The organism is Winogradskyella sp. UBA3174 (genome assembly GCF_002364335.1).
GTDB lineage: Bacteria > Bacteroidota > Bacteroidia > Flavobacteriales > Flavobacteriaceae > Winogradskyella.
The window spans coordinates 111,017-168,687 of sequence record NZ_DEXW01000037.1; the positions used below are offsets into that span (position 1 = coordinate 111,017).

50 protein-coding genes and 1 tRNA gene (1 of these 51 cut by a window edge) are annotated in these 57,671 nt (G+C 32.1%); 17 read left to right on the top strand and 34 right to left on the bottom strand.

Annotated features, from left to right (window positions below; translation table 11 throughout):
* From B2U95_RS05475 to rpe, 5 genes are all read left to right on the top strand, one after another.
* Nucleotides 1-372, top strand: a 372-nt coding sequence (locus B2U95_RS05475; RefSeq protein WP_296313601.1) for a S1 RNA-binding domain-containing protein, incomplete at its 5' end; no start/stop codon positions are given.
* A 305-nt stretch (nt 373-677) separates the two neighbouring features.
* On the top strand, nt 678-2,045 hold the full coding sequence (locus B2U95_RS05480; RefSeq protein WP_296313603.1) for an alpha/beta hydrolase family protein: 1,368 nt from the start codon (nt 678-680) through the stop codon (nt 2,043-2,045).
* A 162-nt stretch (nt 2,046-2,207) separates the two neighbouring features.
* A complete protein-coding gene (locus B2U95_RS05485; RefSeq protein ID WP_296313604.1) occupies nt 2,208-2,969 on the top strand; it encodes a DUF6090 family protein in 762 nt (253 codons plus the stop codon).
* 274 nt (nt 2,970-3,243) lie between these two features.
* The gene (locus tag B2U95_RS05490; RefSeq protein WP_296313606.1) at nt 3,244-4,107 is read left to right on the top strand and encodes a sigma-70 family RNA polymerase sigma factor; all 864 of its coding nucleotides are present in this window, start codon (nt 3,244-3,246) and stop codon (nt 4,105-4,107) included.
* Nucleotides 4,108-4,299: 192 nt separating this feature from the next.
* On the top strand, nt 4,300-4,962 hold the full coding sequence (rpe, locus tag B2U95_RS05495; protein ID WP_296313607.1) for a ribulose-phosphate 3-epimerase: 663 nt from the start codon (nt 4,300-4,302) through the stop codon (nt 4,960-4,962).
* Nucleotides 4,963-4,991: 29 nt separating this feature from the next.
* On the opposite strand, the gene B2U95_RS05500 is transcribed toward rpe, so the two are convergent.
* The 14 genes from B2U95_RS05500 to B2U95_RS05565 form a co-directional block, all read right to left on the bottom strand.
* A complete protein-coding gene (locus B2U95_RS05500; protein WP_296313609.1) occupies nt 4,992-5,411 on the bottom strand; it encodes a CBS domain-containing protein in 420 nt (139 codons plus the stop codon).
* Nucleotides 5,412-5,507: 96 nt separating this feature from the next.
* Nucleotides 5,508-7,853, bottom strand: coding sequence for a GumC family protein (locus B2U95_RS05505; RefSeq protein WP_296313612.1), 2,346 nt, complete (start codon nt 7,851-7,853; stop codon nt 5,508-5,510).
* A gap of 1 nt (nt 7,854) precedes the next feature.
* A complete protein-coding gene (locus B2U95_RS05510; protein WP_296313614.1) occupies nt 7,855-8,616 on the bottom strand; it encodes a polysaccharide biosynthesis/export family protein in 762 nt (253 codons plus the stop codon).
* Between the two features lie 77 nt (nt 8,617-8,693).
* Entirely contained in the window at nt 8,694-9,782 is a 1,089-nt protein-coding gene (locus B2U95_RS05515) for an MraY family glycosyltransferase (protein WP_296313615.1), read from the bottom strand.
* Between the two features lie 114 nt (nt 9,783-9,896).
* A complete protein-coding gene (locus B2U95_RS05520; protein WP_296313616.1) occupies nt 9,897-10,595 on the bottom strand; it encodes a WecB/TagA/CpsF family glycosyltransferase in 699 nt (232 codons plus the stop codon).
* Complete coding sequence (locus tag B2U95_RS05525; protein WP_296313619.1) at nt 10,585-11,787, bottom strand: delta-aminolevulinic acid dehydratase; 1,203 nt, start codon at nt 11,785-11,787, stop codon at nt 10,585-10,587. Before B2U95_RS05525 ends, B2U95_RS05520 begins: the two co-directional genes overlap by 11 nt.
* Nucleotides 11,780-12,820: a glycosyltransferase family 4 protein gene (locus tag B2U95_RS05530; RefSeq protein ID WP_296313620.1), complete on the bottom strand. Its 1,041-nt coding sequence runs from the start codon at nt 12,818-12,820 to the stop codon at nt 11,780-11,782. Before B2U95_RS05530 ends, B2U95_RS05525 begins: the two co-directional genes overlap by 8 nt.
* Before the next feature lie 225 nt (nt 12,821-13,045).
* Nucleotides 13,046-13,924, bottom strand: a complete 879-nt coding sequence (locus B2U95_RS05535; RefSeq protein ID WP_296313622.1) for a polysaccharide deacetylase family protein — start codon at nt 13,922-13,924, stop codon at nt 13,046-13,048.
* Between the two features lie 17 nt (nt 13,925-13,941).
* On the bottom strand, nt 13,942-14,562 hold the full coding sequence (locus B2U95_RS05540; RefSeq protein WP_296313624.1) for a GNAT family N-acetyltransferase: 621 nt from the start codon (nt 14,560-14,562) through the stop codon (nt 13,942-13,944).
* 2 nt (nt 14,563-14,564) lie between these two features.
* Entirely contained in the window at nt 14,565-15,656 is a 1,092-nt protein-coding gene (locus B2U95_RS05545) for a hypothetical protein (protein WP_296313625.1), read from the bottom strand.
* Nucleotides 15,646-16,899: an O-antigen ligase family protein gene (locus B2U95_RS05550; protein WP_296313627.1), complete on the bottom strand. Its 1,254-nt coding sequence runs from the start codon at nt 16,897-16,899 to the stop codon at nt 15,646-15,648. Before B2U95_RS05550 ends, B2U95_RS05545 begins: the two co-directional genes overlap by 11 nt.
* Nucleotides 16,900-16,902: 3 nt before the next feature.
* Nucleotides 16,903-18,012, bottom strand: coding sequence for a glycosyltransferase (locus B2U95_RS05555; RefSeq protein ID WP_296313629.1), 1,110 nt, complete (start codon nt 18,010-18,012; stop codon nt 16,903-16,905).
* Nucleotides 18,013-18,036: 24 nt separating this feature from the next.
* The gene (locus B2U95_RS05560) at nt 18,037-19,518 is read right to left on the bottom strand and encodes an oligosaccharide flippase family protein (RefSeq protein WP_296313631.1); all 1,482 of its coding nucleotides are present in this window, start codon (nt 19,516-19,518) and stop codon (nt 18,037-18,039) included.
* A 2-nt stretch (nt 19,519-19,520) separates the two neighbouring features.
* The gene (locus tag B2U95_RS05565; RefSeq protein ID WP_296313633.1) at nt 19,521-20,156 is read right to left on the bottom strand and encodes a class I SAM-dependent methyltransferase; all 636 of its coding nucleotides are present in this window, start codon (nt 20,154-20,156) and stop codon (nt 19,521-19,523) included.
* A 319-nt stretch (nt 20,157-20,475) separates the two neighbouring features.
* Here B2U95_RS05565 and B2U95_RS05570 point away from each other — a divergent pair, with 319 nt between their 5' ends.
* From B2U95_RS05570 to B2U95_RS05590, 5 genes are all read left to right on the top strand, one after another.
* Nucleotides 20,476-23,709 (top strand): lamin tail domain-containing protein, encoded by a 3,234-nt coding sequence (locus B2U95_RS05570; protein ID WP_296313634.1) that lies wholly within the window; start codon nt 20,476-20,478, stop codon nt 23,707-23,709.
* Between the two features lie 100 nt (nt 23,710-23,809).
* Nucleotides 23,810-23,968 carry a hypothetical protein gene (locus tag B2U95_RS05575; RefSeq protein WP_296313636.1) on the top strand — a complete coding sequence of 53 codons (159 nt, stop codon included), beginning with the start codon at nt 23,810-23,812 and terminating at the stop codon, nt 23,966-23,968.
* A gap of 15 nt (nt 23,969-23,983) precedes the next feature.
* The gene (locus tag B2U95_RS05580) at nt 23,984-25,111 is read left to right on the top strand and encodes a hypothetical protein (protein WP_296313637.1); all 1,128 of its coding nucleotides are present in this window, start codon (nt 23,984-23,986) and stop codon (nt 25,109-25,111) included.
* 40 nt (nt 25,112-25,151) lie between these two features.
* Nucleotides 25,152-26,222, top strand: a complete 1,071-nt coding sequence (locus B2U95_RS05585; protein ID WP_296313639.1) for a nucleotidyltransferase family protein — start codon at nt 25,152-25,154, stop codon at nt 26,220-26,222.
* Nucleotides 26,223-26,317: 95 nt separating this feature from the next.
* Nucleotides 26,318-26,884, top strand: a complete 567-nt coding sequence (locus B2U95_RS05590) for a hypothetical protein (RefSeq protein WP_296313640.1) — start codon at nt 26,318-26,320, stop codon at nt 26,882-26,884.
* A gap of 87 nt (nt 26,885-26,971) precedes the next feature.
* Here B2U95_RS05590 and B2U95_RS05595 read toward each other — a convergent pair whose 3' ends face one another.
* The 18 genes from B2U95_RS05595 to mraZ all read right to left on the bottom strand — a co-directional run bounded on the left by B2U95_RS05595 (nt 26,972) and on the right by mraZ (nt 47,668).
* Nucleotides 26,972-27,916 (bottom strand): UDP-glucuronic acid decarboxylase family protein, encoded by a 945-nt coding sequence (locus B2U95_RS05595; RefSeq protein ID WP_296313642.1) that lies wholly within the window; start codon nt 27,914-27,916, stop codon nt 26,972-26,974.
* Nucleotides 27,917-27,977: 61 nt separating this feature from the next.
* Nucleotides 27,978-28,805, bottom strand: a complete 828-nt coding sequence (locus tag B2U95_RS05600) for a zinc-dependent peptidase (protein ID WP_296313645.1) — start codon at nt 28,803-28,805, stop codon at nt 27,978-27,980.
* A 172-nt stretch (nt 28,806-28,977) separates the two neighbouring features.
* Nucleotides 28,978-31,014: a CotH kinase family protein gene (locus tag B2U95_RS05605; protein ID WP_296313647.1), complete on the bottom strand. Its 2,037-nt coding sequence runs from the start codon at nt 31,012-31,014 to the stop codon at nt 28,978-28,980.
* 424 nt (nt 31,015-31,438) lie between these two features.
* A tRNA-Arg gene (locus B2U95_RS05610) sits at nt 31,439-31,515 on the bottom strand.
* Between the two features lie 38 nt (nt 31,516-31,553).
* Nucleotides 31,554-32,003, bottom strand: a complete 450-nt coding sequence (locus tag B2U95_RS05615; protein ID WP_296313649.1) for a GatB/YqeY domain-containing protein — start codon at nt 32,001-32,003, stop codon at nt 31,554-31,556.
* 156 nt (nt 32,004-32,159) lie between these two features.
* The gene (gene ftsZ / locus B2U95_RS05620; RefSeq protein ID WP_296313651.1) at nt 32,160-34,103 is read right to left on the bottom strand and encodes a cell division protein FtsZ; all 1,944 of its coding nucleotides are present in this window, start codon (nt 34,101-34,103) and stop codon (nt 32,160-32,162) included.
* Nucleotides 34,104-34,209: 106 nt separating this feature from the next.
* Complete coding sequence (ftsA, locus tag B2U95_RS05625; RefSeq protein ID WP_296313653.1) at nt 34,210-35,520, bottom strand: cell division protein FtsA; 1,311 nt, start codon at nt 35,518-35,520, stop codon at nt 34,210-34,212.
* 3 nt (nt 35,521-35,523) lie between these two features.
* Nucleotides 35,524-36,246 carry a cell division protein FtsQ/DivIB gene (locus B2U95_RS05630; RefSeq protein WP_296313654.1) on the bottom strand — a complete coding sequence of 241 codons (723 nt, stop codon included), beginning with the start codon at nt 36,244-36,246 and terminating at the stop codon, nt 35,524-35,526.
* Complete coding sequence (gene murC, locus B2U95_RS05635; RefSeq protein WP_296313655.1) at nt 36,233-37,585, bottom strand: UDP-N-acetylmuramate--L-alanine ligase; 1,353 nt, start codon at nt 37,583-37,585, stop codon at nt 36,233-36,235. Before murC ends, B2U95_RS05630 begins: the two co-directional genes overlap by 14 nt.
* Complete coding sequence (gene murG, locus B2U95_RS05640; protein WP_296313656.1) at nt 37,582-38,679, bottom strand: undecaprenyldiphospho-muramoylpentapeptide beta-N-acetylglucosaminyltransferase; 1,098 nt, start codon at nt 38,677-38,679, stop codon at nt 37,582-37,584. Before murG ends, murC begins: the two co-directional genes overlap by 4 nt.
* Nucleotides 38,679-39,869, bottom strand: a complete 1,191-nt coding sequence (locus B2U95_RS05645) for an FtsW/RodA/SpoVE family cell cycle protein (protein WP_296313658.1) — start codon at nt 39,867-39,869, stop codon at nt 38,679-38,681. Before B2U95_RS05645 ends, murG begins: the two co-directional genes overlap by 1 nt.
* Before the next feature lie 42 nt (nt 39,870-39,911).
* The gene (gene murD / locus B2U95_RS05650; RefSeq protein WP_296313659.1) at nt 39,912-41,243 is read right to left on the bottom strand and encodes a UDP-N-acetylmuramoyl-L-alanine--D-glutamate ligase; all 1,332 of its coding nucleotides are present in this window, start codon (nt 41,241-41,243) and stop codon (nt 39,912-39,914) included.
* On the bottom strand, nt 41,243-42,484 hold the full coding sequence (gene mraY / locus B2U95_RS05655) for a phospho-N-acetylmuramoyl-pentapeptide-transferase (protein ID WP_296313660.1): 1,242 nt from the start codon (nt 42,482-42,484) through the stop codon (nt 41,243-41,245). Before mraY ends, murD begins: the two co-directional genes overlap by 1 nt.
* Nucleotides 42,485-43,948: a UDP-N-acetylmuramoyl-L-alanyl-D-glutamate--2,6-diaminopimelate ligase gene (locus tag B2U95_RS05660; RefSeq protein ID WP_296313661.1), complete on the bottom strand. Its 1,464-nt coding sequence runs from the start codon at nt 43,946-43,948 to the stop codon at nt 42,485-42,487.
* The gene (locus B2U95_RS05665; RefSeq protein ID WP_296313724.1) at nt 43,945-45,906 is read right to left on the bottom strand and encodes a penicillin-binding protein; all 1,962 of its coding nucleotides are present in this window, start codon (nt 45,904-45,906) and stop codon (nt 43,945-43,947) included. Before B2U95_RS05665 ends, B2U95_RS05660 begins: the two co-directional genes overlap by 4 nt.
* 57 nt (nt 45,907-45,963) lie before the next feature.
* Nucleotides 45,964-46,284, bottom strand: coding sequence for an FtsL-like putative cell division protein (locus tag B2U95_RS05670; protein ID WP_296313662.1), 321 nt, complete (start codon nt 46,282-46,284; stop codon nt 45,964-45,966).
* A 30-nt stretch (nt 46,285-46,314) separates the two neighbouring features.
* Nucleotides 46,315-47,211, bottom strand: a complete 897-nt coding sequence (gene rsmH / locus B2U95_RS05675) for a 16S rRNA (cytosine(1402)-N(4))-methyltransferase RsmH (protein WP_296313663.1) — start codon at nt 47,209-47,211, stop codon at nt 46,315-46,317.
* The gene (gene mraZ / locus B2U95_RS05680; protein WP_296313665.1) at nt 47,198-47,668 is read right to left on the bottom strand and encodes a division/cell wall cluster transcriptional repressor MraZ; all 471 of its coding nucleotides are present in this window, start codon (nt 47,666-47,668) and stop codon (nt 47,198-47,200) included. Before mraZ ends, rsmH begins: the two co-directional genes overlap by 14 nt.
* 271 nt (nt 47,669-47,939) lie before the next feature.
* Here mraZ and B2U95_RS05685 point away from each other — a divergent pair, with 271 nt between their 5' ends.
* Together B2U95_RS05685 and yihA are read left to right on the top strand one after the other, a co-directional pair.
* Nucleotides 47,940-48,704, top strand: a complete 765-nt coding sequence (locus B2U95_RS05685) for an alpha/beta fold hydrolase (protein WP_296313667.1) — start codon at nt 47,940-47,942, stop codon at nt 48,702-48,704.
* Between the two features lie 90 nt (nt 48,705-48,794).
* Nucleotides 48,795-49,409 (top strand): ribosome biogenesis GTP-binding protein YihA/YsxC, encoded by a 615-nt coding sequence (yihA, locus tag B2U95_RS05690; protein WP_296313669.1) that lies wholly within the window; start codon nt 48,795-48,797, stop codon nt 49,407-49,409.
* Between the two features lie 201 nt (nt 49,410-49,610).
* On the opposite strand, the gene B2U95_RS05695 is transcribed toward yihA, so the two are convergent.
* Both B2U95_RS05695 and B2U95_RS05700 read right to left on the bottom strand, forming a co-directional pair.
* Nucleotides 49,611-50,705 carry an ABC transporter permease gene (locus tag B2U95_RS05695; protein ID WP_296313671.1) on the bottom strand — a complete coding sequence of 365 codons (1,095 nt, stop codon included), beginning with the start codon at nt 50,703-50,705 and terminating at the stop codon, nt 49,611-49,613.
* 83 nt (nt 50,706-50,788) lie between these two features.
* Nucleotides 50,789-52,963: a carboxy terminal-processing peptidase gene (locus tag B2U95_RS05700; protein WP_296313673.1), complete on the bottom strand. Its 2,175-nt coding sequence runs from the start codon at nt 52,961-52,963 to the stop codon at nt 50,789-50,791.
* A 158-nt stretch (nt 52,964-53,121) separates the two neighbouring features.
* Between B2U95_RS05700 and surE the strand changes: the two genes are divergently transcribed.
* The 5 genes in view from surE to B2U95_RS05725 are tightly spaced (at most 46 nt apart) and all read left to right on the top strand, a layout consistent with a single transcriptional unit that may run on beyond the window.
* Entirely contained in the window at nt 53,122-53,892 is a 771-nt protein-coding gene (surE, locus tag B2U95_RS05705) for a 5'/3'-nucleotidase SurE (protein ID WP_296313675.1), read from the top strand.
* A 46-nt stretch (nt 53,893-53,938) separates the two neighbouring features.
* Nucleotides 53,939-54,223: a hypothetical protein gene (locus B2U95_RS05710; protein WP_296313678.1), complete on the top strand. Its 285-nt coding sequence runs from the start codon at nt 53,939-53,941 to the stop codon at nt 54,221-54,223.
* Nucleotides 54,223-55,332 (top strand): lipid-A-disaccharide synthase, encoded by a 1,110-nt coding sequence (gene lpxB, locus B2U95_RS05715; protein ID WP_296313680.1) that lies wholly within the window; start codon nt 54,223-54,225, stop codon nt 55,330-55,332. Before B2U95_RS05710 ends, lpxB begins: the two co-directional genes overlap by 1 nt.
* 1 nt (nt 55,333) lies before the next feature.
* Nucleotides 55,334-55,843, top strand: a complete 510-nt coding sequence (locus B2U95_RS05720) for a C40 family peptidase (protein ID WP_296313682.1) — start codon at nt 55,334-55,336, stop codon at nt 55,841-55,843.
* Nucleotides 55,844-55,872: 29 nt separating this feature from the next.
* A protein-coding gene (locus B2U95_RS05725; protein WP_296313686.1) for a ComEC/Rec2 family competence protein crosses the window boundary here: on the top strand, nt 55,873-57,671 show its 5' portion. The gene runs 232 nt beyond the window's last position; the window shows 1,799 of its 2,031 coding nt (coding positions 1-1,799); it begins with the start codon at nt 55,873-55,875; its stop codon lies beyond the right edge, outside the window.

Genomic DNA, 57,671 nt, shown 5'->3' on the forward strand with positions numbered 1-57,671 from the left:
GTTGGTAGCGTTTACGAAGTAAAAGTTATTAAGATGTTAGATTTTGGTGCGGTTGTAGAATATATGGATGCTCCAGGAAACGAAGTCTTATTACACGTAAGTGAATTAGCTTGGGAACGTACTGAAAATGTATCTGATGTGGTTAACATGGGAGATGTATTTGATGTGAAGTATTTTGGACAAGATCCAAGAACGCGTAAAGAGAAAGTATCTCGTAAAGCAATCTTGCCAAAACCAGAAGGTTATGTTGCAAGACCACCAAGAGATGATAAACGTCCTAGCGGACGTGATAACAGAGGTAGTAGAGATAATCGTGGACGTGATAATCGTCGTGATGATCGCAAACCAAGAGAAGATAAAAAAGAAGAATAATTCTTTTTGAATCTATAAATTTACTAAAGCCTGTTTCAAAATTTGAAACAGGCTTTTTTTTATATATTTATAGAAAATCATAATTTTAAACCTAATGATTTAAATTTTAAGGTCAAAAAAACGGTAAAGGACTTACATACAACTATTGCCAAAAGTATTTTCCCTTTATTAAAAAATTATCTATATGGGATAATAGTAACATAAGACTTACTTTATCCTAACCTATTTAAAAGATATGAGTAATAAACGTTACTATATAACACGTTAATCAACGTATGAATACACAATCAAAAAAGAACAAATCAATGAATAAATTATTTATAATTTTAGCTTTATCTATTTTTTCCATAAACTCATTTGCTCAGGATATATCTGGTAATTGGATTGGAATATTAGAAATACAAGGGACTGAATTAGACTTTGGCTTTAACTTAGTTAAGAATGGAGATAACTATAAAACAACTATGAACGTGCCAAAGCAAGGTCTGATTAATACAAAAGTGGAGATGACTACTTTTCTCGATTCTGCTCTAACTATTTCTCATCCAGCTTTAAAAATGGAATATCAAGGCCGTTTAAATCAACTAAATGAAATTACTGGTAAAATAAGCCTTGCCGGAAACACTTTCCCTATGAATATAAAAAAAGGTAAAATAGAAATCAATAGACCTCAAGAACCTAAAACACCTTTTGATTACTATTCCGAAGATTTGACTTTCCTAAATGAAAAGGCTAAGATAACGTTATCGGGAACATTAACTTTACCTAAGGAAAAAGGGAATTTTCCTGTTGCAATAATTATTAGTGGAAGTGGCCCACAAAATAGAGATGGCGAAATGTTCGGTCATAAACCATATTTAGTAATAGCAGACTTTCTAACAAAAAATGGTGTTGGAGTATTGAGGTTTGATGAAAGAGGTGTTGGAAAATCAGAAGGCGATTTTAAAACTGCCACGATTAAAGATTTCTCATCTGACATAAATTCTGCGATAAATTATTTAAAAAATAGAGATGACATTAATTCTTCAAAAATAGGTTTAATTGGTCACAGTATTGGTGGCATTATAGCACCTAAAGTTGCGTCAGAAAATACTGATGTAAATTATATTGTTCTTTTAGCAGGACCTGGAATTAATGGAGATAAACTAATGCTTTCACAAAAAGCAGCACTCGAAAGAATTATGGGATTAAACGAAATGCAAATAGCACAAGGGCAAGATTTAGTTAAAGGTGCTTATGATATTATTGTTAATTCAGATTTAGACACTACCACTTTAAAAGATTCTTTAAATTCTTTCTATACTAATAAGTATGGCAATCTATTGCCTAAAAATCAAAAAAACGCGCTGGTTAATCAAATAACTGGATATGAAATAGTAAGTCTAATTAAATCTAAACCAATTATTTATCTATCTAAAGTTAAATGTGCAGTATTAGCTCTAAATGGGAGTAAAGATTTTCAAGTTCCCGCAAAAGAAAATTTAGGAGCAATTAAAAAAATATTAGAAGAAAATGGAAATAATAATGCAAAAACTATTGAATTAGAAAATTTAAATCATCTATTTCAAGAATGCAAAACTGGCGCATTAAGTGAATATTCTCAAATAGAACAAACTATTTCGCCAGCAGTTCTTCAATTAATTACTGATTGGATCAAAGAGCAAACGAAATAAATACGTTGGCTAACAGTATATAATTTGTTGCTAGAATCTGTTTAATGATTACCATGAAAATTCTGACGAATTTCTTTCACGCAGTCCCTTTTTACTATCTTAGTGCTTAGTAAAAAACCATATACCAAACGTTGTGTTTCATTATGACCAACCACTAACCAAATGATAAAATTCTTTAGAAGAATACGCTACAACCTTATGGAAGCAGGTAAAACAGGCAAATACCTTAAATACGCCATTGGTGAAATTGTGCTCGTCGTAATCGGAATTTTAATTGCGCTATCAATTAATAATTGGAACGAAAACAGAAAATATTCTATTGAAGAAAAAGCAATTTTGTCAAGTTTATTAGAAAATTTAAATCTGTCAAAAACACAATCTGAATTATTAATCTCTGATGAAATTGCACTAAAACAAAGTCTGATACGAATTCTTGGTATTGCTTCTAATAATGCTAAACTCACCTCTCAAATAATTCCTGATTCAATTTTTAAAAGTGCAGTTTGGGACTTATATAGCGACCTGCCAACTTTTAACGCATATAATAATTTAAAAAGCACTAATAAATTGAGCTTAATTAAGAATCAAAAAATAAATGAAAAGTTTACGGAATTGGAATTTCGCCTAAATAAACTCAGAAATGCTCTTGACGACAGATTGAGCGTACATCAAATCCGTGTAGATAATATATTGGAAAAAGATATTAATTTTATTCCTTTATTAAAATCTAACGTTCCAAATATTAATATTGAAAATGAGTCAAAAAATAATTATTACCAGTTACTAGGAGTTAAAAGAATAAGAAATCTACTAGGCATGAAATTATCATTTACCCAAGATGCAATTGATTTTAGAGAAAATCTCGATGAAGAAATTAAGGGTTTAATGATTTTAATAGAAAACGAATTAAGCGAAAGAGAATAACGAAAGCACAACATGCGTATATGACAAATAAAAAAACACGCTAATTGTTTTTTAAATATCTAAATTTTCATGTTTAATTAAAAACACTAAATCTTCTTAAAATTTACTTTTTTAATAGAATAATTCCACTTTATCAATTAATTTAGGCCACACAAGTCTTTGATTTTAAATAATTACACAAAAAAATTATATTGCTTGTAACATTTTAATGTTTTTGTACGTATAATAAAAGCAGCATGTTGTTGCTGAGACATTGCACAAATCCTAAAATTAAATGAGACAACTTAAAATTACCAAGCAGGTTACCAATAGGGAAACTGCATCATTGGATAAATATTTGCAAGAAATTGGCAAAGTAGATCTTATTACTGCAGATGAAGAAGTAGAATTAGCGCAACGTATTAAAGCTGGTGATCAACTTGCTTTAGAGAAATTAACTAAAGCTAACCTGCGTTTTGTTGTATCTGTAGCAAAACAATACCAAAACCAAGGGTTAACATTACCAGATTTAATTAATGAAGGTAACCTAGGTTTAATTAAAGCTGGTCAACGTTTTGATGAAACTCGTGGTTTCAAATTTATATCTTATGCTGTTTGGTGGATTAGACAATCTATCTTACAAGCATTAGCAGAGCAGTCTCGTATTGTACGTTTACCGTTAAACAAGATTGGGTCTATTAACAAAATAAATAAAACCTTTGCCTTTTTAGAGCAAAGCCATGAGCGACCACCTTCACCAGAAGAAATCGCTAAAGAATTAGATATGACCATTAACGATGTTAAGGAGTCATTAAAAAATTCTGGTCGCCACGTAAGTATGGATGCACCTTTAGTTGAAGGTGAAGACTCTAACTTATACGATGTTTTACGTAGTGGTGAGTCACCAAATCCTGATAGAGACTTATTACATGAATCTTTACGCACAGAAATAGAGCGTGCGTTAGAAACTTTAACACCTCGTGAAGCAGATGTTATTCGTTTGTATTTTGGTTTAGCAAGCGAACACCCAATGACCTTAGAAGAAATTGGAGAAACATTCGATTTAACACGCGAACGTGTAAGACAAATTAAAGAAAAAGCAATTCGTAGGTTAAAGCATACCTCACGAAGTAAGATATTAAAGACATATTTAGGTTAGGTTTTTGTATATTTAACGACCAAACCAATAAAGGCAACAACAGTTACAAAACATAACTGTTCGTTTTTTGATTGATGAAAGAACCCACGGCTGATTACCGTGGGTTCACTTTTTATAATATCTTAAGGCTTCAAAAACTAAAGAAACTTCATTTTTTATTTACCTTTGTTATTACAATTAAAAACTTAAAAAATGGCTTCAAAATTAATTGCACCCTCAATGTTAGCTGCCGATTTCGGCAATCTTCAACGTGATACAGAAATGGTAAATAACAGTGATGCTGATTGGTTTCACATCGATGTTATGGATGGCCACTTTGTGCCAAACATATCTTACGGCATGCCTATTATTGCTGCAATTAAAAAGCATGCTACAAAACCATTAGACGTCCATTTAATGATTGAAAAGCCTGAGCGCTATATTGAAGAGTTTGCCAAAGTTGGTGCAGATATTATAACTGTACATTATGAATCTACAGTACATTTACACAGAACATTAAGACAAATTAAAGATGCTGGATGTAAAGCAGGTATCGTTTTAAATATTACGACTCCACTTACTGTTTTAGAAGATATACTTCCTGAATGCTATATGATTTTATTAATGTCTATAAATCCTGGTTTTGGAGGTCAAAAGTTTGAAGATATCACCTATAAGCGGGTAAAAAATCTTCGTAAAATGATTGATGACCAAGGTTTAGACACACGAATAGAAATTGACGGAGGTGTAACTGATAAAAATATTAAAAAACTTGTTGAAGCAGGTGCTGATACTTTCGTAGCAGGTAGTCACGTATTTAAAAGTGATAATCAAATAGAAACAATTAAGGATTTAAAAAACTTAGCTAATTCATAATAAAAAACCGCAATTTGGCGGTTTTTTATTTAGTATTGGTCAATCAAATAATTGATAAGATCTGTAGTAGTAACTATTCCTACCAAAATTCCATCATCTACAACTGGCAAAGCATGAAACTCTTTTATAGCTAGAATTTTAGCGACCTGTTTAATTGAGGTTTGTGAATCTACTGTAGTTACGTTTTTAACCATAACCTGATCAATTGTAAACATATTGTAGACTAAGGTGTCTACATCTTTCTCAGACTCGTCAACTGCGTCAGCAAAACTAATACGTAGTAAGTCAGTATAACTTAACATACCAATAATAACGTCTCCAGATACTACGGGAATATGTCTAATTTTATGACGTTTAAATAATAATTCTGCACGCTCTAAATCATCTGTTCTATTAAGGGCTATAAGTTCTTTAGACATTATAGTGCTTACTGGTGCTCTCTGTTTCATAATATGAAGATTTTAAATTCAATATTAAAATTACGAGATATCATCTACATATCATATGATAAAAGTCATGTTGATATAAAGAAGTTCACTTATAAATCAAGCCTTAGCACCATAGCCGTAGCCATAGCCATAATTATAGCTATAACCATAAGATTTACTAGCACCTACTCCATTGACTACATAGGCCATGTTTTTAAGCTTACCCGTTTCATGTAAGTCTTTAGAATAATTTAGTAAGTTCTTTTCAGTAAAATTAGCACGTACTATGTAAATTGTAGCATCTGCTAATTGAGAGATTAGCATTGTATCTGTAACTAATATAGTAGGAGCTGTATCTACTATAATATAGTCGTAATCTTGTTTTGCTTCTTCTATTAAATCTTTAAAACGACCGTTAGTTAAGAGATTTGCTGGATTTGGTGGAATACTACCTGAAAGTATAATATGGTGATTGGGGTGTTTTTCGAAACCTGAAATTAAAGCATCTCTCCAATTATAATTAACATCATGTAAATAATTAGATAAACCTGGTTTTTGCTTATCTTGTTTTATATGATTATGTATTTGAGGGTTTCTTAAATCTGTACCAATTAACAATACCTTTTTATTAATACTAGATAACGCTAAAGATAAATTAACGCTTACATAAGTTTTACCCTCTCCCTTAATTGTAGACGTACAATAAATAACTTTTCCTTTTTCTTTTTCTTGGTTCTTAATAGGTAATATGTAATCTACATTAGCACTTAATATTCTAAAAGATTCTGCTAATACAGAACGATCATTTGGATCATCAAATAATTTTGTATCTGCTTTCTTAATTTCTGGGATTTCTGCTATTACTGGTATATCTATTTTTAAAGCAGTAATATCTTCCTTACTGTGCAGTTTTGTATCTAACATAAACATTAAGTACAAAACACCAAAAGGAATTAATAGACCTCCTAAAAGTGCGCCTGCATAAACAATATTAGACTTCGGTGATATAGGCTGAGAACCAGACAACGCATTCTCAACAACTTTAATACTAGGCTCTGTAATAGCTAAATTTATGGCAGCTTCTTCTCGTTTTTGTAATAATAACAAATAAATACTCTCTTTTATTTTTTGCTGACGATTTATTGCTAATAATAATTTTTCTTTTTTCGGGATTTGAGAAACCTGTCCTCTAAATCTGTTATTACGCGATTGTAGTTGTGACTGTGATCCTTTTAACTGATTAACATAAGCATTTAAAGATCTATTAATATTATTCTTTAAAACGGATATTGTTGTTTCTGCTAATTTTACAGAAGGGTTATTTTTACCAGCACTACTCTTAAGCTTATCTAAACTTAAAACTGTAGAATTATATTCATTAATAAGGTTATTTATGCTATTATTATCTAAACCAATATCTGCAGGTATTAAGCCATAGCTAGCGTCTTTTGTTATGGCATTGTTTAAATCTTTAGCTAATGCTAATTGACTATTAATTCTAAAAACCTCTTCCCCAGACTGTGTGCGTTGCTCAAGTCCTATTTCTGCATCAACAGCTAAATCCACAACGTTATTTCGTTGTTTAAAATCTTGACGACCTACCTCAATAGAATCTAATTCTTGCGCTAAATAACGAAAACGATCTTCAACAAAATCTAAAGTTCGTTTTGACACTAATTGCCTATCCTTAATACCATCTTTATTAAACGTATCTACAAGTGTATTAATTATTTTTTCAGAAATTTGTACACTCTCCCCTTTTATACTCAATTGTAATAAATCACTCTGATCACCAATAGCTTCAACCTCAACTTTTGCTTTCAAAGCAAATGCGGCATTTTTAATAGATTGAAAATGAACTAAAAACGTTTTGTCCTCAATCTCTTCAAATGGCATTGACGCATCATATCGTATTTGAAATGGTAAACCATGCTCTTGAGTGTATGAATTATGGTTTTGAAAATCATAAGTTTTTTCTGAATTGATATTAGAAACCGTAAACTTAGACTTACTAACTACAATCTTATACCCCAAATTATTTATAATACTATCTGATTTTATAAGTTGCTCAAATTCGAATGGTAGAAATTCTAATGGTGAAGTTTGTATCGTACCTTCTTCATAAAATTTTGTATTGAGATTCAATTTGCGTACAACACGCTCAACAATAAGGTAAGATGTTAAAATCTCAATTTCATTTTCAAGATTAATGTTCTTCCGTTTTATAATAAAAGCTGATGTTGGCAACTCTAAACCGTCAGATTCATCTAAAACTTTAATCTTAGCTGTCGTCTGATAAATTTTTGGAGCGTATCTAAGATAAATATAAGCACTAATTACTGTTACAATAACTGTAAAAACAAACCAAGGCCAATAGCGGAGGTATTTTGTAACTTCACGTTTTATGTCAATACTATTATCGTCATCCATAAACGCTTTAATATCCTTAAAAGAGCTATCCATATTATCGAGACAATAAAATTGTTATACTTAATACTAAAGAAGCTATTGTTAATACTGTACCAACATCTCCAATAAAACCGGCTCTTTTAACCTGAGGGTTATTTGGGTTTACAACAATAACATCATTAGGTTTTATAAAATAGAATTCACTATTCATAAATTCAACCGAAGTCAAATCGATATGTGTTATTTTTCTAACGCCATCTACTTCGCGCGTTATTAAAACATCATCACGCTTTCCATTTATAGTTAAATCATTAGCGTAACCTAAAGCTTGTAATACTGTAATATTTTGTTCTGTAAAGTTGTAAGTCCCTGGTTGATTAACTTCCCCTAAGATGGTAACCTTAGCATTTATAAGGCGTACATTAACTGATGCATCGTTTAATTGATCACCTGATTTTAATAGGTTTTTTATATCTATAGCTAACTGCTCTGTCGATTTATTAGCCGTAGATATTTCGCCTAAAACAGGAAATATAATTGTACTTTTTATGCTTACCAAGTACCCATCTAATTGTAGTAATTGAATATTTTGATTCTGAACTGCTTGCGAAAAGTTTTTGTTATAAAGAAGAGCGGCTTCTGGAACAGCGCTTTCTACAGTAATTTTTAAAATATCGTTAGGTTGAATTGTAGAATTAGAATAGCTCAACTTTTTACCATTTAAGCTTTCTGCATCTTGCATGTATAATATATCTTTTTTAGAAGTGCAAGAACTAATCAGTACAAACAATAATAAACCCTTGATTTTCAATTTCATTTAACTGCATTTATATAGAACAAATATAATGGCATTTACAGTAATCGCAAAGTAATACAGATAATTAAGCACTTGTACTATGTCAATATTTTCTTAAAAAGAAACGGTAAATAATATAATAAGGAACCATAAATCATCAAACAAATGATTTGGTTATTTAGATGAAGTTGTAAAAGATTAAATGCAATTGCTATGATAACAAGGTTAATTGCTACAATAATTAACGCTGTAGCCTTATGACTAAAACCAACGTTGATAAAGCGATGATGTATATGGTTTCTATCTGCTTTAAATGGACTTGTTTTGTGGATCACAATTCTAATAAAGAATATACGCAACGTATCAATTAAAGGATAAAACAACAAGGCGAACGCTAAGGCTGGCGAAGCTCTGTAGTAATTAGAGTCTAAATCTGTTTGGGCCATATTAATAAAACTAATTGTGAAAAAAGCCAATAAAAATCCAACAATCATTGAGCCTGTATCACCCATAAATATCTTATTCTTGTTTGAAAAATTTAATCTTAAGAATGCGATTAAAGCTCCACTTAAGGCTATGGCTATTGTCGCTAAACTTAGATCATTTGCACTGACAAAAAGATATACAAACGTACCACTAACAGCTAATGCAAAACTACCTGCTAGTCCATCTACTCCATCTATAAGATTGTAAGCATTTATAATAAGAATATACACAAATAAGGTAAAAATAATAGAAAGCCAATACGGGAGTACGTCTATATCTAAAATGGTAGAAAAGCCAATAATTCTGGTATCAGTAAATATAATCAGTAAAGCCGATGCTAATAACTGACCTCCAAATTTTTTCCCAGCTGATAGTACTGTTAAATCATCTTTTAAACCTAAGAAAAATAAGATGGTTAAACCACCCATAATTAAAAGTAAAACTTTAGTATTTAAAAAAGCACCCACTAATGTCATTACAACAATTAAGCTAAAAAATATACCTACACCTCCTAAAGTTGGTGTTTTATTAGAATGCAAACTACGGCTATCTGGCTCATCCATAAGATGCTTTTGTTTAGCAACATATAGTATCGTCGGAAAGGTTTGAAATGCAATAATAAAACCCAAAACAAATGCAGCGATTAACCACGCAACAACATTGTTTTCTGGTGAAAAATTATCGAATAATGTTTTAATCATTTAGGGTTAATTTAAAACATTTTAAGGGAATGTTTAATGTACAAATTAAATTCTCAAACGTGCTATATACCCAAAATTGTGGATTAATAACAAAATAAATTAATTAGCAGTCTTTTAATATTTGTTTAAATGTAAGTTAATAAAAAAACGTAACAAATGAATTTGGCGTTTAATTCTAGAAGGTTGTTTCACTAATCTATAAGCCCATTCTAAATTATTTTTTACCCACCATTGGGGAGCACGCTTCACATTACTTGTGTAAACATCAAAACTTCCTCCAAGACCTTGATAAACTGCTATGTGGTGTTTTTGAATACGTTCCATTAACAATTCTTGCTTAGGTGATCCCATTGCTATAAAAACAACATCTGGTTTGTGTTTAACAATATCTTCTATCAACATTTCTATCTCGTCATCAGTCTTTAAGTAACCATCTCTGTAGTTACAAATAGTTATGCCTTCAAAGTCTGATTTCAATTTTTGAACAGTGGTATTGATAACGTCTTGTTTACCACCAACCAGATAAAATGATTTTGACTTGTAATAGGTTTCGATGACATCTAACCACAATTCACAACCTGGAATTTTAACGGTAGATTTATAGCCCTTTTTCTGCAAAGCCCAAACGGCTCCGATACCATCAGGATAACCTAGATTTCTGTTAATTATAGTGCGACTTTCATCCGTAGCATGTAATATTTTTTCTGCATTAACAGCCACCATAATTTTGTGATGCTTTACCGCATAACTTATTAACTGTTCTCTAGAATTAGGAGCGTACGTTTTGACACCATTTAAAATTTCAAATTTCATCTTCAGCGTTTTCTGATTCAAAAAAATAATGAGCCATGGCATTAAACATAAAGGCATTACTCCAACGCATATAAGATATTTTCGAACTTACACCACGCTTTAGTTGATAATAGAAATAACCATTTTTGTGTTGCATATTATCTACCGTCCAGTTTAATACTTTACTAAATAACACTTTATGATTATTGAATACATTCAGTTTTGAGGCTGTGACCATTACTTGCCCAGGACAATGAATATCTATAGGGTATGTTTTATTATGATAATATTTCGGCATGCCATTAGCTTCAAAAAAGTTATCTATGTAATAAGACCAACCTTTATCTATATATTTTTGAAAAGAATCGTCTTCTGTGTTTTTCTGGTACGTTTCAATAGCATCTAAATTAAACCCTGTGTGAAAACTATCTTTCCATGATTGTATTTTTAACAAACCGTAGATCCAAGACCCATCTTCTTCTTGCAACTGACATGCAGCTGTAACTGCCTTTTTAGAAGCTTCAAAATGAGATTTATTTTTTGTGTATTTGTAAGAATAACTCAAAATTTTAGCTCCCAATAATGAGGCATTAATAACCGTATTATTACCATCATTAACGCTGTAAGAAAACAAAAAACCGTCTTTACATGGCGTGCGCGATAAATCATTCATTACAAAATCAGCAGCAGACAATGCTATTTTCAAAACAAACGCATCTTTTGTTATTTCATAGCTTTCAATTAAAGCTTCTACACAAAAACAAGTGGCGACAACAGTTGGAGTATTTTTTTTGAATAAAAATAAGCGTCGCGCTTGCCAATCAAAATTATAGCCCCAACATGCACCAGAATACCCTTCCGATTGCATATCTAAAAGCAATTGTGTTAGTGTATTGATATGTTCTAAAATATTTTCTTTAGAACCAAAATTTTCATTTCCTTTTTCAGCAACTTTATAGAGTTTACAATAGCCCAATAAAAGGAGACCAACACCTTTAGAATTATGTCCTTTTGGTACTAATAATAGCTTTCTGAAGTTTACAGGACTTTTTTTAAAGCCTTGAATCCAAGCCCATCGTGCAACATCCCAATGCTTAAATGGTAAAGCTTGAAATACTTTAGAATTCATAGCGTCATAAGGATCCCAACCTTTAAAGTTTTCGGCTTCGCAGTAGGCTTTGAGTTTTATGAAGGAATTAGATGTTTTAGACATCGGATAATATTTTCTCAATTTCAATTGCTACTTTTGATGCCATAAAATTTGCTTTAGAATATTTATGATTATAATATCCGATTTCCTTACATTTTTGAGGATTTGTGAGTAAATGTATGAGTTTTTTAGCATAATCATCTGGATTCAGACTTTCTATTAAATACCCCATTTTACTTTTTTCGAAAAAATCAATTAATCCTCCTACAGGTCTTGATACAATAGGCAAACCAAATGCCATAGCTTCAAGAACAGAAGTGGGCATACCTTCACTATGAGAAGGAAGAATATATATTGAAGCTTTAGAAAACGTTTCGATTAAATCATTACCAGAAATATCACCTAAAAAAACAACATCTTGAATGTTTTTATCTAACACAAACTTTTTTGCTAAGTTCAATTTAGAACCCTCACCAGCGATTGTAAGTGTTGCCTTAGAGAATTGAGATTTAACAGTTGAATAGGCTTCTAACGTTATAAATATGCCTTTGTAGGTTTCTATCCGTGTAAGAAAAAGAATATTATAATTCCATACCTTTAAATTAAAATCGAATTGATTTAATAAGTTATCATTTACTTTAGTTGTTGCTAGACAAATAGGCTTAGTAATTCCCCATTTTATTAAATCCATTTTAAATGCATGAGCTAAAACTATTAAGTTATCTGCTTGATTAAAAGATCTACTAAAAAATTTTGAATTTATATTTAATTCACCAACCATATCGTTTGACCAGCCATGAAAAAAAACAATCGTTTTAATTTTAAATCGCTTAGCAATCCTTAAAAATAAAATATCTCTTTTTATTGCTGTTTTACCCAACGAAGGGTTTAGTATTATAGCGTCATATTTACCAAAAGCACATAAAAATATAAATTCAAAATAATCAAAAACCAACCATATAGGACCAGGTACACCTTTACGACCACCAACGAAATTGTATATTACGTTTTGTGACCAATAGGGTTTTAGTCCCTTGTAATGGTTTGCGACTCCGCCTAAAATAGAAATATCAGGAGTATTAATCAGAATCTTCATTTCACAGCCTTGTTTTAAACTTTTACTAGCGTTATAATCACACCGTACATTGTTAAATTTAATTATAAATCTTCACACATATCGTTTTAGTTGTATGAAATAAACTGATTTTAAAACTATCGAATTTAATAGTTTTAAAAACTTTTGTTGATAATAGAAATTCATCTTAAAGATGAAAGACGCTAAACTAATAAAAAACAATCTTTTTGGGTTTAAACAACTTTATTATTCAATATATTTTTGCCAAACCCCTACCATTTTACATATATTTTCAGAAAAAGAACCATTATCATTTACACAGAATCTAGGTACTTGAAAATGATTAATAGTTTTGGTACTATTGATGTGTTTTGGAACTGTAGTAAAAGCTAACTTAATATTATTATTATTTAAAAAGGGAGCTTCTCTTTCGTCAAAATCTCCATTTGGATATGCGAAAAAAGCAACCTCATCAACAATCCAATTTTTCAATTCACTCGAGCCCTCCGTAATCTCATAGTTTAACTCGTCAATTTCACATCTATTAGTTATAGGATGATTTACTGTGTGATTACCAATTGTAACAGATTCAAATTTTGAAATTCTTATAACATCTTCCTTAGTCATCGCTTCTCTTGGTAATTCTATGTTTTTTTTAAGCTTTTGTACTAATTGCTTTCTTTTAATATTTGGTAAATTCTTAGAAGCTTGAACGGAAATATTCTTATGATTATTTTTATTATTTTCTTTTATGTAAGACCACCAAAACGCACCATTTTTTACAGGTTCTGTAGCAATGAAGATTGTTAAAGGAATTTGTAATTTTGTTACTATTGGCATAATGTTTTCAATATTATCTTTCCAACCATCATCAACTGTTATGCATACTGCACCGTTTTTAATTACTTTTTTATTTTTTAAAACATTATATAAATCATCAGTCGAAATAAAATAGTAGTCGTTTTTAATGAGCCAATTTATGCACTTTTCAAATAATTCTTTACTTGGATTATGAAAATAAATAGGTGTTATAAGATTTTTAGAATGGACACGTTTATTCTGTCGTCTAACAAAACCTAATACTATTAAAACACTTGCAATTAGGTGTCTTATAAGTTTTCTCATTATAATTATTTTAAAAGCTAAATATTATTAATTCTAATTTTTTGCATTCCCCATATTTTATAACAACTTATTTTTTTACTTTTCTTAAATCCCGAACGTTCCTGAGACTTTCTTGCTGGAACATTTTCTTTTAAAACCAAAACTACTGCTTTATCTTTTCCGAGCTCTTTTATACGTTCTAAACAGTAAATATTCATGTAATTATGAAGACCTTGTCTTCTGTAACTTGGATGAGTTTCGATATCTAGCAATAAACCTTCGTCTGGATTTAACTTTAAGCCCAAGGCCTGTAATGACATTTCATCTTGTCTGGTTGATATCCAACTTGAATAAATCAAAATTTCACCATCAAACACTCCATATGCTAGATATTCATTATCATTAAGTCTTTCTTTAAATAAGTTAAGCTTTAAATTATCAAATTTTAAACCCCTAGAACTTTCATAACTATTATAATTCAGTTTTTCTGTTTTATAATTAGGGCTAATATTACTCTGCTTAAGTAAACTTGTTTTAATCTCTTGCGTGTAGAACATATAAGTTTCTACATTTACTCCACAAGCTCTTAAAACTAATTTTACCGCCCTAATAAAACTATTCTTAAATCCGTATTGTTTAAACTGAGTTATTATGGCCATAGTTATTTAATGAGCTGTTTTGCTTCTTTCTCTTTTCTTAGAGTAATTACTTTAATTGGATTAAAAAGAAGTAAAGACATTAGCGTGTTTCCCTTTCTTAAGTATATGAAGATTTTTATGGTTTTTTTTGTGAACTTTTTCTTGTAAACATCTAACCCAGGCCCTAAACAATGCGTAAGAATTTGCTTTGAATAACTGTCTTTAATATTTGCATCTACAGAAATACTCCCTAATTCAAATTTTCTAAAATTTCTATCGTATGAAGCATCAATGCAAAATTTATTTTGGTTGAAGAAAATATTAGTTCTATAAGCTACATTTTTATTGTTAAGTCTCACAAGTACAACATTGGATGCCATCCTATTAGTTATTTGTTCCATAAACAACGATTTATTTCTATCCTCATACAAAGACCACTTTCCGTCTGCTAATTTAAAGGCAGATATATTAATAATCTCTTTAAAATTCTTTTGATCTATAACCTCAACTGAAGTTTGAATCTCTATTCCTGTTTTTTTGGCTCTATTGTAAGCTGTTCTTAAATTTTGTTTTAAACCTTTTGAGTATTCGTTTTTAATAAACTCCTCATGGCTATTGTACGCACTAATTTTAATTTCTGGACAGGCAGAGTAAAGATATAAATCATCGTTATTAAAATGTGCAGAAAATTCAGGAATATATTTTAATAAAATGATATCAAATTTTATGTTTTTATATAACCAACAAAAAACAGCTTCATTATTAGCAGCATGTTTTTTATGAGAAATAATATCTATATAGTTACCAGCCCATTGTTGTCCTAAAAATTCGATAAAGCTAATTTTTATACCGAATTTTTTTCTGTACACTTTTAAAAAAGGAGCAACTGATATAAGTAAATCGTTATCATATAGACAAATAACAATTAGCTTTTTATCATACCCTATTTTATTATTATTTACGTCTTTAAAGATCTTCCACCATGTATTTAACCAATCAAATGAAGAGGTGATGTTAGAATGATTTAAACTGCTTTCTAGCGCTTTCCACTCTTCTTCTAATAAGTTAAACTCTGAGCTAGTTTGAATTACTTTTATTTTAATGTTATTCATCATCCGATAAGTGGTAATATTTACTAAAATAAATTTGATTTAGTTTTTTTTGATTTGTTAACTTATTGGAATGTGCAACGCTTAAAACTAAAAGTAAATACGCATAAATTAAATCATAATTTTGAAAGAATGTCATTATAACATAAGCGAACAAAAGTCCTTGTGTTAATATTTTATCTGAAGGTGCTAGAGTACCACAAGAGTTAATAACTTTTCTAATAAACACTAAGAAAACAAATAAACCAATAGCACCTGTATTTAAAAGAATTAGCAAGAATCCATTATGAGGAATTAGACCAGATCCTAGCTTTTTATCCATTCTTTTAACTTGTTCTGTTTGACCTACTCCAATAACTTTTTCAAAAATATTAGCTTCTAAAAAAATATCTACAGCATAACTATAAATTTGACCACGACCACTCCCAAGTTCTTCAAAAGAGTCAGTTTCAACTTTATTAATTCGATTTCCTGTAATTCTGTCTATTAAAACTTCATTAGATAATATCCATCCACTTATTAAAACCGAAAAGATACCGCCTATAAAAATTAAACGTATTCTTGTCGAGACACCTTTTTTTACAAAATATAGTAACATAGGAATTATACCTAATGTTACCATTAGCATCCCAGTTCTTACATATGTAAAAATTAACAAGTAAAAACTTAGTATTAAAAGTATTGATAAATAAATTCTATTAACATACTTGGTAAACCAGAAGTACAATATTACTAAGAACGAACCTGCTAAGGCTGTAGATGCTGCATGGGGACTTTGAAATGGACCAATAATACCGGATTGTTTTGCATCTCCATAACTAGCTAAATTATAAAGCTTTCCATAACTCTCAATTATTCCTAGTTCATAAGGGATGAAAGACAAAATAAAAAAAGAGGAAAAAAACAATAATACTTTTTGTAGTTGTAACGAAGAGAACTGTAAAACATAAATACCTAATAACGGTAATAGTAAAGTGGTTAAAAATAAAAAAACAGCATTAAAAGGATTAATAAACAACTCAACATTAACTAGTTGTAGCACTGCCAGCAAAATTAAAGGCTTATAAACAAATAATTGTTTGCGTTTCTTACTAAGAATTTTAAATATTAAAAACAGTAATAGAATACCTTTCCAAAGGTGTGAAATCTTTACAGACCCAATACTTAAAGATTCAAAATGAAAAAGAAAAAATAGGAATAATCCTAAAACAACAAATTTTATCTTTGTAAATAAGTTAGACTTTTTCACAATCTACATGTCTTGATTATACAATGCTAAAAAATTATTAGCAACATTTGTAATATTATAATTTTCGATATTTTCGACTATCAAACTGTTTTTATAATTAGCTGTCATAAATTCATCTACAATTTCCGTGTCTAAATCAAATGGTTTTACAGACAAAATAGGTCGTTCTAATAATGCGTAATCAATTAACTTACTAGGACTATGAATAGACGTTTTATTCTCTAAATTAACTAAAAAATCCATTTTCCCTAAATCTCTCAATAATATATCTCTTGGTACGTAATCTCTAAGCTCTAATTTATCTCCTAATTGTTTTTTATAAACTTCTAAAAAGTCTTTATTACGCGTATAAAGAATAAATTTAAAGTCTTTATTAAGGCTTTGGAGATAATCAATTAAAGATCTTGGGTCTCTTGACCCAGCACTCAAAGTACCTGCATAAGCAAATGTTATTACTTTATTTTCTCCTGGTTTAAAATTTGGCTTTATGGTACTAAAATCAAATCCTTGAGGTATAACTTTTAATTTATGCTGGCAAATACTTGGATAAGCACTCTTAGCTTCTTTAATTGGAATGGTTATGAAATGAGGTTTCTTACAGAACCATTTCTCAATCCATTTATAATAAAAAGGGCTTTCAAACCTTGTCTCTTGTCCGCCAGTAAAAGGATCACCGCAATCTGCTATCCAAACTTTAGCAAGTTCTTTATTCTTGTCAGTAGCTAAAGCTACACCAAAATGAACAGTATAAGGGTAAGCTATTGAAATTAGAATATCATATCCCGTTTCTTTTTTCAAAGCTTTTTTAAAATATTTTGAAAGGTAAATAAACGGAAACAGAAAAAAGTGTTTTAGTCCAAATCGAATAAGTCTTATTAAGCCACCACCTACTAACTCATTTGGTTCATTCGCTACAGTATCCTCTATCTTAAAGCCATACTTTACCTCTAATGCTTTATAATCATAATTTTTATTTGTCGTTAAAACCTTAACGTTATGTCCTTGTCTAGCAAACTCCTTAGCCAATTCAAAAGCTCTAAATGCTCTTGGAGTAATCTCTGGATAAAAGAATTTTGTAACGATTAAAATTTTTTTTGACTCTAAAGAATTCATTCTTAAATAAAATACATTTTTATACTAATTATCTTGGCTTTTAAAAAATGGTTTTACCATACCATAATAATCTATTCTAAAAAACTTACCTGTTGCTAATAAAATTATGCAGAATGCACTAAAAGTAACTAATAATTTAATGATAATACTATCTGAATTTACAAGATAAGCATACGAGAAGTAAACGAAACCAATAACTACAAAAGACTGAAAAAGTGACCTTCCGATTTGTCTTAAAGGAAAAAACTTAAGGAAAGGAATATTCAAAATTCTTGAAGCCAAGTAGATAAATATTATAACTTTTAAAATATGAATTGCTACACTATTATATGCAATAGCTGTAGGTGAGTTAAATACAATAACAACTAAATAGCCGGTTAACCATATTGCTAATGCCAAAAACATATGCACATTTGCATACAGTTTTGTTCTACCTGTTGCCAAAAATAAAGGAGCGAAAATAATGATATTAAATACGTTGAGAATTAGATTAATTCTAAAATAAATCGACGAATTTAAATAGCTTTCTGAAAATAAAAGGACAACAACATCATCAGCATAAACAAAAAAATAAATTATAAGTGGGTAAATTATAATCGTAGACTTTTTTAGTGCATTTAACCATACGTTTAATATTTCTTTAGTATTGTTATTACCCTGAAAATACTTTGAGAATATTGGCATTAACACCACTGCAGCACTCGATGTTATAATGGTAACAAAAGGTAAACTAGTAAATCCGTTGGCATACTCTGCAAAAGCCTCTTCACCAAAAAATCTACTGATATAAAACATGTCAGAAGACTTAATTACAACTCCCCATATACCTGCACCTACCAACGGCAAACTATAACTTAATATTTCTCCTATTTTTAAATCTGTCTTACTTTTACTAATTCCTTTAAAAGGTAATGACTTAAAAAGGATTGCAATTACAAACGTAAATACAGAAGCCACTACCCAGCCGTATAATGCATTAATGTAATTACCGTCATAAACAATAACAGGAACAATAATACACAACAACATTACAAACCTTGTTAGCGTGTTGTAAATTGCAATGTATATCGTTTTTTTATAGGTAGAAAATATCCCTTCTATACCCAATGTTGGTAATAAAAAAAAGGGCACTATTGAAAACACCTTTAATCCATACTCCAATTCCTCATTATCTAAAATCCTAGCTATTAAGCCCGAAAAAAGGTATAAACAAATTGAAAACAACAATCCACAACCCACCAAAACTAAGCTTACTTTTTTAACAATAGTTTTACCCTGAGACAAACTATACCTTGGTAAAAAATAAGCAAATACTCGTGGTAAGCCTGCTGAGAAAACAACTAGTAATGTAGAATAAACAAATATAATTTGCCTGTAAGTGCCATAGTCTTCTTTAGCTAAATATCTAGAAAGTATGGCAGAGCTAACTATGGCTAAACCAAAAGCACTTAAGCTCCCTAAGGCTACCCAAAACGTTTGAATGGTATTGTTAGTAGATTTATACAACCCTAAAGTATTGCGCCATTTATCCTAAACATTATAATGTCTTTAGAAAAAGTAGCTTTGTTACTAAACTTTCCTTTAACGCAAGATTTTACTAAGTTGATTAAAGAAAGTTTATATTCGAATTGAACTAAAAATACTTTTTTCTCTAGTACTTCAAAATTATCGTAATAATTGCGCTCGTAATAATTAACGTGCTCTCTGTAAAGCGGGCTTTCTTTGTAGGGAACAAAAACAAACAACTCTTTACAGTTAGTTAACAAATGCGCTACTACTGTCTTATCAGCTGTTAAATGCTCCATAACATGTGACGCAAAGATTAGATCATATTGTTTTATGGTATCATGGGTTCCACTCTCAAATTTTGCAATGTCTCCATATTTATTCTTACAAATTTCAATTGCAACTTCAGACAAATCCATTCCGTATAAACTTGCATCAGGAAAAGCTTGATGATATATCGGTATTGCATCACCCAAAGCACATCCAAAATCTAAAACAGAACCCTTAAAGTTACTATCTAAATTAGTTTGTGCAACATTAGCCTTTGCATACTCCTTGGTTTGTCTATTTCCGCTTTTTCCCCAGTTTTTTGTTATAAACCTAGATTCCCAATAGTCTTTGGTATTAATATTTTCCAAATTTTTATGTCTTCTTTTATTTATAAGATAACCATGTGTAACTTACATCTCTAATTGATAAATTAAGCTTTAAAGCATATGATACCTATATTAGTAAGCGATCAAGTTCGTAGTTAACAAATCTAAAACAAATAATAAGGACTGCAAGTAATTATCAAAGCTATAAAAACTCATTTACAGTTTTGTTAAAAAATAACATCTAAGACCACAATTAATAATTTGTTAATATTTAAAAAAATAATATCTTACTTTATTTATTATATTTGATGCCCTTGTCTCCCTAACAACAACCTATTTACAACTAACAGCACTTATACAAATGAGACAATTATACCTATTTTTATTAGCATTTATTATTAGTGGATTAGGATTTGGGCAAGAGAATTACTTGGTTGAAAATTTTGATTATCCAAATAGTGCCGTACTAACAGATTTTGGCTGGTTCGGTCATAGTGGTGGTACTACAAATGCCATACAAACATTAAGTCCGGGTTTAACCTATCCAGGATATGTAGGAGATAATATTGGCTTAGCTGCTGGTATTGATAATACTGGGCAAGATGTTAATCGCCCTTTTTCATCGGATTTAAATTCTGGAAGTGTTTATATGTCTTTTATGTTGAAATCTGGATCCATACCTTATACTCATTCTTCTGCTAATCCATCATATTTTATGAATTTTAGCAGTTACAGTTCTGTTCCTCCCGATTATTCAGGATTAGATAGTGGTGATTGGCGCGCAAGAATGTTTATGAAACAGGGGACAGATCCTAATACCCAAATTCAAATTGGAATTAGCTTCAGTGCCAGCAGTGGAAATTATTCAGCCGACTTGGACATTACTAAAACCTATCTCGTGGTTGCTAAATACAGTTTTAATCCCGGAACAAATGATGATACGGTTAGTCTTTATATTTTTAGTGACGGTAATGTACCAACTACAGAACCCGGAACTCCTTCTGTTGGTCCTCTAACTGGAACTGACGCCTCATTATTTCAAGCCATAGCCTTAAGACAATTTACTAGTACTCAAAATACAATTGTAGATGGCATCTATGTGAGGGATGAATGGAATTTAGTAGACTCAGGTTCTGGGTGCGGAGTAAGCTTAGGCGCTCCTTCTTTTACATGTACGAGTAATACTACAGGTGCTGATAATGACACGGTGACAGTGAATATACCTTATTTTGGTGATGATAGTGCCGTATCTGTGTCGACAACATCTGCTGGCATCGTTGGAGGAGATGATCCCTCTATAACGCCTAACGGTACTATAACTTTAACTGGACTTACTGAAGGATCCTCTTGGGATATTAGTATATCAGGTGGAGGTTGCAGTGACGTAACTAATTCTGGAACAATACTTTCCGTACAGTGTGACCCGCTTCCGCTTTTAATTATTAATGAAATTTTAGCCGATCCGGATAATAGCGTTTTTAACGGAGACTCTAATAATGATGGTACAAGAGATAGTTCAGAAGACGAGTTTATTGAGATATATAATAATGATATTTCTATCGTTAACCTAACGGGTTATACCATATCTGACGGTAGTGGTCTAAAACATACTTTTCCTTTAAACACCTTTTTAGATCCTGGCTCATTTATCACAGTATTTGGAGGCGGCATACCTACAGGCTTTCAACCTTTATCCACACAAGTAGCAAGCGTAGGAAATTTGAGTTTAAATAATGGAGGAGATAGTGTTACACTTTCAAATTCAAATAGCATAGTTGTTGCAACTGAAACCTATGGAAGCGAAGGAGGAGAGAATCAATCCCTAGCTCGGAATCCAGATTTTACTGGAGATTTTGAAAAACATTCTCTTATAAGAGCAGATCTTATTTTCACACCAAATACTAAAAATGTACCAACAGACTATAGTTTTTCAGGTGCATGGTTACCTGAATCTCCAGAAGGTGTTTCAACCAAATACGACAACCTAATTATTTTATCTGGAAATGCAGTTTTTGCCAACGATGTCACTTCTAATAACTTATTGGTAGAACCAGCAGCAAGCCTAACAATTAATGCAACAGCTACGCTAACAGCCACGAGTCTAGACTTAGAGTCTAACTCAACACAATATTCTAGTCTTATTTTAGATGGATCTTTAGCTGGTAATATTTCTGGTAATGTAACCTACCGTCGTTATGTTAATAATTTTACGGCTGGTCCTGGAGGAAACGATTTAGCAACATCTCCATTAACAGGTTTAACATTTTTTGATTTTGCGACTGACTCAGATAATTCTAATCTATCGAGCAATCCTTCTCCAGCAAACGGAGATGAAGCAGAATATTTATTTGGTCCTTTTGACAATAGTAACAGTGTAACCTACGTAAATTATTCAATTGGTCTTGATGGCTCAGGAGATCCTGATCAAACAAATATTAATTATGATAATGATGTCATATTAACTACAGGAAAAGGTTTTAGAGTAGCAACCAGTGGTGCAATCGGAAACACCTTAGCATTTAGAGGTGGTGTTAATACTGGTACTGTAACTACTACAGATTTTGAAGCTTTAGGAAATAACCCTATGGACAAATGGAATTTAGTAGGCAATCCGTATCCAAGTTATATGGATGCTCAGGCATTTCTTACTACAAATGGAGGAGTTATTGATGAAACCGTTTTAGACCCTAATTTTAAAGCTATTTATGGCTACAACAATAATACAGATGGAAATACGAGTAGCAAATGGACAATAATTAATAGTTTACAAAACAACACTCTTAATATTGCGCCAGGACAAGGATTTTTTGTGGCTTCAAATAACACAGGCCAATTAGACTTTACACCTGCTATGCGATTGTCTAGTGGTGGAGATGATTTTATACAAGGACGAGATGAAATTATAACTTACCGTACAACCTTACAACTATCTAAATCTAATGATAGTTTTAATACAGACATCTATTTTACTAGTGAAGCTTCGCTAGGACTAAACTCTGGTTATGATGCTGGTTTGTTTGGTGGTAGCGCAACCCCTTTTGCTTTATACTCTCATTTAGTGGAAGATAATCAAGGTGTTCCTTTTGCCATACAAGCCTTAGGTATTACTGATTATAGTGATGTTACAATTGCACTTGGTGTTAATGCTAACCAAGGAGAACAACTAACGTTTAGTATGTCCTTCTCGGACTTACCAAGTAATGTAGAAGTCTATTTAGAAGACACTATTGCAAATACAAATACCTTACTTAACACAAGCGACTATATCTTAACGCCTAGTGCAAATTTAAGTGGTACAGGGCGCTTCTTTTTAAGCTTTACAAATAATATCTTGTCTGTATCAGATAATCCTTTAAGGGATTTAAGTATATACACAGATCAAAACGATAGAACCGTTATTATTGCTGGTGAATTAAAGACAAAAACTACTGCCAACATATATGATATACAAGGCCGTTTAGTAACGTCTGCGATATTAAATACCACGAGTAGATTACAAAAAATAAACGTTAATGATTTAAGTACTGGTATATATGTAGTAAAGCTAAATGATACTAAAAATCAAAACATAACTCAAAAGGTTATTTTAAGGTAAAATTAAACGCCTAACTTATTTTGAAGTAAAGGTTTTCCTATTTTTCTTTATTAAATCGAATAATTTATTATTTTTGAATTAAAAATATGGGACTTACACCATGAAGAACGAAAACAATTTAGATAAAATCACGCGTAAAGACGCTATAAAGAAGATGGGCAAATATGCCGCATTGACTGCAGTTGGTACATTTTTGATTTTAAATCCCCAAAAATCTCAAGCACAATCTATACCTGATCCAGGAGGTGACTTTGATTAATTTTCAGTTTTAGTTTTGAATAATCAGTTAGCACCAACATATCAGTATGTGTTTGGTTACCACTTTTTGTTGTGGTATTCTGTATCAAATAGCTATAGCGTTATTGACAGTAACTTTAAGGTACTACTAGACAACTATTTTCAATCTAACTCACAAGACGCTTTTTTTGACACTCTTAATATTGAAGAAATTGAAACAAGTAAATTAGATGTCATAAAAACTATAAAAACTTATCTTGAAGGTTGCAATATCCCAAACATCCCAAACAAAGATAAAGTCCAAGTTTTAGAGTATTCTAATCGAAAGATTTTAAAGAGATACGCCTATAATGGTAAAACATTTCAAATCTATTTTGATTCTGAATTCGTTAAGAAACTTATTCATCCTCCTTTAGCTCATCTAGAAACAAGAGACAAAACTACCACAGACCTAACTTTTGATATTTATTTAGAAGGCAATAACTTACACTTATTTAAAAACGAAACTTTTTTAAATAGCTATCCAAAACAAGACTATCATAAACTTCAAGGGAAATTTATGTTTCATCTTTTGTGTAGCATTCACGACAAAGAAGAAAACAATTGGATTGGTACCCTCCATGGTTCAACAATTACTAATGGAATATCTTCCATTCTTTTTGTGGGCAAATCTGGTAAGGGAAAAAGTACCTTATGTACAATCTTAGCGACGAAGGGTTTTAACTTAGTTGCAGATGACATTTCACCACTGGCCTCTACAAACCTAAACATTTATAGTAATCCTGCAGCTATTTCAACGAAAAGTGGGTCATTTAGTACACTAAGAACATTAGTTCCTAATTTTGATGATTTACAAGCAGTAGAATTTAATAAGTCAAAAGGTCTCATAAAATATATTCCTTTTAAAAGGCCTCCTAACAATCATTATCCTTGCAATACTATAGTGTTAGTAAATTATAAAACAGATTCAAAAACCGATTTAAAAAAGATTTCTATAGTTGAATTATTAGAAACGTTAATCCCAGACTCATGGTTGTCACCAAATCCTAAACACGCTAAAGAATTTTTAGATTGGTTACAAACATTAACTATGTATGAGCTCACTTATAGCAATATAGATAGCATGACGCATAAGGTGAATTCGCTGTTTAATGAAAATGTCTAAATTCTATAGTTTATATTAGTAAAACTATTGCTTAACGCTTATGCCAAATCTGTTTAATACATACCAACTAATTGCAGATATCCTCAGTTTTGATAGCTCTAATGATACGCTAAAAGATCAATTAACGCAACCAGAAATGAATTGGGATACTTTGGTCATAGAAAGCAGTAAACACGTATCGCTACCAGCACTGTATTGCAGACTTAGATCAAGAAAGTTATTGGATGTATTACCAGAAGAATTACAGGTGTATTTAGAGAAAATTACTAGTATTAATCGCAATAGAAATAAAGCGATTTTGAAACAAGTAGATTGTCTTACCCAACTCTTTAATACAAATCAAATTGACCATGTTTTTTTAAAAGGAGCTGCCCTCTTAGCAGCTGGTTATTACGAGGATTTAGGAGAACGCATGATTGGTGATATTGACATATTGGTAGCAAAGAATCAAGTAGATATAGCATTCGACTTATTAATTCAACAGGATTATATACCGAGCGCACAAACTTTGGGAGCAGCGTTTTTTGAACACAAACATTTACCACGTCTCACCAAAAAAAAACATATAGCCGCGATAGAAATTCACCGAAAACTCTTTATAAACTATCAACACGACGAACTAAGTAATACCTGCATAATATCTCACAAGCAACGCATCAATCTAACAGCTATACCGTCTCCTAAACACCTAGCTATGCATAACATTCTTAATCATCAAATTAATGATTATGGTCGCCTATACAGAAGTACTAACTTTAGAACGGCTTATGACACCTTGTTAATCCTAAGGAAAAACACAAATATTAATTTTCAAGATTTACAAAAGACAAGTCCGATAAAGCACTATTTTAAATACTTTAAGATTCATTTTAATACGTTAGGTCAACCATCTAAAAGGACCTATAGATATGCTCTTGGATTGTATCGCTTTAAATTAAGACACGTAAAATTCCAGAGGTTTTGGCACAAACTCGTCACACTCTACATTTTTATGAGCTCATTGACAACGCGACTTTACATGTTTTTATGTAATTCTGATTACCGAATCGCTATTTTTTCCGATAGAAAACGTGTCATCCACCACTTAAAATCACGATTACATTTAAAATAATTAAAAAGAACAAATTTGAAGGAATAAGTTTAATTAAGTGTTTGTTTTTTAGTGCATAAAGTTTAACTTTGACTTATTACAGAAATATGAATCTTATGAAAAAACTGATTTTAGCGACTGCATTTTTATTATACACCCTAACAACCTTTTCTCAAACAACTGACAAAGAATGGTTTGCAAGTATTGGGTTAAATGCAATTAATAGTGCTGGCAAGAAATCCCCAATAAATAGCCCTGGTGATTGGGCCAATGGTCTTCCTATTTCTGCAGCTGTTGAGTTAAGTTGGGCATCTGGTTTTGCCATTGAACAGTCAGTTACTTTTAACAAGTTTTCTGAAGATGGTATTATAGATGGAGTTATACTAACAGAAGACTATAATTACATCTCGTTTGATACGCATGCGAAGTACTACTTTGGTAAGCACATTTTTCCAGATTTAGATTGGATTGATTTTTATGGAAATGCTGGTATTGGTATATTCTCAATAGATGAAACAAATATTTCTGCCAACTTAGGTGGTGGTGTTTTATTTTGGTTTAATAGAAGAAAAACGATTGGTGTAAGAGTACAAACTATTGCTAAATTTGCCTTAGATCATAAGGAAAGTGGGCTCGACAATAACCACTTTCAAACACATTTACAGTTAATATTTGCATTATAACACAAACAACTTTTAGAATAAAAAGGTCCCAATTTTAAATTGAGACCTTTTTATTTATGCATACTTAATCTTAAGTTATCCTAATACTTATCCGTTCTTCAATAAGGCATCAAAATAGTTTATTGTATGCCCTAAGCCTTCTCTCAAATTCACCTTAGGCTCCCAGTTATTTAATTCTTTTTTAGCTAAAGAAATATCTGGCTGACGTTGCAAAGGATCATCTTGAGGTAATGGTAAATATGTTAACTTAGATTTAGAACCTGTTAAATCCAACACTTCTTTTGCCAACTCTAACATGGTAAACTCTTTTGGGTTTCCAATATTTACGGGCCCAATAAAGCTATCTCTACTATTCATCATACGATGCGTTCCTTCTACTAAATCATCAACGTACTGAAAACTTCTTGTTTGCGTGCCTTCACCAAAAATAGTAATATCTTCTCCTTTTAAAGCTTGCACAATAAAATTAGAAACTACTCTTCCGTCTTGAGGATGCATTTTAGGTCCATAGGTATTAAAAATTCTAATAATCTTAATCTTTACTTTATTTTGATTGTGGTAATCCATAAACAAAGTTTCAGCACAACGTTTACCTTCATCGTAACAAGAGCGTAAACCTATCGGGTTTACGTTTCCCCAATACGTTTCAGGTTGTGGGTGTACATGTGGATCTCCGTATACTTCGCTCGTTGAAGCTTGTAATATTTTTGCACCAACTCTCTTAGCCAACCCTAACATATTAATTGCTCCCATAACAGAAGTCTTAACCGTTTTTATAGGATTATATTGATAGTGTACAGGAGATGCTGGGCAAGCTAAATTATAAATTTCATCAACCTCAACCATATAGGGGTTAGTAACATCATGCCTTACCAACTCAAAATAATGATGATCCATTAAATGCTCTATATTCCGTTTAGAACCTGTAAAATAATTATCTAAGCAGATAACTTCATTACCTTCATTAAGGAGTCTTTCGCATAAGTGAGAACCTACAAATCCTGCTCCACCCGTAACCAATATTCTTTTCATATAGCATTAAATTATCAACGATTAAAAATAATACTTTATTTAATAGTATATAACCATAAAACTAATATCCTGCAAAATTAAAATTAAGCATCTGTTTGATATAATTATATAATTCTGGAAATTGAGACTTAAACTCTGATGGTGTCTCAATAAAGTTTTCTAAAAGTACCGCAAAAAACTCAAAATGATCAGTATAAGCATAAGCTCTAAAGTATTTAGAAACAATTAGATCTTGTCTTACAGCTTCATTATTTTGGAAATAATCTGTTAGTTTTTGAAATCCTTGATTAAAAATTAAACTACTCACATCATTATTACTAAAAGCGTTTAAATGAATAGTATGTCCAAACTCATGAATCCCTAGATTTAGGTTATCATCACCTATCTTGTATCCATGCTTAAAGTCTTCCCATGAAAAAACAATAGCTTTCAATTTTGGATTGGTTTCTCCTTTATGATACGTTTCATTAATATTTGAATAATATATCTTTGGATAAATAATAATAGTATCAATTAAATCAATAAGATACTTTTTAAAACCAAAGGTTAGCATTATTGCCGTTGAAGCTATTAGCACTTTCATCTCATCAGTTGGCTCTAAATCTTCTCTTCCAATAAAAGTTTTAGCATTTATAAACCTAGCTACACGATGAATAAATAAAGTCTTATACTTCTGATTAAGTTTTTTATAAAATGTAAATTCTTGCTCTATAATTTGTAATTGTGTTTTCGTGAGTTTTCTTGGTACTATTATGAAGTTAACAAAGAATGGCCTTTTATATTTTAGGGCATAAACTTGTTCGAAATACTTATAAAAACGGCTCAACACAACAAAGGCCATTCCAACGAAAAAAATAATTAAAAAAACCACTTTCAAAGTTGGATTCATTGAAGTCACTTGAGATTGTTGATGATAAATTATTACTTAAATATAAGAAACCCTTTAATAATTGTCGTTTTATATAGAAAACAATAAACGCTGAAGTGAGCTTGGAGGCTCGAGTCTATTATTTATCAATCGGTTTAAAATTCTCAAAATCAATACTTGAAGGTTTTATAATCTATTTCTTAAAAACCTTCTTTGTAACACGAGCCCCATTAATTAGTTTTAAATTTAAAAAATAAGCACCATTTGTGAGTTCACTAATATCAATTTCCCCTAACTTGAAATTAACTTGAAATGTTTTGACTTGTTGTCCAAGAAGGTTAAAAATGGTTATATTTTGTATGGTTTGTTCCGAGCTTAAGATCAATTTTGCTTCTGCTGGGTTTGGATATACAGTTATAGTCTGTATGCTATTATCAAAATCGTTAGTATTTAAAGCTTCTTCAGATACTGCGATCCAATTACTGGCAATTGCGTTATCGGAATTAACATCTATAAGTTCTAAATAAAAACCATCACCATCTGCCTCTTCTGGCCAAGGTGCTTCATCCAAATATTCCACCTCGTCAATCACATTACCAAAAGCGTCTGACAAAACTAAATTCTGTCTCTTATTTGATAAGTCCCTTGTAAATGTATCAAATGGGGCAAAACCATATTTGGCTTGAAAAGTAGCTGCATCTCCAGCTAAATAAATAGATTCACTATCTGCAATAACAGCATTTACTGGAAATTGATATGAAATACCTAGCTGACTGAAGTATATTCCTGTAAGATTTATAATTTCATTACTAGTATTTTGAATTACTATAAATTCTAAATCATCGCTTTCTGGAAATAAATCTGTTTCTTCAGGGTTGTAATTAATTTTAGTAATAACTAGAGATGGAATTTCTACCATATTGCAATTAGAAAATTCACCAAGATTATTTTGCATCCAAGTAATTCGTTCTTGTATCCAAATCTTCATATTAGAAATTTCACCTGTAAAGTCATCTATAGTATTCCAGCGTTCATCCTCACGCAATACAGCTTCAGATATTAAGACAGCATTACTATCGATTAAATCGGATATCGAGTCGTAATTTAACGGTTCACCAGGGCTTATGAGTTCATTAAATCGTCTAGATAAATAGCATTTGAATTTTGTATCATCAAAAAGATCTTCCCAGAAGCCTGCACCTTCATTATCTCCATTACTAAATTGCCATACATCGGTAAGACTTCTGTCAAAATTAAATTGAACGAGATCATTACCATAGGTTAAATTATAATCCCAAACAGGACCTGCTCTTAATTTCCCACTTCTATCCTTATGATAATAGGTGCTATACTCATAAGCATCAACATTAGAGGCAATTTCTGACATCAACATATAATCTACAAATGCAGGTATGTCTATAACAGATGGGTATCCGCTTACTATATCTGAATTTTGAGCAGTTGCATCTAAATCATTAAAAACAGATTCGATGTAAGCCGATTGTTCTGCAGTAACCTCATCTTCATTTGGTTTTTCATGTATATATCCAACACCATTAGAGGTCCATGCAAATTCTTCATCTCCAGATACTCTATCAGTCTGCATAATATACCCACCTGTCACTTCTGGTAATGTAATTTCGTCATCATTTAATTTTGAAATATCTACCCGATCACCATCACGTTTTATTTTTTCTGACAGTGCGTATAGACCTATATAATCACCGTTTAAAACAACTTCACAATAGTGTAACCTAACTGCATATTGACCCATTTGTCTTGCCATGGTATAAGAAATAAAATCGCGCATCATACTGTCATCATAGGCAAAAGCATTTAAAATCCAATCATTTTCACTTGGCATTCCAAGTAACTTTACATTATCATTTTCTAAACGGTCGTCTGATAAAGTCGTAAATCCGTAGGGTTTTTTTGGTAAAAATTGAGATGAAAAACCTCGTATTTCGATACTTATAGATCCTGAATAATCTAGAAAAACCTCATTGTTAGCATCACTTACAAAATTTCGTGCACCATCTGGCCTTTGAATAATTTTCATCAAACCAAAAATTCGCGGATCGTCAGGAATAGCATCACCATTATCTGTATCTATAATAACAATAGGTAAATTACTATCGGTAAATACCTGTGAATTTAGACATTGAAAACTAGGAATGCAGAATATTAACAAAATGAGATTTTGTAAGCTTAAAATCGTTTTTTTAATCATCGTGTTTTTTTTCAATTTAAAATATGAATGAAAGTTTTAAGAACAAAACTTAAATCTCAGTTTTACAAGTAATAAAGCAGTTCCAAAACTGCTTTGTTACTTTAGTGTAAGATTTTTAATATAGAAAAAATAAACTAAAGAGCCAAACTCATAAAATGATAGAGTTAAAAATTCTCAAATGAGTTTGATGTTGAGTCTCTATTAGTTCTATATAGGGACGGTAGAATTTCTTTATTTTATCTTAAACGTTTTGCTCCTTTCGAATAAAAAACCCCAAACTTATAAATTCAAACGAGTTGAACGCATTTATTCTAAAACAAAGCTGTAAAGGATTGTTAGGCATTCTCTAAAGCTCCGCTTTGAAAATAGTATAAACCAAAAAACGCTCAAGATAACTTGGCGTTTTTTGGTTTACACTATTTATTGGTGACCTCGAGAGGATTCGAACCTCCAACCCTCAGAGCCGAAATCTGATATTCTATCCAGTTGAACTACGAGGCCAATATTCCTGCAAACGCAGGAATCTCATTATTTTATATTTAAGACAATTTCGCCTTAACAATCATAGAAATAGTTTTTCCATCTGCCTGTCCTGACAATTGTTTGGAAACCATACCCATCACTTTACCCATATCCTTCATACCTTCTGCTCCAATTTGGTCTATAGTCATAACAATTACTTTTTCAATTTCTTCTTCGCTTAAAGCTTCAGGTAAAAATTGACTGATAATTTCTGCTTGATCAATCTCTGGCAAAGCTAAATCTTTACGGTCTTGCTCAAGAAAAATTGCTGCGCTATCCTTGCGCTGCTTTACCATTTTAGACAAAATTTTTATTTCCTCTTCTTCTGAGATTTGTTCTTTAGAACCCGTAGATGTCTGAGCTAATAAAATCTCAGCTTTTACAGCTCTTAAAGCTGCTAAAGCTGTTTGATCTTTCGCTTTCATTGCTGTTTTTATAGCAACCATTACATCATCTTGTAAACTCATAATTTTATTAGTTTGATTGAAAAGCGAAGATACTAAAAGTATAGAATCGATTAACCTTTATTACGCAAAACTGAATGCTACAAAAAGCCCAAAAAAGTTGAGGGATACTTTTTGGACTTTGACTTTGGTGTAATAACACTAAACTTAAATTTGCTATTAATCTACGTTATCGTGTAAAAATGAATTGTTGCTTCTTAACTGAATGTCTTCGTTATCATCTGTTCCGACAGACATTCTAGAAGCGCTAGTTTCAGAAGAATGCTGTGCATCTTCTAAATTAACACCTTGTCTTTTGTAAGCAGGCTCTCTTTCTATTTCATCAATCTTTGCGGTATTGAATTTATAGTTAAAATCTTTCATTTTTCTTCTACGCTCATCTGCCCTAGCAATAAGCATTTCAGATATTGGGCTATTCATTGGGTCAATCTCCTCTTGACTAATTTCTTCAGTCTTTTTAACTGGTAGAATTTTCTTCTCAAAAACGATTTCTTCTTTTACTTCTGCAGTTTCGGTTTTTGTGTTAATTGAAGATTCGAAAGTTTCAAAATCATCTAACGCATAACGCTTCTCACCTTCTTCATTTACTTCTGTTACAGAAATAATTTCAACAGGCCCTACAACATCTATATCTTTTACATCTTCGTCTAAGCTAAAAAACAATTTTTCTTCTTTAGTTTCTGGCTCTTCAACTTCTTCTACCTCCTTATTAGACAATGGCAAATCAAATGTCAGTGTAATTTGCTCTTCTTCTTGCTCTACTTCAATAGCTTCAGCTTTATTTTGAATTGGTGTAATTATAAACTCTTCTGACTTCGTTTCTATCTGAGGCTTTGTATCTAAAACTTCATCATAAATCAAGTTCATGTTTTTAATTACATCTGTAGTAAGAATTAAATCCATCCCAGAATTAGGTTCTACATTTACAGGTGTCTCTATAACATCTTCCTCTTCGACTAAACTATGACGGACAATTGGCGTTTCCTTCACTTCTTCTAAGACGATATCTGGAGTTATAATTGCTGGCTCTCTTTCTTGTGTACTAACTTCTATTTCTGTAGTTTCTCCTAAAGCATGAATGACTTTTTTAGTTTCTGTATTAGAAATTTCATTCTGCTGATCTATATCAAATCCTGTTGCTATAATTGTTACAGCAATAGATTCTTGCAAGGACTCGTCTTCACCTACACCCATAATAATATTAGCGCCATAACCTGCTTCTGCTTGTATATGATCATTAATCTCACCTATTTCATCGATAGTAATTTCTTGAGAACCAGAAACGATTAGCAACAATACATTTTTAGCTCCTGTGATTTTGTTATCATTTAATAAAGGTGAATCTAAAGCTTTCATGATCGCTTCTTGTGCTCTTGTTTGTCCTGAGGCAGTGGAAGATCCCATAATTGCTGTACCACTATTACTTAATACCGTTTTAGCATCACGTAAATCAATATTTTGTGTGTAATGATGTGTAATTACTTCTGCTATACCCCTTGATGCTGTTGATAATACCTCGTCCGCTTTAGAGAAACCTGCTTTAAAGCCAAGGTTACCGTATACCTCACGAAGTTTATTATTATTAATTACAACTAACGAATCTACATGTGAACGTAATTTTTCAATACCGCGTTGCGCTTGTTCGTTACGCATTTTACCTTCAAACTGAAATGGCATCGTAACAATACCTACCGTTAAGATATCGAGTTCTTTAGCCATTTTAGCAATAACAGGTGCGGCGCCTGTACCTGTACCACCACCCATTCCTGCAGTTATAAATACCATTTTAGTATTTGTATCTAGCATTCTACGGATATCTTCTAAACTTTCTATAGCTGCTTCCTCTCCTACATCTGGGTTTGCACCTGCACCTAAACCTTCAGTTAAGGCAACTCCTAATTGAATTTTATTTGGAACACCACTATTATGTAGCGCTTGCGAATCTGTGTTACAGATTACAAAATCTACTCCTTTAATGCCTTGTTGAAACATATGATTGATGGCATTACTTCCACCTCCACCAACACCAATAACTTTAATAACGTTAGATTGATGCTTAGGTAAATCAAATGAGATGTTTCCAAATTCGTTGCTATTACTCATATTAATTGTGATTACGGGATTCTATATTTTAAACTTTATTCTCTATTTTTATTGGTGCCGATAAATCGAATACACAGACAACTCGCGAACTCTCCTTACTCGGTCATTATTCTGCATTATCCAAAAAATCCTTGACGCGCTCTGTTAACTTATCTAAAAACGATCTGCGTTCTTTTTGTGGCACTTCTGTAACTGGTTCTTCTTGAACACTATTTTCAGCAATTAACTCTTCAACTTCCTCTGCGTTCTTTCTGTCTTGGCGTTTTAAACCATCCATTACTAAACCAACAGCAGTTGCAAACAACGGACTTGCTATATCCTCGTCACTATCACCTGCTAGATGCTCATTTGGATATCCTATTCTTGTATCCATACCAGTTATGTACTCAACCAATTGCTTTAAATGCTTTAATTGACTTCCACCACCTGTTAAAACAATTCCTGCGATTAGTTTTTTCTTTTGCTCTTCGTGACCGTAATTTTTTATTTCAACATAAACTTGCTCGATAATCTCAACAACCCTTGCGTGGATTATTTTAGACAAGTTTTTTAATGTAATTTCTTTTGGCTCTCTTCCTCTTAATCCTGGTATAGATACAATTTCGTTATCCTTATTCTCTCCTGGCCAAGCAGATCCGAATTTCATTTTTAAAAGCTCAGCTTGCTTTTCAATAATAGAACAGCCTTCTTTTATGTCTTCAGTTATAACGTTTCCACCGAAAGGGATTACAGCAGTATGACGAATGATTCCATCTTTAAAAACTGCTAAATCGGTAGTTCCGCCACCTATATCGATTAATGCAACTCCAGCTTCCTTCTCTTCTCTACTCAAGACTGCATTTGCAGAAGCCAATGGCTCTAGTGTTATACCTTCAAGCTGTAGACCAGAACTCTTAACACAACGTCCAATATTCCTTATAGACGATACTTGCCCTACTACAACATGAAAATTAGCTTCAAGTCTCCCACCATACATACCAATTGGCTCTTTGATTTCGGCTTGTCCATCAATCTTAAACTCCTGCGGTAATACATGTATGATTTCTTCACCAGGAAGCATCACTAACTTATGAACTTGGTTTATTAAACGATCTATATCTTCTTCATCTATTACCACTTCAGAGTTTACTCGTGTAATGTAATCGCTATGTTGTAAACTACGAATATGCTGACCTGCAATACCAACAGTAACATCCTCTATTTTTTCTGAAGCTGCCGCTTCAGCTTCTTGTACTGCTTGCTGAATGGATTGTATCGTTTGGGTAATATTATTTACCACACCACGATGCACACCCATACTTTTAGATTTACCTACACCTAAAATTTCAACTTTACCGTACTCGTTTTTGCGACCAATCATGGCCACAATTTTTGTGGTTCCTATATCTAAACCTACCGAAATGTTATGTTTTTCCATAGTTTACTTTTTGGTGCATATAACTTGTTTATCAAATTTTAGATTCACTACGCTATAGCTATCTAATATTTTGTCTTTCATTGCCTTTTGATAAAAAGCTTTGAAATTATTTATTTTTTTATCTAACTTCTTTAATGTTCCTAAATGAACAATAAAATCATTTTTTCGAACTTTAAAATCTATACTTCCATCAGCATTCTGTCGAATCTCGATGACATGTATTTTTAAAAATGCATCCTCGTCTACAGCTTTAGCAAATTGAAAAACTGTTTCGAGTTCATTTTTTTTAATATTTCCAGTAACTAAAGGCACTCTTGCGGAATAATTAGACGACAAAGGCATAAAAGAACCCCTATCATCTATATAATATGACGCGTTTGTACTTACTCTTGCAATAGGTCTTTTTTGTTCAATTTCTACAGAAAGCTCACCGTTTACTGACATAAACACCTCTGCTTCCTTTATCATTGGATTAGAATTTAGGGCAATTTCTAATTCATTCAAATCTATAATATCTTTAGGCTGGTCTGTAACAGTCTCTTGATTTTGTATTAACAATTTACTAACAGTCGCATCTGTAATAAACAACTTGTTTTCACCTAAAAATTTTATAGTTGGCTCACCTACTTTTCTAGAACTATTTCTTTGATTTGAAAACGCAAATAATCCACCAACGATAGCTAGTAAACCAATGATTTTTATATAGTTATAATTAATTCGGAACACTCAAAGCTTCTTTTATATATTTAACTTCCTCTCCAATATCACCAGCACCAATAGTCAATACTACTTGAGCATCAGATTTTTTTATTTCTTCAATTAATTCTGATTTTTGAATTAATTTTTTATTTGAATTTTTAATCTTATCAATTAACCATTTCGAAGTCACTCCTTCAATAGGCATTTCTCTAGCCGGATAAATATCTAGCAACAATAAGTCATCGAATTTTGAAAGGCTTTCAGCAAAATCGTCTACAAAATCCCGCGTTCTACTAAATAAATGTGGCTGAAAAATCGCTAAAACTTTCTTATTAGGATACATTTCCCTTACCGCTTGATGAACAGCTTTAATTTCTTCAGGATGATGTGCATAATCATCTATAAAAACAAATTCATCTGTTTTAATCTGATAGGTAAATCTGCGTTTTACACCTTTATAAGATGCTAACCCCTTGGCGAGATGACTGATAGGACAACCGTATTCTACAGCCATTGCCAAAGCTATTATTGCATTCGACAGATTGTGTCTACCAGGCAGGTTAAATTTGAAATCTTTATATAATCCGTTAGGCGTTTTTACATCAAACACATAACTTCCATTTTCTATTTTTACGCTTTGCGCACTATAATCTGAATCATCTTCAATACCATAAGTGACACCATCTAAAGGCAATCCATTTTTAACAAATAGTTTCCCATTTGGCTTAATACATTTGGCAAAGTCTTTAAATGATTTTATTAATTCTGAAGCGTCTCCATAAATATCTAAATGATCTGCATCCATTGATGTAATACATGCTAGATCTGGAGACAAGGTTAAGAATGAACGATCAAATTCATCTGCTTCTACAACTGTTACTTCCGTTCCGTTAATAATTAAGTTAGAATTGTAGTTTTCACTTATACCACCCAAAAACGCAGTTACAGGAGCATTACACTCATTAAGCAAATGTCCTAAAATACTTGTTGTAGTTGTTTTTCCATGTGTACCAGCAACTGCAAGACATGTGGTTTGCCTAGTAATTTCACCAAGTATTGCTGATCGTTTTAAAACCTTAAACTTATGGTCTATAAAATAATTTAATTCAGAATGATTTTTAGGTATTGCCGGTGTGTATACAACTAATGTTGTCTCAGAATTTAAGAATTCAGGATTAATATGATTAATACTATCTTCAAAATGAACCAAAACGCCTAAGTCTTCAAGCGACTTTGTGATAGTAGTTGGTGTTTTATCATAACCTGCTACTTGTTTACCATTTGTTACAAAATAACGCGCCAATGCACTCATGCCGATACCACCGATACCGATAAAATAGACGTTATTTATAGTGCTTAAATTCATTTAACTTTTAATAGTTTTTCAATCTCATCAACAATGTCATTCGTTGCATTTACCAATGCTAATGCCTCGATGTTTTCACTTAAATCTTTTTGTTTTTCTTTGTTTGAAATTAAATTTGAAAATTGTTTTTTAAATTCAGATTCTAAATCCTTCTCTTTAATTAAAATAGCCGCATTTTTATCTACTATCGCTTTTGCATTTTTAGTCTGATGATCTTCTGCTACATTGGGTGATGGAATGAAAATTACCGGTTTACCAACTATACATAACTCTGAAACCGAAATAGCTCCTGCTCTTGATATTATTACATCTGCTGCTGCATACGCTAAATCCATAGTGTTTAAAAACGCATGTACTTGCACATTAGTTAATTTGTTATACTGCTTATATTGATCGTAATAGAGTTTACCACATTGCCATAATACTTGGATATCTTGCTCTTCAAAAAGCTCTAAATGCTCTTCAATTAGTTGATTTATGCGTCTTGCACCCAAGCTACCTCCTAAAACGAGTAATGTTTGTTTACTATGAATTAAAGTAAACTCATCCTTTCCTTCTATATGTTTACTTTTTACTTCTAATAAATCTTTTCGGATAGGGTTACCTGTTATTTTTATTTTTTCACTTGGAAAGAACTTTTCTAAACCTTCATAAGCCACACAAATCGTATTCACCTTCTTTGCCAATAACTTATTAGTAATACCTGGATACGAATTCTGTTCTTGTATGAGACTAGGAATTCTTTTAGATGTGGCCATTTGCAATAATGGTCCACTTGCAAAACCACCAGTTCCTATGACAACATTTGGCTTAAATAATTTTAATATTTTTCTTGAACGTAATAAACTGATAATTAACTTAAACGGAAACGCTAAATTTCTCAGTGTTAATTTTCGTTGAATACCAGAAATCCACAATCCTTCAATCTTATATCCAGCTTGCGGCACTTTGTCCATCTCCATTCGGTCTGATGCACCAACAAATAAAAATTCAGCATTAGGGTAGCGCAACTTTAATTCGTCTGCAATTGCAACAGCAGGATAAATATGCCCTCCTGTTCCTCCACCTGATAATATGAATTTGTAGTTACTCATTAAATTGTTTCACTTAAAATATCTAATGGACTTACTTCGTCTGAAGTTTCCTTACCTTTTATTTCTTCGCGCTTTGCGCTTACGCTTAATATAATCCCTATGGCTAAACAGGTCATCCAAATAGATGTTCCACCACTACTTATCAAAGGTAATGTTTGACCTGTTACAGGAAATAATTCTACAGCAACTGCCATATTTATTAAAGCCTGAAATACAATAGGCAAACCAACACCTAATACTAATAATTTACCAAAAACTGTATCTGACTTTTGCGATACTATGACTATTCTAAACAAGAGCCACGAATATAAAACCAAGAGAAATAAACCACCTATTAAGCCGTATTCTTCAATGATAATTGCGAAAATAAAATCTGATGAAGATTGTGGTAGAAAGTTCTTTTGAACACTTTTTCCCGGACCAACACCTTGCACACCGCCTGATGCTATTGCGATTTTTGCTTTTTCGATTTGATAATCTGCTTCTGTGTCTTCTCCATTTGAGAAATTCTCAATTCTACTCATCCAAGTATCAACACGATTTGGCATCGCTTCTGGAAAAGCTTTAGCAATAAGAACAAAGAAAGTTAATGAAACTAAGCCGGTCCCAATAATGACTAACAGGTATTTTATAGGGTACCCACCAATAAAAGCTAACATCGTTATCATTGTAAACACAATAGCTGTTGTGGAGAAATTGGCAGGTAAAATAAGCACCAAAATAAGAAAAACTGGTCCCCAAAGCGGTAATAGAGTTTCTTTAAACGATATCGCCTTATCCTTAACTTTTGAAAGATACCTTGCAACGTAAACCATTAAAACTAACGACGCTAAAGTCGATGTCTGAAAAGACATGTTTACAATGGGAATCTGTATCCATCGACTTGCATTTGCTCCATCTATTGTGGTCCCTTGCAGCATTGTCACTAATAACAAAACAAATACAATAGGTATCATAACCATAGACAAACCTCTAAAGTATTTATAAGGCACTCGGTGTATACCATACATAATAGCAAAGCCTAGAGCTAAATGCATAAAATGCTTAATAAAAAAAGAAAATGTATTACTTGAACTAACAGCAAGATTACTTGCAGCACTATACACTGGTAAAAAGGAAAAAATAGCTAAAAGCGTAGCTATAGCCCAAATGGCTCTATCCCCTTTTATTTGTGTAAACATGTTTTGCATACTTAACCTTTTATAGATAAATCCCTAATTCTTCTTCATTTATTATAAATTACGCACAGCATTTTTAAATTGACGTCCACGATCTTCATAATTCTCAAACAAATCAAAACTTGCACAAGCAGGTGATAACAAAACATTATCTCCAGCTTCTGATACTTTATAAGCAATCTTTACAGCTTCACTCATGTACTGAGTTTCAATAATAACATCTACCATGTTACCAAAAGCCTCAAAAAGTTTTGCATTATCAACACCAAGGCATATTATAGCCTTAACTTTTTCATTTATAAATGGGAATAACTCATTATAATTATTCCCTTTATCTACACCGCCAACAATCCAAACCGTTGGTGCATCCATACTCTCTAAAGCGAAATACGTTGCATTAACATTTGTTGCTTTAGAATCATTGATATACTGGACTTTGTTAATCTTCAACACATGCTCCAAGCGATGCTCAACACCTTGAAAATTCTCTAAACTTTCGCGTATCGTTTGCTTTCTAATTCTCAATAAATGCGCTACAGTAGAAGCTGCCATAGCATTTTTAATGTTGTGCTTTCCTTCTAGTGCTATATTTTCTGTTGGCATAATTATCTGGTTGTTATCTATTGTTATTATTATCTTATTATTATCTAAATAGGCTCCTTCATCGACGACATTGGTTAATGAAAAAGGCAATGCTTTGGATTTAATTGAATTTGATTTTAACCAATCTAAAATCACTTCATCATCTGCATCATAAATGAAGTAATCTTCTGCAGTTTGATTTTCTACAATTCTAAATTTTGAAGCGATGTAATTTTCAAACTTATAATCATACCGATCTAAATGATCTGGTGTGATATTGGTTAAAATCGCAATCTTTGGTTTAAAATCTATAATATCATCTAACTGAAAACTACTAATCTCTAAAACATAATTCTCGTGATTTTTTTCAAGAATTTGCTTTGCAAAACTGTCACCTATATTTCCTGCTAAACCAACATCTAGGACTTGTTTTAATAGATGATGTATTAACGTTGCCGTGGTTGTTTTACCGTTGCTCCCAGTTATACCAATTAATGTGGCATCTGTATAATATGAAGCAAATTCAATTTCTGAAACTACTTTAATACCAACTTTACGGATTTGCTTTACCAAAGCCACTTTATCTGGAATACCAGGACTTTTCATGATGATATCTGCATTTAGAATTTTGGATTCTGTATGCTGTTTATCTTCAAATTCAATTTCATTATTTAAAAGAACGTCTTTATACTGTTTTTTAATCTCACCTTTATCTGATACGAATACCTGATATCCTTTTGCTTTTGCTAGAAGCGCTGTTCCTACTCCACTTTCTCCGCCACCAAGAATCACTAATCGCTTCATTATCGTATCTTCAATGTCACTATAGAAATAATAGCCAACAAAATGCCAACAATCCAAAAGCGTGTTACAATTTTACTTTCGTGATATCCTGATTTCTGATAGTGGTGATGTAATGGCGACATTTTAAATATGCGCCTTCCTTCTCCATACTTTTTTCTTGAGTATTTAAAGTAGCTGACTTGCATCATTACTGATAAATTCTCTGCTAAGAAAATTCCGCATAATACAGGTATTAACCACTCTTTTCTTACTGCAATAGCAATTACAGCGATAATACCACCTATGGTTAAACTACCTGTGTCACCCATAAAAACTTGTGCTGGATAAGCATTATACCATAAAAATCCAATTAATGCTCCCACAAATGCAGCGATATAAATTGTGATTTCTTCAACTCTTGGGATGTACATTATATCTAAATATTCTGCAAAAACAATGTTACTAGAAACCCAAGCAAATATTCCTAAGGTCAATACAATTATAGCCGAAGTTCCTGCTGCTAAACCATCAATACCATCTGTTAGATTCGCACCATTTGAAACTGCTGTTATGATAAAAATGCTGACTATTATAAAAACAAGCCAAGCATACTTTTCTAAATTTGGACTTATCCAAGTAATTAAATCTGAATAATCAAACTCATTACTTTTCATAAATGGAATAGTTGTTTTTGTAGACTTTTCCTCAGCTTTAAATAATTTAGATGGTGGTAAATCTGGATTTTCCGCCAATAGTTCTTTTTGTTGTTGTATTGGTAATTTTTCTTTTATTGTTACATCATTATGAAAGAATAATGTTGCACCGACTATAATCCCTAAACCTACTTGACCAAGAACTTTAAATCTTCCTTTTAAACCGTCTTTATCATTTTTAAATTTTTTGATATAGTCATCAATAAACCCTATAGTTCCCATCCAAAGCGTTGTAACTATTAGTAAAATGATATAAATATTTTCAAGCTTTGCTAACAATAAAACCGGAATAAGCGTTGCAAGGATTATTATAATCCCACCCATAGTAGGTGTTCCAGATTTTTCAACTTGTCCTTCTAATCCTAAATCGCGAATAGTCTCACCAACTTGCTGCTTCTGTAAAAATCTAATAATACGTTTTCCAAATATTGTAGAAATCAGCAATGACAAAATAATGGCTACAGCTGCTCTAAAGGTTAAAAAACCAAAAAGTGAAGCTCCAGGAAATTGGAACTGCTGTTCTAAATATTCAAATAAATAATATAACATCTACTTTTGTAATTGTTTTAATAATTCTTTTACCGTTTTATAATCATCAAAATCGAAACGTTCACCTTTAATTTCTTGGTAGGTTTCGTGTCCTTTTCCTGCAATTAGAATAATATCTTTTGGACCTGCCATTTGGCAAGCAGCCTTAATTGCTTGCTTTCTATCGGTTATTGATAATGTTTTTTTGAAATTCTGCGGCTCCACACCTTTTTCCATATCTTCAATTATGGTTTCTGGCATTTCGCTACGTGGATTATCACTTGTGAAAATCACCTTTGTACTTAAAGCTGAAGCGATATGAGCCATTTTAGGACGTTTTGTTTTATCTCTATCGCCACCACAACCAACAACGGTAATTAGTTCTTCATTTTTAGTTCTAATACTATTTATGGTTTCTAAAACATTCTTTAGAGCATCTGGTGTATGTGCATAATCTACAATTGCTGTGATGCGTTCTTCAGAAATGAAATACTCAAAACGACCAGACACATTTTCGAGCTCACTTATTAGTCTTAAAATTTCAACTTTTTCTAACCCTAACAACTCAGCCGTTCCATAAATAGCCAAGATATTATATGCGTTGAAACTGCCTATTAATCGGGTCCATAATTCGTTATCATTCAACTTTAACAAAAGACCTCCAAATTCATTTTCTAAAATCTGAGCCCTATAATCAGCATAGTTTTTTAGAGCATAAGTATGTGTATTTGCATTTGTGTTTTGCAACATTACCAAGCCATTTTTATCATCTACATTAGTTAAAGCAAAGGCATTTTTTGGCAATTGATCAAAGAATACTTTTTTCACATCTCTATATTCCGCAAAAGTGTCGTGGTAATCTAAATGGTCGTGAGATAAGTTTGTGAAGATTCCTCCAGCAAACTTTAAGCCTTCCGTTCTACTTTGATGAATACCATGAGAGCTTGCTTCCATAAAACAAAACTCTACGCCAGCATCATTCATTAATTTGAGGTACTTATTAATCGTTAATGAATCTGGCGTGGTATGTGTAGTTTTATACGTTTCGTTATCTACCATTATCTTAACTGTAGATAATAAGCCAACTTTATAACCTGCTTTCTTGAATAATTGATATAACAAACTAGTAACCGTCGTTTTACCATTAGTACCAGTCACTCCGACCAATTTTAAGTTCTCAGAAGGATGCTCATAATAATTAGCAGCCATGTAAGCTAAAGCTTGGTTTGAATTCACAACCTGTATGTAGGTTATACCATCTTCGAGAATTTCTGGAAGCGTCTCACAAACTATTGCAATTGCTCCATTTTTAATAGTTTTTTCAATGTACTTATGTCCATCTGTTAGCGTACCTGAAATAGCAACAAAAACATCATTACTTTCAATTTTACGAGAATCGAACTCAATTTCATTAACAGCAATACTTGTACTCCCAATCACAGCATTAATGGTAACCTTATATAATATGTCTTTTAAAACCATCATGATGCGTCTAAAAAAATAGTTTGATTAGGTTGTAATTTCTGATGCTTATCTATCGACTGCTTTTTTACAGTACCGCTACCATTGAGTTTCACTTTCACATTAACTTCTAAGTTCTCTAGTAATGCAATCGCATCCATAGCTGGCATACCGACAACGCTTGGCATTAGTTTCTTGTAGTTCTGTGCTTTTTTATAATAGCCCTCAAAATCTGCATTAACTATTGAACTATTAAATTCTAAGGCCTCAACCTCGTCTATAATTGGTGTGTCTGTATAAATTTTTTGAGCAATGCGCTTAAAAACTGGCCCTGCTACATCAGCACCATAAATACCTTTTTTAGAACTTGGCTTATGAATAACCACAATACAAGAGTACTTAGGATTATCAGCCGGAAAATAACCAGCAAAAGACGAAATATACTTTCTGTCTTTTTTCCATTCTTCAAAATTCGCATAGTCTGTTCTTGCTGTTCCAGTTTTACCAGCCATAGAGAACGTCTTGGAATACATACGCTCACCTGTCCCACGAATCACAATGTTCTTTAAGATATCTCTGATCTTTGCTAAAGTGTTATCTGAACATATTTCATCAACTAAAACTTCTTTATCAAAAACTTCTATATCCTTATCAAAAGACTTAACTGACTTTATAAATCGTGGCTTAATTAATTCACCATCATTAGCAATGGCATTATAAAATGCTAAAGTTTGCAATGGAGTCATCGTGAGGTTATATCCGTAAGCCATTGATGGCAGAGCATTTCTACTCCAGTTTGAAGCACCTGGCTTAGGAATATCTGGTATCCCTTCACCAACAATTGATACACCCAAAGTCTTATCTAAATTCCAAGCTCTTAGATGTTTTAAAAATTTCTCCGGTTGTTTTGAATAGTGATCATCTGCAATTGTTGCTAAACCAATATTAGAGGACACCTCTAATGCACGTGCAGCAGAAATTTTACCATAACCACCACGATGAGAATCACTAATGGTTCTTCCATAAAAATATTTTATACCATTTTTAGTATCAATAATTGTAGAAGTATCGATGACCTTGTCTTCTAAAGCAGCCATCATTGTCATTACCTTAAAAGTGGATCCAGGCTCATGGCTTTCACCTACAGCATAGTTTAGACGCTCGTAATATTTTCCTTTTTTATTTCGTCCAAGATTAGAAATCGCTTTAATCTCACCTGTTTTTACATCCATAACAACCACGCAACCATGATCAGCTTCGTATTCCTCTAATTGTCCCAAAAGTGAATGATGCGCAATATCTTGAATGTTAACATCTATAGTTGTGTAAACATCGTAACCATCTTTAGGCTCAACTTGGTTGTAGTCTTTAATTGGCTTCCACTGACCATTACCAATTTTCTGTTTTAAGCGTTTTCCTTTTTGACCTTGCAAATATTTTTCACCAAAAGCACCATCAATACCTGCTCTTGTCGCATTACCATCTTCATCAAAACGCTCATAACCTATAGAGCGCGCTGCAATTTCACCCATAGGATGCTCTCTTCTCGTTGTTTGCTCGACAATAAGACCTCCTTTTATTGCACCAAGGTTTAATAGCGGAAAATTCCTAAGTCTTATGTAATCTGAATAGCTAATGTTTCGTGCTAAAAGGAAATACCTATTCTTATTATTTCGCGCTTTGATAATAATATTCTTATAATAAGATGTCGATTTTCCTCTAAAAACTGAAAGTGAATCTGCTAATGCACCAATATATTTTTCAAATACAATAGCTTTAGGCTGAATAGCATCAATTCTAATATCATATTTAGGAATAGAAGTTGCTAAAAGGCTACCATCTGCAGAATAGACATTTCCTCGATTTGGCTCAATCTCAAAATCTTCAATTGTACGCTCCTCTGCCAATGCTCTATAAGCATCACCCTGAACAAACTGAATCGTACATAACTTAAAAACAACAGCCAATGCAAAGACAAACATGCAGCCTGCCACGAAGTACAATCTGTTTAATATGTTTGTTTCTGTTGTTGCCAAAATTTACTGCTTTTTTGATTTTACTATTATTTTTGTTGGTGGATTTAAAGAAATACTAATATTCTTTTTCTTCATTTCAGCCTCCACATAAGACTCTTTCTTAAGCCGCATTAACCGACCTCTTTTATCTACAAATGCAGAACGCAGTTCCTTTACATCGTTGGTTAATTTTGCAATCTCATAAACTTTTTTATCAGCACTATGAGAACTAGCTATCATTATTACAGCTAGAAAAGAAATAAAAATGATGATGCGCCAATTTTTAAACGAATCATCGCTGATTAGAAACTTTCCACGCAATATGCTGTAGATATTTTTCTTCATAGTTCTTCCTGCAAAGGCAGGAATCTCTTTTTATAGCTTCTCAGCAATTCGAAGCTTCGCACTTCTTGCTCTGTTATTTAATTTTATTTCTGGTTGCGACGGTACGATGAGACCACCTACTTTTTTTAATGGCACTTCAAAATTCCCAAATACATCGCGCTCTGGCTCTCCTTCAAATAATCCGTTTCTGATAAAGCGCTTCACTAATCTATCTTCTAAAGAATGATAGGATATAAAACTTAGACGTCCAGCAACTTTTAATAAGTCTGGCATTTGTAATAACAACTCTTTCAATACCTCAATTTCTTGATTTACTTCTATTCGAATTGCCTGATAAATCTGCGCTAATACTTTATTTTCCTTTTGATGATTTAAAAACGGTTTTAAAACGGTTTTTAATTGTTCGCTTGTTTTAATTTCTCCGTTTTTTCTTTCCTCAACAATGCGAACAGCCATCGCTGGCGCTTGTCTTAATTCACCATACTGTGACAATACATCTCTTATTTGTTCTTCTGTATAATGATTAATTACTTCGAAAGCAGACAGCTTACTTTCTTGATTCATTCTCATATCCAAGTCAGCTTCAAAACGTGTAGAAAACCCACGCTCTGCAACATCAAACTGATGCGAAGACACTCCGAAATCTGCTAAAACACCATCGACGTCTTTGACACCGTAAAATCTCAAAAATCGCTTTGCAAATCTGAAATTCTCATTGATAAGCACAAAACGATCATCATCAATCGTATTATCTAAGGCATCTTTATCCTGATCGAAAGCATATAACTTTCCTTTTGGACCTAATCTAGATAACATCTCTCGACTATGACCACCGCCACCAAAAGTGACATCTACATAAACACCATCTGGTTTAATAGCTAAACCATCTACCGTTTCTTTGAGTAAAACTGCATTATGATATTCCATCGTCCTCCTCCTCTTGCCCCATTACTTCTTCAGCTAAATCCGCAAAATCAGATGACGCATCATCAATTGCTTGCTCATACTTATCCTTATCCCAGATTTCGAGAATATTAACAGCAGAAGCCAAAACAACTTCTTTAGAAATTCCTGAAAAACTGATTAAATCTTTTGGGATTAACAACCTACCAGCACTATCTACCTCAACAACTTTAACACCTGCTGTAAAGCGTCTTATAAAATCGTTATTCTTTTTCTTAAAACGATTCAGTTTATTGATTTTAGCCATCAACGTATTCCATTCGGACATTGGGTAAAGCTCTAAACAAGGCTGAAAAACTGCACGCTTTAAAACAAAACCATCTTGCAACGCAGCAGCCATCTGTTTTTTTAGAACAGCAGGTATCATGAGCCTTCCTTTGGCATCTGCTTTACATTCGTATGTCCCTATAAATGAATTCAAAACGTTGGGTTTACCACTTTAACGATTAAGATTCAAATATATTGAAAAAAACACCACTTTTTACCACATCTTACCACTTTTGTTAATAAGTTTTGTATGAGTTATTACTTAAGATTTAAAGACAATAGCAAAATCAGTATGTCACAAGAATTTAAAAAGCGGTAATTACTAACTGATATTTAAATGAAAAACAATTGAAATTTTTGAGTTCTATTTGTATTCAAAAGGATTTAGCTATATTTGTTTTTAACACTAAGCACTAACCTAATACATGGCACACCTTTTAAAAGAAGAAAAGGATTTTAGATATATTGAAGTAGGCGAAGGAACACCTATTATTGTGCTTCATGGTTTAATGGGAGGGCTAAGTAATTTTGACGCTGTCACTGATTTTTTCAGCAATAATGGCTATAAAGTAATCATCCCAGAGTTGCCTATTTATGGCATGTCACTTCTAAAAACTAATGTAAAAAGTTTTGCTAATTACCTTAAGAAATTCATAGAACACAAGGGGCTCGAAAATGTTATTCTATTAGGAAACTCACTTGGTGGACATATTGGCTTATATCACACAAAACTTTATCCAGAAAAAGTTAAAGGATTAATTATAACTGGGAGTTCTGGGTTATATGAAAGCGCAATGGGAGGTGGCTACACTAAGCGTAGCGATTATGAAGTGATTAAAAAGAAAGCCCAAGATGTTTTCTATGATCCTGCAGTTGCCACTAAAGCCATTGTTGACGAAGTTTATGAAACCGTAAACGACAGAAATAAGCTCATTAAAACCTTGGCTATAGCTAAAAGTGCAATTAGACACAATATGGCTCAAGACTTGCCTAATATGAATACACCAACATGCATAATTTGGGGAAAAAATGACAACGTAACACCACCAGAAGTCGCTACTGAGTTTCATGAATTATTACCTGATTCTGAATTATTCTGGATTGACAAATGTGGCCATGCAGCAATGATGGAACACCCAGATGAGTTTAATAAAATTCTAAATAAGTGGCTTGTTAAGCGTGAACTTTAAATTACCTCGCAAAGTCACTAAAACATAAAGTGAACATCACCTAAAAGTTTAATTTAAAAGAGATTCCTGCTTTTGCTGGAAGAACTAAAGATGAAAATAAAATCAGCTGAATTTGTAGTTAGTAATTCTGAAGTGGCGAAATGTCCTAAAAACGATTTACCGGAATATGCCTTTATTGGGAGAAGTAATGTTGGAAAGTCTTCATTAATAAATATGCTTACTGACCGAAAAAGTTTAGCCAAAACATCTGGACGACCAGGAAAAACACAACTGATTAATCATTTTATCATTAATAGTGGTTGGTACTTGGTAGATTTACCAGGCTATGGTTATGCGCGTGTTTCTAAATCTTCTAAGCGAAAATTTCAGGCATTTATTACTGACTATTTTGAAAAACGTCAACAGCTTGTTTCGGCTTTTGTATTGGTAGATATTAGACACAAGCCTCAACCCATAGATTTAGAATTTATGCAATATATGGGTGAAAGCGGTATTCCGTTTGCTATAATTTTTACTAAGGCAGATAAATTGAAGCCAAAAGCTATTGAGAGGCAAGTCAGTGACTATTGCGACGTACTTTTAAAATCTTGGGAAGAGGTGCCTCAGCATTTTGTAACTTCATCTTCTAAAAGCATTGGTAAAGACGACGTTTTAGAGTTTATCGAAGCTACAAATCAAGAAATTGAATCCTTAAGAAGTAAATAATCTTACTATTACTTCTACCTTTTGTTTCTTCTTTCTATAAAGTAGATTAGGACTATTGATAAAATCGATGTTATTACCGCTTTTCCTACTAGACTCAAACTTATCGGCTCTCTTAAAATAAAGTGGTAAAATATAATTAATACTATCGCATTTATAATAAAAAATAATAAAATTGTTTTCTTAGTCACCATGTATAAAAAATTAACCCTTCACATCTAAAGCGTCTCTAAACGCATTCCCAACCAACATAAACGCCATTACCAAAAGCATAATACACAAACCAGGTATAAGTGCTAAATAAGGTTTGCCTAAAATAATATAGTTATAGTGATCTTTTATCATCGCTCCCCAACTTGCCATTGGAGGCTGTGCTCCAATCCCTAAAAAGCTTAAGCCACTTTCTATTAAAATTGCTCCTGCAAAATTAGCGGCAGAAATAACAATTAATGGTCCAAAAATATTAGGTAAGATATGCTTTGTAATAATCCTATAATCGTTATAACCTAAAGCTCTAGCTGCAGTAACGTATTGCATTTCCTTTGCACTTATTATTTGACCTCGCACAATTCTAGCTACTTCTACCCACATCGTTAAACCTACTGCTATAAACACCTGCCAAAATCCTTTCCCAAGAGCTAATGTTATGGCGATTACTAATAAAAGTGTTGGAATAGACCATGTAATATTAATAATCCACATTATAAATGCATCAATTTTCCCTCCGTAATATCCAGCCAAACTCCCCATTAACAGGCCTACTAAAAGAGAAATAAAAACAGCTACAAAACCAATAAAAAAGGATATTCGAGAGCCTATTAAAATTCGACTTAAATAATCTCTTCCGTATTTATCTGTACCAAATAGAAAGCTTCTTTTATCAATAAAACGTTCATAATTTTTATTAGGAAACTGACTTAAATCAATTTGCTTCTCGACGCCTTTTAATCCATCAGAAGCATATTGAATATATAACAATTGATTAGCTTTTACTTTATAAGATTGAATTGGAATTTCTGTATCTGTATTTTCTTTCCCAAAAAATAAGCTGGAAATAAAGTTTTGATTCGATTCTATACTTGAAGGAATAGTTAGCATTTGCACTTCAAAACCAGGCGATTTAGAATGAATAGACAAATGCATTTGATTTGCATTTTTAGATGCATCTGGCGCAAACAAATAAGCGAAAACTGAAATTAAACCAATACATCCAATAATCCCTAAACTGAAAACGCCCCAAAAGTTTTTCTTAAACTTTTGAAGCGCTAATCTTGTTAATGAATTATTTTGTTTTGACATTTTAGTTTTTCAACATAAAAATCTTATTAGTAAGCATCTCGACTACCCTCGTTGTGACAGCTGATATAAAATAGCGTTAAAATCTAATTCTTAACGTTTGCTACTTTATTCTTTATAGCATAAGTCATTTTTAAATCATTAAGCACGTTTAATGCTTCTTCTATATAAACGTCTCTAGCTAAACTCTGATGCCACCTGTTTCGCTTTTCTTTTAATATTGAGTCTTTCTCCATTAAACTCATCTCATATGGTAATGAATTAAATGATAAATCTGTTTTATACTGCGATAGTTTGGCAAAACGTTTTGCTTCCTCTTCTATAATCCCCATTTCTTTCTTATAGTCATCATAATTTAATGAGTGTATTTCTCGGTCTCTTATTTTCTTAACCCATTGTGCATTGGCATCAATTAATTTTAACTGTTCATTTGCAGCCATTCTTGCTTTACTTTTACTTATTGTAGTTTCATAATCAAAATAATTACTCCAAAGGTCGTAATCTACTGCACCTATTTTATCCCATGGTAATGGATTTTCTTGATCCTTCTCTCCTATATTAATATAACTATAGCGGTCTGGAACTACAACATCACTCTTTACACCTTCAAGCTGTGTAGAACCTCCATTGATTCTATAAAATTTTTGAGTTGTAAATTTTAGTGCTCCCATGTCACCATTAGAGTTGTTACGTACCATTCGGTTTAAATCTAATACATTTTGAACTGTACCTTTTCCGTAAGTCTGTTTACTACCAATAACAATAGCTCTTTTATAATCTTGCATTGCAGCTGCTAATATTTCTGAAGCTGATGCTGATAATTCGTTTACCATAATAACTAATGGTCCATCCCAGATAATAGATTTATCCTTATCGCTTAATATCTCTTTTGGCTCTCCTGTAGTTTTTACCTGTACAACTGGACCTTCTTCTATAAACAAGCCAACAATATCAACTACAGTTTGAAGTGACCCACCTCCATTATTTCTTAGATCTAGCACTAAGCCTTGCATCCCTTGCTCTTTAAGACGGATAATCTCTTGCTTAATGTCTGATGCAGCATTTCGCTTGTCATAATCTTGAAAGTTGATATAAAACTTAGGTAAATTAATTACACCAAATATTTTACCATCTTTTTCTACTGTAGATGATTTTGCATACGTTTCTTCTAACTCAACGATATCTCTTTTAATAGAAATGTCTTCTATTGTGCCATCTACCTTTTTGAGCGTTAATGTAACAACTGTACCTTTTGGTCCTTTTATAAATTTAATGGCATCATCTAAACGCATACCAACAATACTTATACCTTCTTTTTCATCTTGTTGTCTAACTTTAAGAATCTGATCACCAACTTCTAATTCATTAGCTCTCCATGCTGGTCCACCACTAATAATTTCATTGACCATTACACCATCTCTTTTCTTTTGCAAACGCGCACCAATACCCTCGAAATTACCAGACATAGCTACATCAAAACGGTCTTTATCTTCTGGCGCAAAATAGAATGTATGCGGATCAAACTCTTCTACAATAGCATTAATATAAACTGCAAACCAATCTTTACGTTGTCTATCATTAATAAAATCGTATAAATCATCTAGAGACTCTTTTGTCTCAGTTCTAGCTTCTAATTCTATTTCTTTTAAAGATTTTTTATCTTTAGTTTTTGGTTTCTCATTGATTTCAGAAAAAGCTTTTTCAGGGAGGCCTTTAGTTTCTATAGCTGAATCGCGTTCTTCAATAACATCGTCATAATTATCAATAGTAGAAAATTTAAGTTGCTGTCTCCAGCGGTCCTTCATTTCGCGCTTATTCTTTACATAAGTCAGCTTTTCATAATCTGACGAATACTCTTCCTTCTTAGAAAAATCGAATGGCTTTTGTAAAATCTCAGTATATAATTTCCTTGACTCTTCGATACGTTGCAGCAAGCGCTCGTGTGTGATATTAAAAAACGATACGTCATAAGACTTTAGCTGATCATCTATTTTATCCTTGTAAGCCTCAAATTCCTTTATGTCCGATGCATAAAAATAACGCTTAAATGGATCTAACTGATCTAAAAAGTCACCAAAAACATTGGCAGAAAAGTCATCGTTTATTTCTTGTGGATCAAAGTGCCCTTGATCTAAAACATAAGTAATTAACTGAATTAACAACTTGTCTTTATCTGGATCATTAAATGTTTTACTAGTAAAACTACATGATGCAAATGCTATTAATAATGCTAATAATAAAAACTTATAATTCCCTCTCATATGATTTATATTTTAAGTAGGTTTCAATATTTCACTAAAATAGGAGAAAAAACCATGCCATAAAAAATCAAGACACTAATTTTTTGTTAAAGGGTCATAATACACACTATTCTTATGCTTTTTAGTATTTTTACATCAACTTTAATGCTTTATTACATATGTCTAAACGCCCTTTGATTTTAGTAACTAATGATGACGGAATTACAGCGCCAGGTATTAGAAAATTAATTTCTGTTATGAATACCATTGGAGACGTGGTTGTGGTAGCTCCAGACAGTCCACAAAGTGCTATGGGACATGCCATAACTATAAATTCCACATTACACATTGAAAAGGTTACTATTGATGGTAAACAACCTGAATATAGTTGTTCTGGCACACCTGCAGATTGTGTAAAACTAGCAGTTAATGAAATTTTAGATAGACGGCCAGACATTTGTGTTTCAGGCATTAATCATGGTTCAAACTCTTCTATAAATGTAATATATTCTGGCACAATGAGTGCTGCATTAGAAGCAGGTATTGAAGGGATTCCTGCAATTGGATTTTCGTTATTAGATTACAACTGGAATGCTAATTTTGAACATTGTGGTTCATTTATAGAAACTATAACTAAACAAGTTTTAGAACACGGATTACCTGATGGAGTTGTATTGAATGTAAACTTACCTAATCTAGAAAAAGTGGCTATTAAAGGTATCAAAGTGTGCAGACAAGCAAGAGCCAATTGGAAAGAAGAATTTGATAAGCGCACTAACCCAATGGGGCGTGTTTATTATTGGTTAACTGGAAAGTTTGTTAATATGGATAATGGTGAAGACACAGATGAATGGGCTTTAGAAAATGGCTATGTCTCTGTTGTACCTGTTCAGTTTGATTTAACTGCACATCACGCCATTCAGACTATAAATACATGGGACTTAAAATAAATACATGTTTCACTAAATAAGATTTCCGATTTTGCGGAAAACAAATATGAAAAAAGAAATTTTAATCGGTTTTGGAGTGGGGCTTATTGCTACTTTATTTGGTTTAGTTTTTGCCATTCAGATATTTGGTAAATCTGATGATTGGGGAGTTGTTATTAAGCAAGCTATTGAAGAAGATTTTTTAACGAAACTCATGAGTATTGGAGCACTTCTTAATCTAAGCGCTTTTTTTCTATTTTTAAAGAAGAATCAAGATCACAGAGCAAAAGGTGTATTAATAGCAACTATACTTGTGCTTATCTCAACTATGATAATTAAATTCATGAATTAATGAAATATTACATCATTGCTGGCGAAGCTTCAGGAGATTTACATGGTTCTAACTTAATGAAAGCCTTATTAAAACAAGATGATAAAGCTGATATTAGATTTTGGGGAGGGGACTTAATGCAATCTATTGGAGGGGACTTAGTAATGCACTACAAAGAGCGGCAATTTATGGGTTTTGCTGAAGTTATTTTTAACCTCAGAAAAATATTAGGGCTTATAAAATTCTGTAAAAGCGATATTGAAAAATTTCAACCAGATGTTATTATTTTTATTGATAATTCCGGATTTAATCTTCGCATAGCCAAATGGGCAAAAGAACTTAATTACAAAACGCATTATTATATTTCTCCACAAGTTTGGGCCTCTAGAGCTAATCGTGTAGATAAAATTAAACGTTATGTTGATGCTATGTACTGTATTCTTCCGTTTGAAAAAGCTTTTTATGACACATACGACTATGACGTTAATTTTGTTGGACACCCACTTATTGATGCTATAGCAGATAGACCACAGATAGATTTAAAATCATTCAGAAAAGAACATCAACTTAGCGATAAACCAATAATTGCATTATTACCTGGAAGCCGAAAGCAAGAAATAACAAAAATGCTTGGTATTATGCTGAGCTTAGTAAATAGCTTTAAGGATTATCAGTTTGTAATTGCGGGAGCTCCTAGTCAGGATTATGATTTTTACAAAAGTTTTATAAAACAAGACAATGTCTCGTTCATTTCTAATAAAACATACGATCTTTTAACTATTTCTACAGCAGCTTTAGTCACTTCTGGAACTGCAACTTTAGAAACAGCTCTGTTTAAAGTACCTCAAGTAGTCTGTTATAAAGCAAATGCAATATCTTATCAAATTGCAAAACGTATTATTACTTTGAAATATATTTCATTGGTCAACCTAATAATGGACCGCGAGGTAGTGACAGAGTTAATTCAAGGAGATTTAAATAAAAAACGTTTAAAAAAAGAATTAACTGCCATTTTACAAACCGAAAAACGCGAACAGTTATTTTTAGATTATTATGATTTAGAACTAAAGCTTGGCGGAAGAGGGGCAAGTGAAAAAACTGCTGAGTTAATTTTTAATGCTATCTCATAATATGAAAAAAATATTACCTTTTATTTTAATCATTCTTTTTCTAAGCAGCTGTAAAGCAAAGAAATCGTACACCAGCAAAAAAACACAAACACATACTGTAAAAGTAAAAACAACTGCCAAAGCTTCTAATAAAGCCACAAGTATTGTAAAATATGCCAAAACATTTAACGGCACACGCTACAAATACGGAGGAACAACCAAACGTGGTATGGATTGCTCTGGTCTTATCTATACAAGTTTTAACAAACATAATATCAGTCTTCCTAGAACGACCTCTGGATTGAAAAGCACTGGGTCTTGGATAGATCTTAAAGAAGTAAATATTGGAGATTTAGTCTTTTTTGCGACTAAAAAAAATAGTAGAAAGGTTAATCATGTCGGAATTGTTTCAAACATAAGTAAAGGTGATGTAGAATTTATACATGCATCGTCGAGTAGAGGTGTTATGATTTCTTCGATAACAGAAAAGTATTGGTATTTTGCTTTTGTACAAGCTAGACGTATTTTGTAATACTTTTTATATATTAGTAACTGATTCTTATGAAGTTACTAAATTTCTCTTTAATAAAATTAACAATTTGCTTAATTGCTGGTATTGTTTTAGCACACTATGCTAAGCCAGATTACAAACTGCCTTTATATTTAACTCTTGGATTAGTAATTCTTATTGGTATCTATTGGGTATTCTTAAAATCTAAAATAGATAGACTTCCGCTATTTGGAATACTATCTTGCTTATCTATGATGGGTATTGGAATGATCTCTTATACTACTCAAAATGAAAAAATACAAGTTAATCATTATACAAATCTAAATTCCTTAGAAAATTTTAATACTATAACTTTCAAAATTAAAGAGCGTTTAAAACCTGATAATTACAACTATAAGTACATTGTTTCAACAAGTTCTATTAATGGTAAAACTGCGTCTGGCAAATTATTAATTAATATCAGGAAAGACAGTTTGAACACAGCTTTATCTGTGGATGATATACTATTTACTTCTGCGCAAGTACAGAAAATTCAGAAACCTTTAAATCCACATCAATTTGACTATAGTGCCTATCTAGAATTAAAACAGGTTTATAATCAACTGTATTTAGAGTCTGATGAATTAATGACGGTCTCAAATTCAAAAACTACAATTTATGGTTTTGCAGATCAATTAAGAACCACTATTAACTCAAAACTTATAGAAGCAGGATTTAAAGATGAAGCGCTTAGTATTATGAATGCGCTACTACTAGGTCAGCGCCAAACTATTGATAAAACAACCTATACTAATTATGTGAATTCGGGGACCATTCATATTTTAGCTATTTCAGGACTTCATGTTGGTATTTTATTATGGATTCTCAATTTTATTTTTAAGCCACTACTCTATCTTAAATATGGTAATTATATAAGACCTATCGTTTTAATTACTATTCTTTGGTCTTTTGCTATAATTGCAGGGTTATCACCCTCTGTTACTAGAGCAGTAACCATGTTTAGTATTATTAGTATTGCGATGCACTTAAAACGACCGACTAATATTTATAACACTCTAGTAATTTCAGCATTTTTCATTTTATTGGTTAAACCTACTTTTTTGTTCGAAGTCGGTTTTCAAATGAGTTATCTCGCAGTTTTAGGCATTGTGAGTGTGCAACCGATACTTTATAAATTATGGAAACCAAGGTATTTAGTAACCGATAAATTGTGGCAAGTCTTTACAGTGACTCTTGCAGCACAAGCAGGAGTTGTACCTATTAGTCTGTTTTATTTTCATCAATTCCCTGGCTTGTTCTTCATTTCAAACATTGTTGTAATTCCTTTTTTAGGTTTAATTCTAGGGTTTGGATTATTAGTTATCGCTCTGGCACTTATGAATATGTTACATGATTTTATAGTAATTGCTTACAGTTTTATTATTGATAGTTTAAATGCGTTTATTGCTTGGGTAGCTCAATTTGAAGATTTTTTATTTAGAGACATTCCGTTTACAATACTTCAGGTCATTTGTTCATATTTGATAATTGTTGCTTTGATACAAGTTTACAAATTCAGGAATTTTAAATGGATTGCTTTTAGCTTGATTGCAATTATTTCTTTTCAAAGTATTTCGTTTTACAACAGATATAAAGTACAAGATGATGCTTTTGTTGTTTTTAATAAAAGCAGATATTCAATGATTGGTCAAAAAAACAAGGACCAATTTATGGTGCATCATAATTTAGGTACGTCAAAACAAAAAGGAGATAACGTTATAAAGAATTTTAAAGTTGGTGAGACGATAGATTCTGTTAGAACAGACAGTTTACAGTCAATTTATCAATTTAAAAAAAAATCTATTTTAGT

What these genes read in the sequence shown, in the direction of transcription:
- murC (WP_296313655.1), bottom strand. Translation starts at nt 37,585, where the DNA reads ATGAATTTAAGCACTATAAATAACGTCTATTTTATCGGTATCGGTGGT.
- B2U95_RS05500 (WP_296313609.1), bottom strand. Translation starts at nt 5,411, where the DNA reads ATGAAACAGAGAGCACCAGTAAGCACTATAATGTCTAAAGAACTTATA.
- B2U95_RS05595 (WP_296313642.1), bottom strand. Translation starts at nt 27,916, where the DNA reads ATGAAAAGAATATTGGTTACGGGTGGAGCAGGATTTGTAGGTTCTCAC.
- B2U95_RS05510 (WP_296313614.1), bottom strand. Translation starts at nt 8,616, where the DNA reads ATGAAATTGAAAATCAAGGGTTTATTATTGTTTGTACTGATTAGTTCT.
- lpxB (WP_296313680.1), top strand. Translation starts at nt 54,223, where the DNA reads ATGAAATATTACATCATTGCTGGCGAAGCTTCAGGAGATTTACATGGT.
- B2U95_RS05660 (WP_296313661.1), bottom strand. Translation starts at nt 43,948, where the DNA reads ATGATGGTTTTAAAAGACATATTATATAAGGTTACCATTAATGCTGTG.
- murD (WP_296313659.1), bottom strand. Translation starts at nt 41,243, where the DNA reads ATGAAGCGATTAGTGATTCTTGGTGGCGGAGAAAGTGGAGTAGGAACA.
- B2U95_RS05515 (WP_296313615.1), bottom strand. Translation starts at nt 9,782, where the DNA reads ATGATTAAAACATTATTCGATAATTTTTCACCAGAAAACAATGTTGTT.
- B2U95_RS05540 (WP_296313624.1), bottom strand. Translation starts at nt 14,562, where the DNA reads ATGGCCATAATAACTCAGTTTAAACAATACGGATTTAAGAATAGTTTT.
- B2U95_RS05600 (WP_296313645.1), bottom strand. Translation starts at nt 28,805, where the DNA reads ATGAATCCAACTTTGAAAGTGGTTTTTTTAATTATTTTTTTCGTTGGA.
- B2U95_RS05535 (WP_296313622.1), bottom strand. Translation starts at nt 13,924, where the DNA reads ATGAGAAAACTTATAAGACACCTAATTGCAAGTGTTTTAATAGTATTA.
- B2U95_RS05545 (WP_296313625.1), bottom strand. Translation starts at nt 15,656, where the DNA reads ATGATGAATAACATTAAAATAAAAGTAATTCAAACTAGCTCAGAGTTT.
- B2U95_RS05555 (WP_296313629.1), bottom strand. Translation starts at nt 18,012, where the DNA reads ATGAATTCTTTAGAGTCAAAAAAAATTTTAATCGTTACAAAATTCTTT.
- murG (WP_296313656.1), bottom strand. Translation starts at nt 38,679, where the DNA reads ATGAGTAACTACAAATTCATATTATCAGGTGGAGGAACAGGAGGGCAT.
- B2U95_RS05695 (WP_296313671.1), bottom strand. Translation starts at nt 50,705, where the DNA reads ATGTCAAAACAAAATAATTCATTAACAAGATTAGCGCTTCAAAAGTTT.
- B2U95_RS05480 (WP_296313603.1), top strand. Translation starts at nt 678, where the DNA reads ATGAATAAATTATTTATAATTTTAGCTTTATCTATTTTTTCCATAAAC.
- B2U95_RS05645 (WP_296313658.1), bottom strand. Translation starts at nt 39,869, where the DNA reads ATGCAAAACATGTTTACACAAATAAAAGGGGATAGAGCCATTTGGGCT.
- B2U95_RS05520 (WP_296313616.1), bottom strand. Translation starts at nt 10,595, where the DNA reads ATGAAATTTGAAATTTTAAATGGTGTCAAAACGTACGCTCCTAATTCT.
- B2U95_RS05605 (WP_296313647.1), bottom strand. Translation starts at nt 31,014, where the DNA reads ATGATTAAAAAAACGATTTTAAGCTTACAAAATCTCATTTTGTTAATA.
- B2U95_RS05585 (WP_296313639.1), top strand. Translation starts at nt 25,152, where the DNA reads ATGCCAAATCTGTTTAATACATACCAACTAATTGCAGATATCCTCAGT.
- surE (WP_296313675.1), top strand. Translation starts at nt 53,122, where the DNA reads ATGTCTAAACGCCCTTTGATTTTAGTAACTAATGATGACGGAATTACA.
- B2U95_RS05590 (WP_296313640.1), top strand. Translation starts at nt 26,318, where the DNA reads ATGAAAAAACTGATTTTAGCGACTGCATTTTTATTATACACCCTAACA.
- B2U95_RS05505 (WP_296313612.1), bottom strand. Translation starts at nt 7,853, where the DNA reads ATGGATAGCTCTTTTAAGGATATTAAAGCGTTTATGGATGACGATAAT.
- B2U95_RS05525 (WP_296313619.1), bottom strand. Translation starts at nt 11,787, where the DNA reads ATGTCTAAAACATCTAATTCCTTCATAAAACTCAAAGCCTACTGCGAA.
- B2U95_RS05530 (WP_296313620.1), bottom strand. Translation starts at nt 12,820, where the DNA reads ATGAAGATTCTGATTAATACTCCTGATATTTCTATTTTAGGCGGAGTC.
- B2U95_RS05665 (WP_296313724.1), bottom strand. Translation starts at nt 45,906, where the DNA reads ATGTTTGTCTTTGCATTGGCTGTTGTTTTTAAGTTATGTACGATTCAG.
- B2U95_RS05490 (WP_296313606.1), top strand. Translation starts at nt 3,244, where the DNA reads ATGAGACAACTTAAAATTACCAAGCAGGTTACCAATAGGGAAACTGCA.
- yihA (WP_296313669.1), top strand. Translation starts at nt 48,795, where the DNA reads ATGAAAATAAAATCAGCTGAATTTGTAGTTAGTAATTCTGAAGTGGCG.
- ftsA (WP_296313653.1), bottom strand. Translation starts at nt 35,520, where the DNA reads ATGGAAAAACATAACATTTCGGTAGGTTTAGATATAGGAACCACAAAA.
- rpe (WP_296313607.1), top strand. Translation starts at nt 4,300, where the DNA reads ATGGCTTCAAAATTAATTGCACCCTCAATGTTAGCTGCCGATTTCGGC.
- B2U95_RS05670 (WP_296313662.1), bottom strand. Translation starts at nt 46,284, where the DNA reads ATGAAGAAAAATATCTACAGCATATTGCGTGGAAAGTTTCTAATCAGC.
- B2U95_RS05615 (WP_296313649.1), bottom strand. Translation starts at nt 32,003, where the DNA reads ATGAGTTTACAAGATGATGTAATGGTTGCTATAAAAACAGCAATGAAA.
- B2U95_RS05710 (WP_296313678.1), top strand. Translation starts at nt 53,939, where the DNA reads ATGAAAAAAGAAATTTTAATCGGTTTTGGAGTGGGGCTTATTGCTACT.
- B2U95_RS05575 (WP_296313636.1), top strand. Translation starts at nt 23,810, where the DNA reads ATGAAGAACGAAAACAATTTAGATAAAATCACGCGTAAAGACGCTATA.
- B2U95_RS05485 (WP_296313604.1), top strand. Translation starts at nt 2,208, where the DNA reads ATGATAAAATTCTTTAGAAGAATACGCTACAACCTTATGGAAGCAGGT.
- B2U95_RS05700 (WP_296313673.1), bottom strand. Translation starts at nt 52,963, where the DNA reads ATGAGAGGGAATTATAAGTTTTTATTATTAGCATTATTAATAGCATTT.
- rsmH (WP_296313663.1), bottom strand. Translation starts at nt 47,211, where the DNA reads ATGGAATATCATAATGCAGTTTTACTCAAAGAAACGGTAGATGGTTTA.
- B2U95_RS05720 (WP_296313682.1), top strand. Translation starts at nt 55,334, where the DNA reads ATGAAAAAAATATTACCTTTTATTTTAATCATTCTTTTTCTAAGCAGC.
- B2U95_RS05685 (WP_296313667.1), top strand. Translation starts at nt 47,940, where the DNA reads ATGGCACACCTTTTAAAAGAAGAAAAGGATTTTAGATATATTGAAGTA.
- mraY (WP_296313660.1), bottom strand. Translation starts at nt 42,484, where the DNA reads ATGTTATATTATTTATTTGAATATTTAGAACAGCAGTTCCAATTTCCT.
- ftsZ (WP_296313651.1), bottom strand. Translation starts at nt 34,103, where the DNA reads ATGAGTAATAGCAACGAATTTGGAAACATCTCATTTGATTTACCTAAG.
- B2U95_RS05570 (WP_296313634.1), top strand. Translation starts at nt 20,476, where the DNA reads ATGAGACAATTATACCTATTTTTATTAGCATTTATTATTAGTGGATTA.